The organism is Arthrobacter sp. 7Tela_A1 (assembly GCF_049311065.1).
Classification (GTDB): domain Bacteria; phylum Actinomycetota; class Actinomycetes; order Actinomycetales; family Micrococcaceae; genus Arthrobacter_B.
In genome coordinates, this window is the sequence record NZ_JAXIOO010000026.1 from 1 (window position 1) to 45,275 (window position 45,275).

General features: G+C 65.7%; 41 protein-coding genes and 2 tRNA genes. 20 read left to right on the forward strand and 23 right to left on the reverse strand.

Features of this window, described 5'->3' with window-relative positions; translation table 11 throughout:
- Positions 1–108: 108 nt before the first annotated feature.
- A complete protein-coding gene (locus TVB01_RS11555; protein WP_422456057.1) occupies positions 109–3,741 on the reverse strand; it encodes a S8 family serine peptidase in 3,633 nt (1,210 codons plus the stop codon).
- A 429-nt stretch (positions 3,742–4,170) separates the two neighbouring features.
- On the opposite strand from TVB01_RS11555, the gene TVB01_RS11560 reads away from it, so the two are divergent.
- Genes TVB01_RS11560 through TVB01_RS11570 form a run of 3 tightly spaced genes read left to right on the forward strand, consistent with a single transcriptional unit; the run spans position 4,171 to position 7,667 of the window.
- Positions 4,171–5,274, forward strand: a complete 1,104-nt coding sequence (locus tag TVB01_RS11560) for a Rieske 2Fe-2S domain-containing protein (RefSeq protein WP_422456058.1) — start codon at positions 4,171–4,173, stop codon at positions 5,272–5,274.
- Between the two features lie 13 nt (positions 5,275–5,287).
- On the forward strand, positions 5,288–6,277 hold the full coding sequence (locus tag TVB01_RS11565) for a PDR/VanB family oxidoreductase (protein WP_422456059.1): 990 nt from the start codon (positions 5,288–5,290) through the stop codon (positions 6,275–6,277).
- A gap of 43 nt (positions 6,278–6,320) precedes the next feature.
- Positions 6,321–7,667, forward strand: coding sequence for an MFS transporter (locus TVB01_RS11570; protein ID WP_422456060.1), 1,347 nt, complete (start codon positions 6,321–6,323; stop codon positions 7,665–7,667).
- A gap of 44 nt (positions 7,668–7,711) precedes the next feature.
- On the opposite strand, the gene TVB01_RS11575 is transcribed toward TVB01_RS11570, so the two are convergent.
- From TVB01_RS11575 to TVB01_RS11590, 4 genes are all read right to left on the reverse strand, one after another.
- A complete protein-coding gene (locus TVB01_RS11575; protein ID WP_422456093.1) occupies positions 7,712–8,419 on the reverse strand; it encodes a DsbA family oxidoreductase in 708 nt (235 codons plus the stop codon).
- Positions 8,420–8,518: 99 nt separating this feature from the next.
- Positions 8,519–9,352, reverse strand: a complete 834-nt coding sequence (thiD, locus tag TVB01_RS11580) for a bifunctional hydroxymethylpyrimidine kinase/phosphomethylpyrimidine kinase (protein ID WP_422456061.1) — start codon at positions 9,350–9,352, stop codon at positions 8,519–8,521.
- Between the two features lie 93 nt (positions 9,353–9,445).
- The gene (locus tag TVB01_RS11585; protein ID WP_422456062.1) at positions 9,446–9,925 is read right to left on the reverse strand and encodes a hypothetical protein; all 480 of its coding nucleotides are present in this window, start codon (positions 9,923–9,925) and stop codon (positions 9,446–9,448) included.
- Complete coding sequence (locus tag TVB01_RS11590; RefSeq protein ID WP_422456063.1) at positions 9,918–10,625, reverse strand: TetR family transcriptional regulator; 708 nt, start codon at positions 10,623–10,625, stop codon at positions 9,918–9,920. The genes TVB01_RS11585 and TVB01_RS11590 overlap by 8 nt, the downstream gene beginning before the upstream one ends.
- A 223-nt stretch (positions 10,626–10,848) precedes the next feature.
- Between TVB01_RS11590 and TVB01_RS11595 the strand changes: the two genes are divergently transcribed.
- Positions 10,849–11,577: a queuosine precursor transporter gene (locus tag TVB01_RS11595; protein ID WP_422456064.1), complete on the forward strand. Its 729-nt coding sequence runs from the start codon at positions 10,849–10,851 to the stop codon at positions 11,575–11,577.
- Here TVB01_RS11595 and tgt read toward each other — a convergent pair.
- The 3 genes from tgt to TVB01_RS11610 are packed head-to-tail and all read right to left on the reverse strand — an operon-like array spanning position 11,574 to position 14,345.
- Positions 11,574–12,839: a tRNA guanosine(34) transglycosylase Tgt gene (gene tgt / locus TVB01_RS11600; protein WP_422456065.1), complete on the reverse strand. Its 1,266-nt coding sequence runs from the start codon at positions 12,837–12,839 to the stop codon at positions 11,574–11,576. The two genes, TVB01_RS11595 and tgt, sit on opposite strands and share 4 nt — an antisense overlap.
- Positions 12,840–12,874: 35 nt before the next feature.
- On the reverse strand, positions 12,875–13,747 hold the full coding sequence (locus tag TVB01_RS11605; protein ID WP_422456066.1) for a DUF6707 family protein: 873 nt from the start codon (positions 13,745–13,747) through the stop codon (positions 12,875–12,877).
- 58 nt (positions 13,748–13,805) lie between these two features.
- Positions 13,806–14,345 (reverse strand): NUDIX hydrolase family protein, encoded by a 540-nt coding sequence (locus tag TVB01_RS11610; RefSeq protein WP_227896245.1) that lies wholly within the window; start codon positions 14,343–14,345, stop codon positions 13,806–13,808.
- Positions 14,346–14,460: 115 nt separating this feature from the next.
- Between TVB01_RS11610 and TVB01_RS11615 the strand changes: the two genes are divergently transcribed.
- Together TVB01_RS11615 and TVB01_RS11620 are read left to right on the forward strand one after the other, a co-directional pair.
- Complete coding sequence (locus tag TVB01_RS11615) at positions 14,461–15,054, forward strand: YdeI/OmpD-associated family protein (protein ID WP_422456067.1); 594 nt, start codon at positions 14,461–14,463, stop codon at positions 15,052–15,054.
- 9 nt (positions 15,055–15,063) lie between these two features.
- Complete coding sequence (locus tag TVB01_RS11620; protein WP_422456068.1) at positions 15,064–15,939, forward strand: class II glutamine amidotransferase; 876 nt, start codon at positions 15,064–15,066, stop codon at positions 15,937–15,939.
- Here TVB01_RS11620 and TVB01_RS11625 read toward each other — a convergent pair.
- Positions 15,936–17,063, reverse strand: a complete 1,128-nt coding sequence (locus tag TVB01_RS11625; RefSeq protein ID WP_422456069.1) for a glycoside hydrolase family 76 protein — start codon at positions 17,061–17,063, stop codon at positions 15,936–15,938. The genes TVB01_RS11620 and TVB01_RS11625 overlap by 4 nt on opposite strands.
- Positions 17,064–17,206: 143 nt before the next feature.
- On the opposite strand from TVB01_RS11625, the gene TVB01_RS11630 reads away from it, so the two are divergent.
- From TVB01_RS11630 to TVB01_RS11645, 4 genes are all read left to right on the forward strand, one after another.
- Positions 17,207–17,983, forward strand: a complete 777-nt coding sequence (locus TVB01_RS11630) for an SDR family NAD(P)-dependent oxidoreductase (protein ID WP_422456070.1) — start codon at positions 17,207–17,209, stop codon at positions 17,981–17,983.
- 9 nt (positions 17,984–17,992) lie between these two features.
- The gene (locus TVB01_RS11635) at positions 17,993–19,177 is read left to right on the forward strand and encodes an acyl-CoA dehydrogenase family protein (protein WP_422456094.1); all 1,185 of its coding nucleotides are present in this window, start codon (positions 17,993–17,995) and stop codon (positions 19,175–19,177) included.
- Positions 19,178–19,267: 90 nt separating this feature from the next.
- Positions 19,268–19,714, forward strand: a complete 447-nt coding sequence (locus TVB01_RS11640) for a hypothetical protein (protein WP_422456071.1) — start codon at positions 19,268–19,270, stop codon at positions 19,712–19,714.
- 48 nt (positions 19,715–19,762) lie between these two features.
- Positions 19,763–20,068 (forward strand): hypothetical protein, encoded by a 306-nt coding sequence (locus tag TVB01_RS11645; RefSeq protein ID WP_422456072.1) that lies wholly within the window; start codon positions 19,763–19,765, stop codon positions 20,066–20,068.
- Here TVB01_RS11645 and TVB01_RS11650 read toward each other — a convergent pair.
- The 4 genes from TVB01_RS11650 to TVB01_RS11665 form a co-directional block, all read right to left on the reverse strand.
- Positions 20,010–21,215 (reverse strand): hypothetical protein, encoded by a 1,206-nt coding sequence (locus TVB01_RS11650; RefSeq protein ID WP_422456073.1) that lies wholly within the window; start codon positions 21,213–21,215, stop codon positions 20,010–20,012. The genes TVB01_RS11645 and TVB01_RS11650 overlap by 59 nt on opposite strands.
- A gap of 168 nt (positions 21,216–21,383) precedes the next feature.
- The gene (locus TVB01_RS11655) at positions 21,384–22,301 is read right to left on the reverse strand and encodes an RluA family pseudouridine synthase (RefSeq protein ID WP_422456096.1); all 918 of its coding nucleotides are present in this window, start codon (positions 22,299–22,301) and stop codon (positions 21,384–21,386) included.
- Positions 22,301–23,146, reverse strand: coding sequence for a DNA-formamidopyrimidine glycosylase family protein (locus TVB01_RS11660; RefSeq protein ID WP_422456074.1), 846 nt, complete (start codon positions 23,144–23,146; stop codon positions 22,301–22,303). Before TVB01_RS11660 ends, TVB01_RS11655 begins: the two co-directional genes overlap by 1 nt.
- A gap of 32 nt (positions 23,147–23,178) precedes the next feature.
- Positions 23,179–27,999 carry an ATP-dependent helicase gene (locus TVB01_RS11665; protein WP_422456075.1) on the reverse strand — a complete coding sequence of 1,607 codons (4,821 nt, stop codon included), beginning with the start codon at positions 27,997–27,999 and terminating at the stop codon, positions 23,179–23,181.
- Positions 28,000–28,185: 186 nt separating this feature from the next.
- On the opposite strand from TVB01_RS11665, the gene TVB01_RS11670 reads away from it, so the two are divergent.
- Positions 28,186–28,683 (forward strand): hypothetical protein, encoded by a 498-nt coding sequence (locus TVB01_RS11670; RefSeq protein ID WP_422456076.1) that lies wholly within the window; start codon positions 28,186–28,188, stop codon positions 28,681–28,683.
- Between the two features lie 84 nt (positions 28,684–28,767).
- On the opposite strand, the gene putP is transcribed toward TVB01_RS11670, so the two are convergent.
- From putP to rlmH, 3 genes are all read right to left on the reverse strand, one after another.
- On the reverse strand, positions 28,768–30,270 hold the full coding sequence (gene putP / locus TVB01_RS11675) for a sodium/proline symporter PutP (RefSeq protein WP_422456077.1): 1,503 nt from the start codon (positions 30,268–30,270) through the stop codon (positions 28,768–28,770).
- Positions 30,271–30,436: 166 nt separating this feature from the next.
- On the reverse strand, positions 30,437–31,084 hold the full coding sequence (locus TVB01_RS11680) for a DUF4232 domain-containing protein (protein ID WP_422456078.1): 648 nt from the start codon (positions 31,082–31,084) through the stop codon (positions 30,437–30,439).
- A gap of 91 nt (positions 31,085–31,175) precedes the next feature.
- Positions 31,176–31,631 (reverse strand): 23S rRNA (pseudouridine(1915)-N(3))-methyltransferase RlmH, encoded by a 456-nt coding sequence (gene rlmH / locus TVB01_RS11685; RefSeq protein ID WP_422456079.1) that lies wholly within the window; start codon positions 31,629–31,631, stop codon positions 31,176–31,178.
- A 115-nt stretch (positions 31,632–31,746) separates the two neighbouring features.
- On the opposite strand from rlmH, the gene TVB01_RS11690 reads away from it, so the two are divergent.
- Positions 31,747–32,628 carry a patatin-like phospholipase family protein gene (locus tag TVB01_RS11690; RefSeq protein WP_422456080.1) on the forward strand — a complete coding sequence of 294 codons (882 nt, stop codon included), beginning with the start codon at positions 31,747–31,749 and terminating at the stop codon, positions 32,626–32,628.
- A 35-nt stretch (positions 32,629–32,663) separates the two neighbouring features.
- Here the strand turns inward: TVB01_RS11690 and TVB01_RS11695 are convergent, their stop codons facing one another.
- Entirely contained in the window at positions 32,664–32,990 is a 327-nt protein-coding gene (locus TVB01_RS11695) for a DUF1905 domain-containing protein (protein WP_422456081.1), read from the reverse strand.
- 152 nt (positions 32,991–33,142) lie between these two features.
- Between TVB01_RS11695 and TVB01_RS11700 the strand changes: the two genes are divergently transcribed.
- Positions 33,143–34,171 (forward strand): DUF808 domain-containing protein, encoded by a 1,029-nt coding sequence (locus TVB01_RS11700; RefSeq protein WP_422456082.1) that lies wholly within the window; start codon positions 33,143–33,145, stop codon positions 34,169–34,171.
- A 12-nt stretch (positions 34,172–34,183) separates the two neighbouring features.
- On the opposite strand, the gene TVB01_RS11705 is transcribed toward TVB01_RS11700, so the two are convergent.
- Positions 34,184–34,789 (reverse strand): hypothetical protein, encoded by a 606-nt coding sequence (locus TVB01_RS11705; protein ID WP_422456083.1) that lies wholly within the window; start codon positions 34,787–34,789, stop codon positions 34,184–34,186.
- A gap of 124 nt (positions 34,790–34,913) precedes the next feature.
- Between TVB01_RS11705 and TVB01_RS11710 the strand changes: the two genes are divergently transcribed.
- From TVB01_RS11710 to TVB01_RS11720, 3 genes are read left to right on the forward strand one after another with little or no spacing between them, the layout of a single operon-like run.
- Positions 34,914–35,609: a CDP-alcohol phosphatidyltransferase family protein gene (locus tag TVB01_RS11710; protein ID WP_422456084.1), complete on the forward strand. Its 696-nt coding sequence runs from the start codon at positions 34,914–34,916 to the stop codon at positions 35,607–35,609.
- Positions 35,606–36,346, forward strand: coding sequence for a lysophospholipid acyltransferase family protein (locus TVB01_RS11715; RefSeq protein WP_422456085.1), 741 nt, complete (start codon positions 35,606–35,608; stop codon positions 36,344–36,346). Before TVB01_RS11710 ends, TVB01_RS11715 begins: the two co-directional genes overlap by 4 nt.
- The gene (locus TVB01_RS11720) at positions 36,343–37,335 is read left to right on the forward strand and encodes a phosphatidate cytidylyltransferase (protein ID WP_422456086.1); all 993 of its coding nucleotides are present in this window, start codon (positions 36,343–36,345) and stop codon (positions 37,333–37,335) included. Before TVB01_RS11715 ends, TVB01_RS11720 begins: the two co-directional genes overlap by 4 nt.
- A 65-nt stretch (positions 37,336–37,400) precedes the next feature.
- Here TVB01_RS11720 and TVB01_RS11725 read toward each other — a convergent pair.
- From TVB01_RS11725 to tadA, 3 genes are all read right to left on the reverse strand, one after another.
- A tRNA-Ser gene (locus TVB01_RS11725) sits at positions 37,401–37,490 on the reverse strand.
- An 82-nt stretch (positions 37,491–37,572) separates the two neighbouring features.
- Positions 37,573–38,064, reverse strand: coding sequence for a pyridoxamine 5'-phosphate oxidase family protein (locus TVB01_RS11730; protein WP_422456087.1), 492 nt, complete (start codon positions 38,062–38,064; stop codon positions 37,573–37,575).
- Between the two features lie 59 nt (positions 38,065–38,123).
- Complete coding sequence (gene tadA, locus TVB01_RS11735; protein ID WP_422456088.1) at positions 38,124–38,603, reverse strand: tRNA adenosine(34) deaminase TadA; 480 nt, start codon at positions 38,601–38,603, stop codon at positions 38,124–38,126.
- Positions 38,604–38,682: 79 nt separating this feature from the next.
- Between tadA and upp the strand changes: the two genes are divergently transcribed.
- The 3 genes from upp (at position 38,683) to TVB01_RS11750 (ending at position 41,374) form a co-directional block, all read left to right on the forward strand.
- Positions 38,683–39,318, forward strand: coding sequence for a uracil phosphoribosyltransferase (upp, locus tag TVB01_RS11740; RefSeq protein ID WP_227896222.1), 636 nt, complete (start codon positions 38,683–38,685; stop codon positions 39,316–39,318).
- A 503-nt stretch (positions 39,319–39,821) separates the two neighbouring features.
- Positions 39,822–40,679, forward strand: coding sequence for a winged helix-turn-helix domain-containing protein (locus tag TVB01_RS11745; protein ID WP_422456089.1), 858 nt, complete (start codon positions 39,822–39,824; stop codon positions 40,677–40,679).
- Positions 40,680–40,846: 167 nt separating this feature from the next.
- Positions 40,847–41,374, forward strand: a complete 528-nt coding sequence (locus TVB01_RS11750) for a SixA phosphatase family protein (RefSeq protein ID WP_422456090.1) — start codon at positions 40,847–40,849, stop codon at positions 41,372–41,374.
- A 3-nt stretch (positions 41,375–41,377) separates the two neighbouring features.
- On the opposite strand, the gene TVB01_RS11755 is transcribed toward TVB01_RS11750, so the two are convergent.
- Together TVB01_RS11755 and TVB01_RS11760 are read right to left on the reverse strand one after the other, a co-directional pair.
- A complete protein-coding gene (locus TVB01_RS11755) occupies positions 41,378–42,802 on the reverse strand; it encodes a dihydrolipoyl dehydrogenase family protein (RefSeq protein WP_422456091.1) in 1,425 nt (474 codons plus the stop codon).
- A 154-nt stretch (positions 42,803–42,956) separates the two neighbouring features.
- Positions 42,957–43,032 (reverse strand) — tRNA-Arg (locus TVB01_RS11760).
- 307 nt (positions 43,033–43,339) lie between these two features.
- Between TVB01_RS11760 and TVB01_RS11765 the strand changes: the two genes are divergently transcribed.
- Positions 43,340–45,235, forward strand: coding sequence for a phosphoenolpyruvate carboxykinase (GTP) (locus TVB01_RS11765; protein WP_422456092.1), 1,896 nt, complete (start codon positions 43,340–43,342; stop codon positions 45,233–45,235).
- Positions 45,236–45,275 lie beyond the last annotated feature (40 nt).

Sequence of the window (45,275 nt, forward strand, 5' to 3'; positions counted from 1 at the left end):
CCACCCCCCACCGGGCGTTTACGTTGGCTCCCCCACGTAGGCGGCCGGCCCCACGGCGGGCCCCGCACCCCGCCGGGGCCCGCGTTTTGTTAGTGCTGGGTTACTGGCTTAGCGGCTGCACTTCACTGCGCCGTAGGACGCGGTGTAGTCGACCTTTTCAGCCTTGCCCTTACCGAGGAACTTGTAATGGGCGGTCAGTTCAGCGGCCGGAACGGACAGCTGGCGGGTCTTGATGACCGCCGTCGTCGTTTGTCCCGGCTCGAGCTTCATGACCTTGGCGTTGCCGTGCGGCGACTTGATGTCGATGTCCGCGCGGCGGTCGCCGTTGTTGGTGAGGGTCACCGTGATCTCAGCCTTGAACGCATTGCACTTGCTCGCGGCGCTGACCGGGTTGACGACCTTCGCCGGAACGGTGATCGGCAGGACCTCGGCGCGGTCACCCAGTCCGGCGTTGCCGCTCAGGTCGCCGGTCGCGTTGTGCAGGTGCAGGAACAGGGCTGAAGCCTCCGCGGTGTCCTGACTGCGGTTCACCGTCAGCTTTCCGCCGTCGACGTCGGCAAAGAGTGCATCCGGCGAACCGCCGGAGAACCAGAGTGCCGGGTTGGCGGCGTCGAACGGAATGAACTCCGTCGAATCCACCGGGACGGTCTGTCCGTCGTCGTTGACGTTGTACAGGCTCCACGTCACCACCTTGTACTGCATCGGAAGTGACTCGGCTGCGGGGTCCAGCCCCAGGGCAGCCACGGAGACCGGGAGGGTCACGGCGTTGCTGTCGAAGGTGTTGGAGTCGGTGTTGCCCAGCAGGCCGTTGGCGCCGGTCTGGTCCACCAGGGTGATGGTGCCGTCCGGGTTCAGGCGGTAGGTCGAAACCAGGACAAGGTCCAGGTCATCGGCGCGGCCGGTGACGACCAGGAAGTCCGCCGCACCGTCCATGTTTGTGTCGATCTCGACGTTGACCTCGTTGTGGCCGCCCAGGATGGGCCAGTTCTCCCACGTGCTCAGGCCAAAGTTCACGACGGCGTCGAGCGGGTCGCCGCCGGCTGCCTTGACGGAAGGGATCGTCGAAGATGCTCCGACTGCCGAAAGATCCATCGAGTTCATGGATTCGAGCGCCAGGTCATCGCGCTTCTCGCTTTGTGCTCCCAGGACCAGGGGTGATACCAGGGAAAGGTAGGTCGAGGTGTCGGAACCCTGGAGCAGGCTGCGGCCCGTCAGGGTGACGTCAGCGGAGAGTGCCTCGGAATCAGCGAAACTGATTTCCGTGCCTGCGCTCATGTCGGACGTCGGCTTGGGAGCCGAGTAGACCGGAACCCGGAGCGTCGGAATGCCGGCGCTTGCGAGCTGGACGCGGCCGGAGACATCGGCAAGGAACTGCCGCGGCAGGCCAAGCTGCTCAGTGTCAGCTGCAGGGTCGATGGTCTTGGCCAGGGCCGTCGGATCAGTGACCGTGAGCGTTACGTCCACAGTTGCCTTGGCGTTGGCGCCAACGCTGACGCTGGGAGCCGTGGTGATTTCCACGCCGGGCATGGTGGATGCCGGCAGGTAGCTGACATCAAAGTTGCGCGGGCGGTCCGACTTGTTCTGGACCGTGACCTTGCGGGTAACGGTCAGCGCATCGGCGCCAACCTCCAGGACACCGAAGTTGACGCTCGTGAGCGTCTGGTCCTCGGAGTCGTAGGCCATGACCTTGGAGTTCACGGCGTCAAGGACATCCACGCGGCCGGAACCGACACGGTTAGGACCGTGCACGGCGCCGTTGGCGGCCAGGACGTCATGGGTGGCCGTGTTCATGATGGTGTTCTTGACCTCGTACGGGCTGTAGTCCGTAGCGGCGTAGAGCAGGGCAGCCAGGCCGGCGACGTGCGGCGTAGCCATGGAGGTACCGCTGCTTACCGAGGCGCCGTTGCCGGAACCGACGTTCGCTGAGCCGATCGACGAACCGGGGGCAGCGACGTCGGGCTTCACCACGCCGTTGGAGCCGTGCAGGCCGCGGGAGGAGAAGGAGCTCACCGTGTCCAGCGCGTTGGAGGGGCCGGTGGCGGTGCCCATGAACGCAGGGTCGAGGCGCACAGCCAGGGAACCCTCGACGGCGGCGGGACGCAGCCGTTCGGAGGACTCACGGTTGAGCTGGATGCCAGGAAGCGTGGTGTTGCCGCCGATTCCGGCGTCGAACACGTCGCGGGGAGAGTCCAGGACGACGCCGGTTGCGCCGGCAGCCTCTGCGTTGTTGAACCGGACGCCTGAACCACAGGGGAACGCGCCGTTTTCGTCTTCCCACTGGATCCAGACCCATTTGTCAGTCAGGGAACCGGCCGGGAAAGCGGTGCAGCCGAAAGCATTGGACGCAGGGGCCACCACGACGTCGCCGGTCAGCCGTTCAGGAGAAACGGCGGGATCCGAGTAGTTGAAGTTCACGGAGTACTGTCCGGCAGCGGTGGTGGTGCCCGTGGATTCCTCAGCGCTGATGATTTCGGCGCGGTCCAGCGAAATCTGCGAACCGATGGAGCTGGCCACAGTCAGGGAGGACTTTGCGTTGCCGGGGGAACCGCCAACGTTGTAGACGTCGCCGGCGTTGCCGGAAGCGACTACGGAGAGGATGCCCTGCTCGGTCAGCTTGTCCACGATGTCATTCTCGGGATCATCGACAGGGGCGTAGTCGGAGCCCAGGGACATGTTCACGACCTGCGCGCGGTCGGAGAAGTCGCCGTCGCCGTTCGGGTCAAGGACGTAGTCAAGGGCCTGGCCCACTACCTCGGAGGAACCCGTGCAGCCGAAGACACGGATGCTGACCAGCTGCGCTTCCGGAGCGGAACCCGGGCCGATCCGCATGTCGTTGACGTCCGCCGCTGTCAGCGAGGAGTAATCGCCCTTGAACGTGGCGCCGTCAGAGCCTGTTCCGTAGCCGGCGGCTGTGCCTGCCACGTGGGTGCCGTGGCCCTGGCAGTCCATCGGGTTGAGGTCCGGCTTGGGGATCGGCTGGTAGTCCGCCGCTGACGGGTCGGCGTTGTAGTCATCGCCCACCAGGTCGTAGCCGCCGATGAACTTGTCCGTGTCGATCAGGCCGCTGTCGGCAGCAGGGATAACCGGGGAAGCCTGGGCTGCCTCGTAGGCCTCGATGGTTCCGGGGCCGCCGAAGTCGCTGTGCGTGTAATCGATGCCGGTGTCCAGGACGGCGATGGTGACGCCGTTGCCGGTCTGCTGGCGCTCGACCCAGGTGTTAAGGGCGCGGGTATCAATATCCGCACCCTTGTTGTCGATTGTCTTGGGGACGATCCGGGTGATCTTCGCGACGTCGTCGCGCTCTGCCAGGGCCTTGATGGCTTCTGCATCGCCGACGATGCCCACGCCCGGAAGGCTGTTGGTGGTGGTGTAAAGGGTGCTTGCGTCCGCTTCCGCGGCCACCGATTCAGCCTGGGATTCAATGGCTGACCGGATCTGCTGGACCCGGGGAGCGTCAGCTACCGGCTCCCGCTTGCCTTCCTTGACTGCGTCCGGCTGGGTCTGCTCGAAGGCGCCTTCGCCGGTGAACTGGACGTAGACGGAGACTTCCCCGTCAACGCCGCGGAGGCTCGGGGATACCTTTTGCTCCGCAAACTTTTCAACCGTGAATCCCTGGGCAGCGCCATCGGCGCCTGTCGTTTCAGTTGCCTGGGCCGGTAGGCCAAGGCCTGCTGTGAGTGCGAGTCCGGCGACGGCGGCTGTTGCCGCTGCTCCCGGCCTGCGATGAATGGACCGTCTCATTGTGCTCCTTGAACGTTCCGCCGCGTGCTACCGGAAGAACGCCGTCGAAGACCTAGAGACTAGAGACTTGTAACGCCACCTGCCGGCTGCTGACACACGTGACAGCTTTCCCTTTGTGCCCCCAACCCCCGTTGCGGGGTGTCAGCATGCACCTTCGGCCCCCAAATTGCCTGCAGCCGTAGGCACACCCTAATCGAGCAAACGGGCACCGCAAAGATATTCGTTTATGAGGCTGTATTAACCCGTTTTCCCTTGACAGCGGCCATATTTCAAGTGCTAATGCTGCCCCGAAAGCCGCAATCTGTCCTGCGACATACAGCGTCTGTTGCTTGCGGCAACTCAGTGGCGGAACTAGCATGTGACTTGTCTCACCAACTATCTATGGACATAGATAGTTGGTTTCCATGTTTCGTTTGCAGAGGACCTCTCGTGACTGTTTCCGCCTCAAAGTCGACCACCACCGCCAAACTCATGTCCCACCCGCTCAACGCCTGGTACGTTGCGGCCTGGGATCACGAGGTCAGCTCCAAGGGAATCCTGGCCCGCACCGTCGCAGGCCGACCGCTGGCTATCTACCGCACCGCAGACGGACGCGCGGTTGCCCTCGCAGATGCCTGCTGGCACCGGCTGGCACCGCTCTCCCAGGGCAAGCTGATCGGCAAGGATGAGATCCAGTGCCCGTACCACGGCCTGCGCTACAACTCCGCGGGCCGCTGCACTTCCATGCCTGCCCAGGAAACACTGAACCCCTCCGCCACCGTTCCTTCGTTCCCCGTGGTGGAGCAGTACCGCTACGTCTGGGTCTGGCTGGGCGACCCCACCATGGCCGATCCCACCCTGGTCCCGGATATGCACCAGCTGGCCAGCCCGGAGTGGGCAGGCGACGGCGAGACGATCCACGCTCCCTGCAACTACCAGCTGGTGCTGGACAACTTGATGGACCTGACCCATGAGGAATTCGTGCACAGTTCCTCCATTGGCCAGGAAGAGCTCAGCGAATCAGAGTTCGAGGTCACGCACGACGAAAACTCCGTCACGGTGACCCGGTGGATGCACAACATTGATGCACCTCCCTTCTGGCTGAAGAACATGCGGGACAAGTTCCCCGGTTTTGAGGGCAAGGTGGACCGCTGGCAGATCATCCACTACTACTTCCCGTCGACCATCTGCATTGACGTGGGAGTTGCCGAAGCCGGTACCGGCGCTCCGGAAGGGGACAGGTCACGGGGCGTCAACGGCTACGTCATGAACACCATCACACCGGAGACCGAACGGTCCTCTCACTACTTCTGGGCCTTCATGCGCAACTACAGGCTGGACAGCCAGCTCATCACCACGCAGCTGCGCAACGGCGTCCACGGCGTCTTCGGCGAAGACGAGGCGATGCTGCAGGCACAGCAGGCCGCCATCGACGCCAACCCGGACTATGAGTTCTACAGCCTGAACATCGACGCCGGCGGCATGTGGGTCCGGCGCCTGCTGGAGCGAGCGCTGGAAGCCGAAGGCCGTCTGGCCGCGGCTCCCGGCGCCTGAGGGGACAGCGCCTGTGGCTGACTCCAATTCCCAGGTGTGGCAGCGCGGAACGGTGCACTCCGCCGAGGAGATTGCCGCCGGAATCCGGCGGATCGTCCTGCGCCCCGACATGCCCCATGCCGTCCGGCCCGGCGAGCACATAGACGTCCGGGTCCTGATCGGCGGTTCTGCCTCGATCCGCTCCTACTCAGTGGTTGATTCCAGTCCCGACGGCTCGGAGCTGGCGATCAGTGTTTTCCTCAGTCCAACGTCCAGGGGCGGGTCCGCGTTCATGCATCAGCTCATGCCCGGAGACGTACTGGAGATGACGCAGCCGCTGCAGAATTTCCCGCTGCGCGTGGGTGCTCCCAGCTACGTCCTGCTGGCCGGTGGCATCGGGATCACGGCCATCCTCGGCATGGCTGCGCTGCTCCGGCGACTGGGAGCGGACTACCGGCTGGTCTATGCGGCCCGGTCCCGCAAAGCCATGGCGTATGCCCGCGAGCTCGCCGCACTTCACGGTGAGCAGCTGGAGATCCATTTGGACGATGAAGGCACTGCCCTCGATGCGCGTGCCCTGGTCAACAATGTGCCCGAATCGGCCGAGCTCTACATGTGCGGTCCCATTCGGCTCATGGACGCCGTGCGGCGGTCCTGGATCGAACGCGGACTGGACCTGACCAACCTGCGCTACGAAACATTTGGGAACAGCGGATGGTTCGAGGCCGAACCGTTTACCGTGCGCGTTCCCCGCCTTGGCGTCCAAGCGACCGTCCATTCAGACGAATCGATGCTCGAAGCGCTCGAGCGTACCGGCCTGGACATGATGTTCGACTGCCGCAAGGGGGAATGCGGACTGTGCCAGGTCCGGATCCTGGACCTTGAGGGCCGGATCGACCACCGGGACGTCTTCTATTCCGACCGGCAAAAAGAACCCAATACCAAGATGTGCTGCTGTGTCTCCCGCGCGGTCGCGGACGAAGAGCGCACGACGCCGGCCACCGTCACCATCGACATTTCCTGAAAGGTCCATTGTGGACATCCGCAACAAAATTGATATCTCCGCTATGTCGCCCTATCAATGGGTCATCGTCGCCCTGGCCGCCTTCCTCAATGCCCTCGACGGCTATGACGTCCTGGCCATGGCGTTTACGGCAACATCCGTGACCGAAGAATTCGGCTTGTCCGGATCCCAGCTCGGCTGGCTCCTCAGCTCCGGCCTGATCGGCATGGCAGCCGGTGCCCTTGCCTTTGGGCCGTTCGCAGATCGCCTGGGACGCCGCCGGATGCTGCTGGCCGCCCTGGCGGTGAATGCACTGGGTCTTTTCCTGTCTTCGATTGCCGGCTCCGCACTGGAGCTGGGATTGTGGCGCATTATCACCGGACTCGGGGTGGGCGGCATCCTGGCCACCGTCACGGTGCTCACGAGCGAGTACTCCAACAACCGCTACCGTGGCCTGGCCGTGAGCATTTACACGGCAGGTTATGGCTTAGGTGCAACCTTGGGCGGGATGGGCGCAACGGCGCTCATCCCGGCTTTCGGCTGGCGCTCGGTCTTCCTGACGGGCGGGCTCCTCACGCTCGCCGCGCTCGTCCTGGTGGTTGCCCTCGTGCCTGAATCCGTGGATTACCTCCGCACCAGGCGTCCGGCCAATGCGCAGCGGGAACTGGAGCGCATTGTCCGCCGCCTGCGGATCCAGGGCCCGGTGGAACTCGGCAGCCCGCCGGCGTCCGAGGGACCGGGCAAGAACAGCGTGGCGCAGCTTCTGGGCAGCCGCTACCGTGCCACCACGCTGCTGCTTTGGTGCTCCTTCTTCCTCATCATGTTCGGCTTCTACTTCGCCAACTCGTGGACTCCCCGGCTCCTCGTGGAATCGGGCATGAGCGAGCAGCAGGGAATCATTGGCGGACTCATGCTGACGATGGGAGGGACGTTCGGCTCCCTGCTGTACGGAGCTCTCACCACCAAGTGGAATTCCCGGCTGACCCTGATCGCCTTCACCGTGCTGTCGGCCGGAACCCTGGTGCTGTTCATCACCACCACCTCGATCCCGGCCCTGGCCTTCTCGGCAGGCGTGCTGGTCGGCATGCTCATCAACGGCTGTATTGCCGGCCTCTACACGGTGACACCGCAGGCCTATGACTCATCGGTACGCACCACAGGCGTTGGCTGGGGCATTGGTGTCGGCCGCGTCGGCGCCATTCTCGCCCCCATCCTGGTGGGTGCGCTGCTCGATGCCGGCTGGACGCCCACGGCCTTGTATGTGGGCGTTTCCGCAGTCGTCGTGTTCGCCGCGCTGGCCCTCTTCAAGCTCCGCCTAGAAGCGGGCGCCCCCTCCGAAACGGTGCCGGGCTCCGAAGCCCGGCCGGAGCCGCAGCCTGCATCCGAACCGGCCGGCCAGGCGGGACGCTAGCCGTAGTGAAGCAGCGCGTTAGTTACGCATGAAGAGGAGGAGAGCTAGCAGCCGCTGCCGTCCACGGCGCAGGCACCGCCTTCGGATACGACGGGCTGTAGCGGCTGGTGGCTTTCCGTCCACGCCTGGGTGAGCGCCTGGGTGAATACCTCTTCCGGCTGTGCGCCGGAGATTCCGTACTTCCGGTCCAGCACGAAGAAGGGCACACCGCTGACGCCGAGAGCACGGGCTTCGGCAATGTCCGAGTTGACCGAATCGGTGTATTCGGTGCCGGACAGGATGTCCCGCACGGCTTCGGGATCCAGGCCGGCATCGGCGCCGATCCCGGCCAGTACATCGTGGCTGGAAATATCCAAGCCCTGCTCGAAGTGCGCCGCGAGGAGTGCTTCCTTCACCGCTGCTGCGGACTGGGCTCCGCGCAGGTCCCGGGCCAGATGGATGAGCCGGTGCGCGGTGAACGTATTGGCGACTTTCAGGTCGTCAAAGCGGTAGTCCAGGCCCACGCCGGCGGCCTGCTCAGTGACGTGCTGCAGCATCCCGGACACCTGTGCGGGATCCATTCCCTTGACCTTGCTCAGGTACTCGACTTCGGAGCCTTCGAAGCGCTCCGGCAGGCTGGGGTCCAGCTGGTAGCTGCGCCAGCGGACCTCCACCTCCGGTGCATGCTCGAAGCGGGACAGGGCAGCTTCAAAGCGCCGCTTGCCAATGAAACACCAGGGGCATCCGATATCGGACCAGATCTCTACCAACACATTTTCGGCAACAACTGCGTAGAGGATTTCTATTCCCGGGACAAAACCAAAGGGCCAGCGGTGCCGGGACGGCGCGGCTGACCCTTTGGTTGCCGGCAATTAGAGCGCAGGGCCGCTGCCCGCCCCGCCCTGCCAGAGGGCATCAAACGGGGTGTTGGAAGAGACACGGTTGCGGATGCCTTCGGTGACGAACGCCTTGGCTGTGCGGGCCGCATCCAGGGGCGAGGCACCCTTGGCCAGTTCGGCAGTAATGGCGGCGGCAAGGGTGCAGCCGGCACCGCTGACAGCAACCTCGCCAACCTTCGGTGCGCGCAGCACCTCCATGGTCTGGCCGTCAAAGAAGACGTCGACGGCGTCGTCGCCTTCCAGCCGCACTCCGCCCTTGGCGAGGACAATGGCACCGGAGGCCTCGTGGATGCGGCGGGCGGCTTCCTTGAGGTCCTCGACGGACTCGATGGAATCCATCCCGGAAAGGGACATGGACTCGAAATGGTTCGGGGTGACAAACGTGGCCAGCGGCAGGATCTGTGCCTTCAACGCCTGGTCGGTGTCCAGGGCGGCGCCGGGTTCCTGGCCCTTGCAGATGAGGACGGGGTCCAGGACGATGTTCTTCCACTCCTGGCTCTGCAGCGCCTTGGCGACGGTGTCGATGGTGGCCGGGGTGCCCAGCATACCGATCTTGACGGTGCCGAGGTCATAGGCCGTCTGGATCGCTTCGAGCTGGTCGGCGATGACCTGGGCATCAACCGGGACGAAGCGGTGGTTCCAGTTGTCCTTCGGGTCGAAAGAGACGATACAGGTCAGCGCTGCAATCCCGTACGTACCCAGTTCCTGGAAGGTCTTGAGGTCCGCCTGTGCACCCGCTCCGCCTGTGGCTTCAGAGCCGGCGATGGTGAGCGTGACGGAAGGTGCCGTATGTGTGTTGAAAGACATGGGACCATCTTCTACCTAAAAAGGCGCGGCCCGCCACCTTGAGGCGCTGCGGCCCTCCACTGTGTCAGGCGGGGTTTACCGCCGCGAAGCGGCCTAGACGCGCACATCCATGAGCTGCCAGACGGCCAGCCTTCCCAGGGCCGAGGAGACGCCGATCGCCAGCGCCATCAGCAAAGGCACCCCGACAGCCCCGGCGATGAGGCCGATCACCAGCCAGGCCAGCAGTGTTGGAACGACGAAGAACGCCAGGACATGCAGCCACTGGTTTGGGACCCCGCGAAGGAACAGGCCCAGCACGAGGCCCACCGGAGCAGCAGTGACGAGCCCGATTCCGGCTGCATAGAAGGCAGCGATGATGATGATCCAGAGGTAGCCCCAGAAGTCCCGCGACGTTCCCCAGCCGATCCCTACAGTGGCCATCACCGCGACAAGCAGGCAGGCAATGGCATAGCCGGTCATGAACGCGGTGGGTCCGAAGGTGACGCGTGGTGCCAGGACCAGGCGTCCGGCACCGGGGGAGGGGCCGTTGGCACGGGCCGGATCGACGGCGTCGTCGCCCGCAGTTTCAGTCATGGACTCGCGCTCCTCGCAGCAGCTTGACCACATCTTCCACGATATTCCGGACAACCGGTAGGCGGGAGAGGATCACCAGCTTTGCCACGAGGGGAGCGGTGTTGGCTACCAGGCGCCGCGAGCGGACCTGGCCGGGCGAAGAATCATAAACCCAGAAGAGTGTGACGCCCATATGGACCAGCCAGAGGAGGTCCGGCAAATCGTCGCGAATGGCCAGCGGAGGTTGCGGCCGGGCTGCCTGGACGGCCTGGCGGTAAACGGCGATGGACTTGCCGCGGCCAATCTGCGTGGAGTCCCGGGGAAGGTCAGCCGCAGCACTCGAGGGCGAGTGGACCGGATACCGGCTGGTCCGGGGCACCGGAAGTGCGGCGGTCTTGAGGAACTGGTGTCCAAGCGAGTGGTACGGGCTGAGGACATCGAGGTTGGCCTGCAGGATGACGCGGAGGTGCTCGCCGAGGTTGTGCCCCGCGCGCAGCAGGGGAAGGGCCCGGGAACGGTGCTCATCCTGCAGCGAGCGGTACAGCTCCCCGACCAGTGAGTCCTTGGACGGGAAGTAGTAGTACGCGTTTCCCACGGAGACGCCGGCCGCTTCGGCAATGCCGCGCATGGTGGTGCGTTCGTAGCCCTGCGTACGGAATAGTGCGGTCGCTGTTTCAACCAGCCGTTGCCGGGTGGTTTCGCTCTTTGCCCCGGCGGCCATTGAACTCCTGTTCCTTCACTCCGCCGATCATTACACCACATATTTGAACGTGTTCAGAAATAAGGCGGAGCGGCCGACACAAGGCAGTGCCGGGGCGGGGAAGAGTACGCGGCCGGACCGTGGCAGAATTGACGCTGGTCTTACGACCGCCCGGGACAGCGGGCAAGTGCTAATACAGCGGGGCGAAAGCCTTGGCGAACCACTAACCGAACGGGATTACCCAATGTCTTCACCTACCCCGGACGCGGCCGTCACGGCTCCGGCGCCGAGCTACGCATCGCGCGGAAGCTCCCACTATGACCTGATCATCACCCTGATGTGCGTGGTGATCATCATTTCCAACATCGGGGCGTCGAAGGGCGTTGTCCTTGGCCCCGTCTTCGGTGACTTCAGCATCATCACCGACGGCGGGTTCTTCCTCTTCCCGCTGGCCTACATCCTGGGAGACGTCATCAGTGAGGTCTACGGCTTCAAGGCCGCCCGGCGGGCCATCTACATGGGCTTTGCCATGGCCGCCTTTGCCGTGCTGGCGTTCGCCGTCATCATCGCCCTGCCGGGGTTCGACGACGGCTACGGGATCGAGAAGCAGGCCGCGCTGGAAGCGGCGCTCGGGCCGGTATGGCAGATCGTGGTGGCTTCGCTGCTGGGCTTTTTGGCCGGGCAGCTGCTTAACTCTTTGGTCCTGACCCGGATGAAGGCGCGTTTCCGCGAACGTGCCCTGGCGGGCCGGCTCATGGCCTCCACCGGAGCCGGGGAATTCGCGGACACCCTGATCTTCTGCGCCGTTGCCGCACCGGTTATCGGCATAGCCGACGCCGGGCAGTTCGTGAACTACGTGATCTTCGGCTTCGTCTACAAGACCGCGGTGGAGTTCCTGTTTGTGCCCGTCACCTCAGCCGTGATCAAGGCGATCAAGAAGCGCGAACCGACGTACGGCCAGGTCAGCGCCTAGCTGTAATACCGGCCCAGCACCTGCTCCTTGAACTCGAAGAAGGTTCCGTCTTCAAGGGCCAGGCGTGCGTCGTCGACCAGCTTCACCGTAAAGCGCTCGTTGTGGATGGAGATCAGCGTATGGCTGACCATCTCATTGGCCTTGAAGAGGTGCTGGATGTAGGCACGGGAGTAATTGGTGCAGGCGTAGCAGTCGCAGCCGTCCACCAGCGGCCCAAAGTCCCGCTTGAACCTGGCATTGGAGAGGTTCTTCCGGCCGTACGGCGTGTAGAACGCCGAATTGCGGGCCACCCGCGTCGGGGAAACGCAGTCGAAGGTGTCGGCGCCGTTCTCGATCGCGGTGAAAATGTCATCCGGTTCGGAGATGCCCAGCAGGTGGCGCGGCTTGTCCTCGGGCAGCTCTTCACTGCACCAGCGCACGATTGTGCCCAGGTTTTCCTTCTCGAGGGCCCCGCCGATGCCGAAACCGTCGAACTCCATGGCGCCCAGGTCGCGGGACGCCTTGCGCCGCAGATCCTCATACTGGGCACCTTGCAGCACGCCGAACAGTGCCTGGTACGGGCGGTGTGAGCGCTCGGCCGTGAGTCGCTGGTGTTCAATAATGCATCGCTCAGCCCAGAGCCGGGTGCGTTCCAGGGACCGTTCCTGGTAGCCGCGGGAGTTCAGCAGGGTGGTCAGCTCATCGAACGCGAACATGATGTCGGCGCCGAGCTGGTGCTGGACCTGCATCGAGATTTCGGGAGTGAAGCGGTGCTTGTCACCGTTGAGGTGGGACTTGAACCAGACGCCGTCGTCATCGATGTGCGCCAGCCGCTCCTTGCCGGGCGCGACGTCGTCGTCCGCTCCGGTGGCGTGCGTGGTGCCGTCGGCGTTCATGTTGATGACCTTCTTGAACCCCGCGCCCAGGCTCATGACCTGGAATCCGCCCGAATCCGTGAAGGTAGGGCCGGGCCAGTTCATGAACTTTCCGAGGCCGCCTGCTTCATCCAGGATGTCCGCTCCGGGCTGCAGGTACAGGTGATAGGCGTTGGCCAGGACGGCCTGCGCACCAAGCTGGGCTACGGACTCGGGCAGCACGGCCTTGACGGTAGCCTTGGTGCCGACGGCGATGAACGCCGGAGTCTGGATCTCGCCGTGCGGAGTGCTGATGACGCCGGTGCGGCCCTGGAACTCACCGCCGTTCCCAGCGACGCGGGAGGCGGAATCGGGGGTGGTTTCGCGCAGGCGCTTACCGAGGGAAAAGGAAAAACCAGTGGTGGACACCCTCTTATTTTGCCTTACTGCAAAGGCGCCTTCGGTTAGAGGTCCAGGTTCAGGCCCCGGATGGCACTGAGTTCGGTCCGGATCCGGCGCTGGAGTTCCGCGTCGGTGTAGGCCTGGGAGCCGCCGTGGGCGCGCAGGTACAGCAGGGTGTTCAGGCGCAGGATCCGCCAATCGCGTTCGCTGTGCTCGTCGCCGGACTCGGCGGCCCGCTGCACTTCCCGGTCGTAGAGGTTGGGTTCGTTCAGCTGCCGCTGCAGCAGTTCCGCGGAGAGCTTGGCCTTGAGTGGATCCGACTCTGCGTGGTCTCCGGCGCGTACAGCCTGCGCAAAGGCCGCCGATGCATCGGAGTCACCGGCCTCATGGGTGATCTGGGCGGCCAGTGCCAGCGCCCCCTGGATCCAATTCCAGCGCCCGTAGTTGCCGTCAAAGCCCAGGCCGGTGATCAGGCCGCAGACCGCCAGGGCGTTCTCCGCGTCGCCGAGATCCACGTACAGGGTGTGGGCCAGGTCCCGGACGTCCTGCAGGTTGCTGCCAGCCTTGACGTTCAGTCCGCGGGCCAGCCGGGTGACCAGTTCCTTCACTGCCCGGTCCTCCGGATGGGCAGCCTCGGCAGCCGCCAGGACGGCGGCGTAGGTCTCCTCATCCGACGGGATGCTGCGGATTGCTTCGGAAGCGTGCTTCTCCGGGGCCGGCGCGGCGACGCGGACTGCCGAACCGTACGCAATGCGCAGCGATTCCCCGTCCTCCAGCTCGGCAACAACCAGTGCCGGGGTGCCGAGGTCATCCTCTTCGACCCGGACGGACGCCAGCGGTGCCAGGGTCAGCTCATCCAGGACCAGCCTCTGTCCGGGCACGAGGAGCTCGGCATTGACCCGGAAGGCATAGATCTCCGGCGCACTCTCTGACATGGCTGTTCCTTCGCGTTCGGACACTCGGACCAAAAGTATATAAAGACTCGGTAACGCCCTAGCGTCCCCAGCCCGCTGAGGCCAGTGCCTGACGCAGCAGGTCGCCGCGCCCACCGGCGAACTCCGAGTACACGGCCGGGCTGAGGGCCTCTTCCGGAGTGAGCCAGGACAGCTCCAGGGCGTCCTGGCGGGGATCACATTCACCGGTCACCGGGATGAGGTACGCCAGTGCGACGGCGTGCTGGCGTTCGTCGGTCAGCCCGGTCTGCGAGGGGGAGGGGAAGTACTCGGCGACGGTGAACGGAACCAGGCTCGGCGGCAGCTGGGGCAGTGCCAGCGGACCGAGGTCCTTCTCCAAGTGCCGCAGCAGCGCCGCGCGGATGGTTTCGCGGTACATCACGCGCCCCGACACGAAGGAGCGCACCATTCGGCCCTCCGGCGTGGCCTGGAGCAGCAGCCCCACTTCGGTGACGTAGCCCAGCGGATCGCACCGGACCGGGACGGCTTCGACATAGACCATCGGGAGCCGCTGCCGTGCTTCGTGCAGGTCCTCCTCCGAAAGCCAGCCGGGATACGGGTCAGGAGTGCGAACGTTCATAGGAGTGTTCTACCCCAAAGCGGGAGCACTAGTCATTTGACTCGCTCGGCTTCGGCCAAGGGCTGAATGAAGGCTGGCCTTCCGGCTGCTACCCGCGGAGCCTACGCTTAAGCGCATGAAGACGGAGCTGCCGGAACTGCTGCTTCCGGATGCAGCGGCATGGCGGGAATGGCTGGAAGAACACCATCTCCTTTCGGCAGGGGTCTGGCTGGTCATCGGCAAACGGGGCGGAAACGTGACGGCCCTGACCTATCAGAGCGCGCTCGACGAGGCGCTGTGCTTCGGCTGGATCGACGGCCAGGCGGCCCGCCGGGACGCCGAAAGCTACCGGCAGCGCTACACGCGGCGGGGCCCGAAGAGCATGTGGTCCCTGCGCAACGTGGGGCACATCGGGCGGCTCGAGGCAGCGGGACGGATGCACCCGGCCGGGCGCGACGCCGTGGCATCGGCGAAGGCGGACGGCCGCTGGGATGCAGCCTACGCCGGCCCGGCCAGCATGGAACTTCCCGCGGATCTCCTGGAAGCCATCGCCCAAGACGCGCAGGCACAGGCCATGTTTGACGTCCTCTCCTCCCAGAACCGGTTTGCGCTGGGCTACCGGCTGGGCATGCTCAAGACCCGCGAAGCGCGGGAACGCAACATTGCCCGTTTTGTGCAGATGCTGGGCCGCCGTGAAACGTTCTATCCGCAGAAGCAGTTTCCCGACTAGGAGTCCGCCATGTGCCGGCTGTTTGGAATGCATGCAGGCCTTTCCCCGGTGACGGCGACTTTCTGGCTGCTTACTGCCCCGGACAGCCTGGCTGAGCAGAGCCGCCGGATGGCCGACGGCTTTGGGATCGGGGTGTTCCAGGGGAAAAAGCCCGTGGTGGACAAGGCACCCATCGCGGCCTACGAGGATGCGGCCTACGCGTCGGCAGCCCGCACGCTCAAAGCCGAGACGTTCGTGGCCCATGTCCGGTACGCCAGCACGGGCGGGGCCGATCTGGTCAACACGCATCCGTTCCTCCAGGACAACCGGCTGCTGGCGCACAACGGAGTGGTCCAGGACCTGGACGTACTGGATGACCGGCTCCGTCAGCTTGAGGTGATGGACCTTGTGCAGGGCCAGACTGACAGCGAACGCGTCTTCGCCCTGATCACCGGGATCGCCAGGGAGAACGGCGGAGACCTGGGCCAGGCGATTGCCGGGGCCCTGACGTGGATTGCGGAAAACCTGCACCTGTACGCCGTGAACCTGGTCATCACCACGCCTGAGGAGCTGTATGCGGTGCGGTATCCGGATACCCACCCTTTGTACGTGCTGCAGGAAAGCGCCGACGACCAGCACGCGGCCAAGCATTCGTCACGGATCAGCGTGAAGAGCGACGAGTTGGAACAGCAAAACAGGCCCTCGGTCATGATCGCGACGGAGCGGATGGATGAGAACCCGAACTGGCGGTTGCTGGACTCCGGAGAGGTGCTGAGAGTCGGCCGGAACCTCGCGGTCGAGCGCTCGTTTCCACTCCCGGACCACCCGCGCCACCTGCTGAGACTCGCAGACCTGGACCCTGTTGCCGCCGCTTCCCAGCATCCCAAGAGAGCCGGCAAGGCTTAGATTTCTTCCCGAACTTCCCCGACCCCTTCCACGCGCACCACACGGACGGCAGCCTCCAGGACCATCCAGGCCTGCAGCTGGGTAGAGAGTTCGACGCCGCCGCCCGGGGGATAGCTTTCATCAGCGGATGTGCGCGGATCAGGTGAAAAAACAGGCAGCGCGTTGCGGGTGGCGCGGCTCTGCCACAGCCGCTCCGCCAAGGTGGTGACAAGGCTGCCCGCGAGCTGCCGTGCCGATTTATCCAGCGTCGGCGCCGCCGCTGCCTCTGCGAGATACCGGCAGAGGATTCCCGTGAAGAGCCCTCCGTCCCCGCCGTTGTGGGTCCGCAGTACCGGACCGCCGCCGTCGTCCTGCGCCAGGTGCGCCGCAGTTGCACGGACCAGATCAGCCGCCCGCTCCAGGTTCGCTGCCCCGCCCAGTTCCAGCAGTGCACCGAGAACGGGACCCTGGTTGTAGGTGTACAGGGCAGTTTCAATGCTCACCTGCCCGCCGGAACGGCGGACGCCGTCGAAATAGAGCCCGGTGTCCGGGTCCAGCAGGGTCTTGCCCAGCCAGTCGATAAGGTTCTGGGCGCGTTCCCGGTCTCCGCTGCGCGCAAAGTACAGCGCTGCAGGAGCCGTTGCGGGAGTGTTCTTGAAGTTGCGGCTGCGGTTCCAGTAAAGACCGCCGCCGAACTCCGGTGTGTGTGCCGACCGCAGTGCCGGACCGAGGGTGTCCCGGAGCCGCTGGTGGCGCGGCTTCGGCCCACGCGGGGGACCGGGCAGCGAATCCAAGCGGAGGGCAGCCAGTACCAGCCAGGCCATGTCGTCATAGAAGTGGTTGGTCCAGCGCCCGTAGTTGCGCAGGCGGATGGTGCGGACCAGGGTGTCCGCCAGGTCAATGGGGTCCATATCGGCCAGCGGGGCACGGTTGCGCAGGCCGGTATCCACCAGGAGATCGGCATAGTGCGCCTGCCACCAGTAATGCCACGGTGATGATCCGCGCGGCAGCGGCTGGGGCGCGCGAACGGCGGCAAGATGCGTGCCGGGAATACCGAACAGCCTGCCGCCAAACGCAGTGGTCACCATGCGGGCCGCGGTGTCGGCTCTCAGCTCCGCGGACCGGAGCAGCTGTGGGGAAGGCATGCGAACCACCCTAGACCCGGTGCGGACGCACGGACACCGTGCCGGGACATCCGATCCCCGCGGCTTGGGATGCGATGTGCTCCCGGTCACAGTAGGCTCAGTTGACCGCGTACAGACCCGCCCCCGCCATCCCAGGAGGAAAAATGCAGTTATCCGGCACTTCGGCCCTAGTCACAGGAGCAGCCTCGGGGCTGGGGCGGGCCACTGCACGCCGGTTGATTGACGCCGGTGCCGAAGTGGTCCTGGTGGACCTGCCGCAGTCCGGCGGCCTGGCATACGCAGGCGAGCTGGGGGGCAACGCACATTTCGTGCCCGGAGACGTCACGGACCCGGAGCAGATGCAGGGCGCCGTGGAGGCTGCCATGGCCGCTGCGCCGCTGCGCGTGGCAGTGAACTGCGCCGGCGTCGGCACTCCGGGCAAGGTCCTGGGGCGGAACGGGGTACTCCCCCTGGAAGATTTCACCCGGGTCATTCAGGTCAACCTCGTCGGCACGTTCAATGTCACCCGGCTGGCGGCTGCCGCCATGGCAGAAACAGAACCGGTAACGGACGACGGCGGGACGGCCGAGCGCGGCGTCATCATCAACACGGCGTCGGTGGCGGCCTTCGACGGGCAGATCGGCCAGCCGGCCTACTCCGCCTCCAAGGGCGGAGTTGCCGCCATGACCCTGCCGCTGGCCCGGGAGCTGGCCCGGCACCTGGTCCGTGTGGTCACGATCGCTCCCGGGATCTTTGAAACACCCATGGTGGCGGGGCTGCCGCAGGACGCGCAGGATTCGCTCGCCGCGCAGATCCCGCACCCTTCGCGCCTGGGACGGCCGGACGAGTACGCCTCGCTGGTGGAGCACATCATCAGCAATTCCATGCTGAACGGGGAAACCATCCGCCTCGACGGGGCTATCCGGATGGGGCCGAAGTAGGGCGTGCCGATGCTCCCTGACGCTGACTTCTTCCAGTTCGAACACCTGCTCAGCGAAGCGGAAGCCGCCAAATTGGCCGAACTTCGCTCCTTCCTGGCGGCCGAGGTCACTCCCCACGCCACACGGTGGTGGAACGAGGCGCACTTTCCGGTTGAGCTGCTGCCCGGGCTCGCCTCGCTGGGGCTCTCCACCCCGGTCCAGCGCGGCTACAGTCCGCTCTTCGCGGGCCTGGTGATTGCCGAGATGACCCGCGCCGATACGTCCATCGCCACCTTCTTCATGGTGCACCACGACCTGTTTGTGGAAGGCCTGCACGCCTTCGGCTCCGAGGAGCAGCGCTCGCGGCTGCTCGGCGATGCCCAGGCCCTGAAGATCACCGGGGCTTTCGCGCTGACGGAACCGGACCACGGCTCCGACGTCGCCGGCGGCATGGCCACCACGGCGGAGCGCGACGGCGCCACCTGGGTCCTGAACGGGACCAAGCGCTGGATCGGAAACGGCACGTTCTGCGACTGGATGCTGCTCTGGGCCAGGGAGCCGGCCACCGGAAAGGTGCGGGGGTTCCTCCTGGATGCCTCCCTGCCGGGAATCAAGCGCACCCGGATCGAAAATAAGACGGCCCTGCGCACTGTGCAGAATGCGGACATCGAGCTCACCGAAGTCCGGGTCTCCGAAGAGGACCGGCTCGCCGGGATCGACAGTTTCGATGACACCAAGCACCTGCTGCGCGGCTCACGGATCATGGTGGGATGGCAGGCGGTGGGACAGCAGATGGCGGCGTTCGACGTCGCCCGTGCCTACGCCGTCGAACGCCTGCAGTTTGGACGGCCGCTCGCGGGATTCCAGCTGGTGCAGGAGCAGCTGGTGCGGATGCTGGGCAACACGGTGGCCTCAACCGGGATGCTGGCCCGGGTCAGCGACCTGGAGCAGGGCGGCTACGGCGGGCGCTCCGGGAACGGATCTGCCCGCGGGGACATGGCACGCGCGGCACTGGCCAAGTCCTATGCGAGCCGGCTGATGCGCGAAACCGTCTCCCTGGGCCGGGGGCTGCTGGGCGGAAACGGAATCGTTACTGACTACCGCATGGCCAAGATTTTTGCCGACGCCGAGGCCATCTACACCTATGAGGGCTCCTACGAGATCAACACCCTGATCGCCGGGCGTGAGATCACCGGAGTCTCGGCGCTGCGCTGAGGGCTGCCGTTGCGGCCAAGTGGTGCGCCCGGGCAGTAATCAGTAGGCTTAGTTTTAGGTGCACGTTCCGATCGAAAGGTGAAGCCGCAGATGACTGAACAGAACCCGGACCACAGCGACAACCCTGCCCTGGCCGATGACCTGGCTGAGGTGGTAACGCCTGATGAGCTGAGCATCGTATCCGGCGAGGAACTCCTGGACGAAGATGAACTCGTGGACGCGGAGGACCTGACCTATCCAGGTGCCGCAGAAGATAACCCTGAGGCCTGGCAGGATGACCCCCTGGTCAATGAGGAACCGCTGGCGGGACAGCCCGGAGAGCTGTCGGACCAGACGCTGCGCGACGAGACGATCGAAGAGCGCTACGAAGAGGGGGACTCCCAGGTGCCGCCTGGAGAACCGACCATCGGCGAGGCAGCCCGGGATGTTGACTTCGGAGACCCGACCGCAGAACCCCTGGATGACGGCAGCGACGATCCGGCCCATGCCGGCGGCGATCCGCTCTCCACCTTCAACCCCGATGACGAGGCCCTCTAGGGCGGATACCCGGTAAAGCTCTCTGCCGCACCCGGCTAACGTTGGAGGATGCCTTCCTTCCGTGTCCAGCTGAACATCCTCGGGCTCCGTCCCGGAAATGCTCCGGAGGCGGTGATGGACGCCGCCGTGGAAGCGCTGGAGGCGAGCCATCATGTGGAAGCCAATCAGCTGGACATCGTCTCGGGCGTTCCCCGGATTACCCTCCGGATCATGGTCCCCGCCAACGAATACGGGGTCGAGAATTCACAGGCCCGCCGCGCGGCGATGAATATGCGCCACGCTGTGGAACAGGTGGCTAGGTGTGAGCAGCTTCGGGTTCTTCGGCGTCAGCGCGGGCGCTGGCTTCCGCTCTGAGCCATTCGCGCTGCGCCCTCCTGCTCGCGTGATCGACCTGATGGCGGCGTGAACCCGCAGACACGAGAATCAGGAACGCGGCTGAAAAGGCTCCGACGGCGGGCCACACGGCCGGCGGCTCCTCCAGCAGCCGCGCCAGGCCCATGCCGGCCAGTCCGAGGACCACGCTCCAGGCGACGGCAAGTTGGCCGCGGTCCGTCATGCAGATGGTGGTCACCCCGATAACGACCGAGACCAGCGCGATCAGCGTCCAGGCCTCGGCACCCCAGCCTCCGGTGTCGGCCTGCTGCTGCGTCAGCCAGCTTCCCAGGCAGGCCAGCAGCGCCAGGATGGAGACTCCCAGGAAGACGGCCAGGGGGCTGTCGGTGAACAGTTGTTCACGGCGGCTCCCGGCGGGCCGCGAGTCAGTCAGATGGATGGCGGTGAGCCCGACGGCGACCTGTGCGCCCGCCAGCCAGAAACCAGCGGCAGGATTTCCGGCGTGGACTGCCCACAGCCACAGGACGGCCAGCACGACGGCGGCTGCCGTCAGCGGTCCTGCCCAGGTATGGCGGGGGTTTTCGCGCTGGGACGGGAGCCACTGAAAGCAGGCATAGGCGACGCTTCCGGCAAAGACGGGAACCCAGAGAATCCACACCCAGGCGAACATCCCCAGAAGAGACCCGGAGGGATCGAGAACATCACCGGAGCCGTGCGCCGGCACGGGCAGACCAGTCGCCCAGCCGGTCAGGAACCAGGCGGCCGGAGCGGCGACGCTGACTGCTGCCGTGACCGTGATCCGCCGGGCCGTGGCCGCAGTTTCAGGGCTGCCGGAGAGCGTGCTCCACAGTGCGTCGGCGAACTCCCGGGGCGTGAACCGGTTGCGGGACGAAACCCGCAGATGATGAACGTATCCCTCGCCCGGGGCAACCGGCGGGTGGGCAAGCAGGCGGGTGAAATCGTCGTCAACTGATTCCGGGATTCCTGCCGGCTGCGGAACCGCACTGCGGCCGGTTGTGCCCGCAGCAGCGGTGTGGATGGTGGGCGGCGCGGCCGGCGGAGGTGTGGGTGCCAGCGGAGGAACAAACGGCTTTGCGGCGCCCTGCTCCAGGGCACTGGCAACGGGAGGCTGTGGGGTGCCGGCGGGGCGTGCTGGACGGGGGAGCATGCCGTGTTCCTTTGAGTCGGTGGAGTGTTCCGGGACGCTGCCCCGATGCGAATCCCCACCCTAGCCAGCGGCTGTAGGTTCGCGGAAGGGTTTTGCGGGTCTTTTTGCAGGTCAGGCCTTCCCCCAAGCTTCCCGGAGCGCTATCGTGCCGCAGCTATGGTGCTGCGGCTATTGTGCTGCGGCCGCCGGCGGAAAGGCGTCGAGCGAGAGCCTGCTGCGGTACTGGACCGTCTGCCGTGTCAGCGGATCCATGAACTCCACGGAGCGGGCCAGGAGCTGCAGCGGCCGGGTGTAGTCATCCGGCGCCTGGTCGAGGAGGACGGGATAGAACGGGTCATTGAGGATGCCGATCCCGAGTGAGGCCATGTGCACGCGCAGCTGGTGGGTCTTGCCCGTGTGCGGGAGCAGCCGGTAGCGGCCCAGGCCGTTGGACTCTTCCAGCAGCTCGATCCGAGTTTCGGCGTTGGGTTCGCCCGCCACTTCCTGGGCCAGGAGGTAGGTGCGCGACTTGATCATCCGGCTTCGCACCGTGAGCGGAAGTTCCAGGTCCTCCCGAACCGGCGCGACCGCCTCGTATTCCTTCTCGATGCGCCGTTTCTCGAACATGACCTGGTATTTGCCGCGGGTTTCCGGGTTGGTGGAAAAAAGCAGCACTCCGGCCGTCATCCGGTCCAGGCGGTGCATGGGAATCAGGTCTGGAATATCCAGGGCTACCCTCAGCCGGACCAGTGCGGATTCGGCGACGTACATTCCGCCGGGAGTCGTGGGCAGGAAGTGCGGCTTGTCCACGACCAGCAGGTTCTCGTCCTGGTGCAGGATGCTGATTTCTACGGGAAGGCGGTCTTCTTGAGGCAGTTCGCGGTAGTACCAAATGAAGGTGTGTTCATGAAGGGGTGTCCGGCGGGTCAGCGCAGCTCCGCCCAGGCCCACCACCTCGCCGCGGTCAAAGCGGTCGATGATGCCGTCCGGATCAACGTGCCCGAAGCGGTCAAGGACGTAGTCCATGGCAGTCTCCCACGGCCCTTCGTCGGGCAGGCGCAGCCGGGTGGCATTAACGCCGTTTCGTACAGGAAGGGGGGATTGCATCACCCTTCAAGGGTACCGGCGCCGGAGGCCGCGTCCCCGGGAGCCAACCGCGGCTGGCAGTGCGGACAGTAGTACAGGTCCCGCAGCTCGAGTTCGTTGTCGCCGAGGAGTTCGTGGACCACCTTGGTTCCGCATCGCAGGCAGCCGCGCTTTTCACGGTTGTAGACCCAGAGCGGATCCCGGCCGGCACCTCCTGTGGTGATGCGGCGGGAGCGGGACTTGTTGGCTTCGAGCAGCCGCTTGGAAAGGTCCACCAGACGGGGGAGGTCAGGGACCTCCTGCACCGGAGTCAGCGGATGCACCCCCACCAGGAAACACAGCTCGCAGCGGTAGACGTTGCCGACCCCGGCGAGGTTCCGCTGGTCGAGCAGCGCCAACCCCACGGGTCGTTCCGGAACGGCTTCCAGCCGCCGGAGGGCTTCGGCGGGATCCCAGTCCGGTCCCAGCAGGTCCGGACCCAGATATCCCACCGCCTCATCCTCCCCGCTGCGCGGGAACACACGCAGGATGCCCAGTTCGAACCCCACCGCCTGCCGGGAACCGGTCTCCAGCACCGCGCGCGCCTTGAACGCCGGACGGCGCCAGCGCTCGCCGCGGTTGTAGACGTGCCAGAGTCCTTCCATTTTTAAGTGCGAATGGACGGTCCAGCCCTCAGCCTCGCCGGGACCCGGAGCGATCCGGATGAGCAGGTGTTTTCCGCGGGAGGCGACCTCTTCGACAACGCGGCCGCTGAGGTCGGTGGCCGCAAACCGGGGGACCCGGAAATCGGTCCGGGTCAGCTCGCCTCCTGCCAAGGCGGCATGGAGGTCACGGGCGGCCCGCCAGACCGTATCCCCCTCAGGCATGCTGTGCTCCGGCGCCGCACGGGGGAAATGGCTTATACACGGTAGCGCAGTCCCTTCGGCGTCGAATAGAAACCGGCAGCCATCAGCGCCGTGGCCACCGGGGTGTCCAGCACATCGGCGCCGTTGGCCTTCTCCACCGCCATTTTCTCCGCGGCGCCCCGCCGGATGATGCCCACCAGGGCTGCCGCCGCGAGCACCAGGGTCTCGGCGTCGTCGGTGTAGGTGAGCAGGGTCTTGCCGCCGCGCTCCACGTAGAGGACCAGCGCGCCGTCGACCATCACCACCAGGGCGCCGGCCTTCCGGCCGGGACGATGCCCGCCGTCGGAGGTTGGCCACGGCAGGGCAGCGCCGTACGGGTTTGCAGGGTCTGTTGCTGCTAGCGCCACAGCCTGGGGTTCGGGCACCGCCAGCTGGTTCTCACGCGAGAAGGAGCGGAGCCGGTCAACGGTTGCGGGAACAGCGAACTGCGCCGCACCCAGCTGCTCAATGAAGTAACCGCGGCGGCAGCGCCCCATTTCCTCGAGCCGCGCCAGCACCTTGTACAGCAGCCCGAACCCGCCGGGAACACCCTCGCTGGCAACAGAACCCCGGGTGAGGATGCCGTACCGGTCCATCAGCAGCTCGGCCGTGGCATGGGCATGGACGGTGGTGTCCGTTTCCACCGCCGGCAGCAGGCTCCAGCGCCCGGCGACCAGCGGCACCGGGCCGCGTGCCGGAAGACTCTGCTCGCCGGCAAGCCGCAGCGAAGAGCTGCTCAGGGTTCCCCGCGGTGTGCGGCCCAGCCGTCCCAACCGGGCTGTGCGCGCCCGCGGAGTCGAAGCCCGCTGCTTGTGTGCCGTTTTTCCGCCAGCCAGCAGCGAACGCACCGGCGTGAACGTGTCGTTGGTGATCCGGCCCGCCCACACCAGCTCCCAGAGGGCGGTGATGATCTCGGAGTCAGGAAGCAGGGAGCTGCCGTCCTGCAGCGGTGTGCTGTTCACGGCCTCGGCAATCTGCCGGAAGAAGTACGCACCGGAACCGGAGAGCAGGTCCAGGAGCCGGCGCTGCAGGTCAGAGGGGGCAAAGTCGGGATCAGGGTTCAGGGTCAGCGCTGCGTTCTCGGCCAGGTGCAGCGAGATCCAGCCGTCATTTCCGGGCAGCGATCCCGTACCGGACCAAATTACCTCCCCGGTCGCGGTGAGTTCATCGAGCATCGACGGCGCATAGTCACGCACGCGTGATCCCAGAATCAGCGGCTCCCACGCCGATGCCGGAATCGGCACCCCGGAGAGCTGGTCGATCACCGTTGCGACGCCGTCGAGCCCCCTGAGCGAGGAACCCACGTTCTGCCAGACCGGCAGGAAACGCCCGTAGGTGGGCGGGTCCACGGGCTCGACGTCGGAACGCAGGGCTGCCAGGGAACGCCGCCGCAGCCGGCGGAGCACCTCGGCGTCGCACCATTCAGAGCCGGCCGGAGCGCCGGGCATCGTGATCACTGCGGGCGGGAACTGGTCCACACCCGAAGCCGCGTCAAGCACCTGCGCTTCCGTGGGGCGGAACTCACCCTCCGCCACCCGGCCCTCTCCGGCCAGCCGCTGCAGGGTGGCCGTGACGACGGCGACGCCAAGTCCCAGCCGGGAAGCCGCCTCCGCCGCGGTAAAAGGGCCATGGGTGCGGGCGTAGCGCCCGACCAGGTCGCCCAGGGGATCCGGTACCGGCTCAACGAAGGCCAGGGGAACCCCCATGGGCAGCGGCACACCCAGGGCATCCCGCAGCCGGGCAGCGTCCTCGATGGCGGCATAGCGCTGGGTCCCGGCGATCCCGGCCTGCAGGGCACGGTTGGCGCGGACGAGTTCACGCAGCAGCGACTCGGCGTCGGCCTCCGTCGCGGGCTCCGAACCTCCGCCGTCCGCGGGTTCCAGCCGTTCAGCGACTTCCGCAGCAGTGAGTGGTCCCAACAGGCGCAGCAGGTCAGCGACGCCTTCCAGCCCTCGTGCCCGGCGGTCCGGGGCGAGGCGCTGCAGCTCGGCTTCGGTCTGCGCGATGATCCGTGCGTCCAGCAGTTCGCGCAGTTCGGCCCGGCCCAGGAGCTCATTGAGCAGGGTCGGGTCCAGCGAGAGTGCGGCGGCCCGCCGCTCGGCCAGCGGTGAGTCGCCTTCATAGAGGAAGGCCCCGACGTAGCCGAAGAGCAGCGACCGTGCGAACGGGGAAGGCTGCGGCGTGGTGGTTTCCACCAGCCGAATCTCGCGGCGCTCGACGGCGGCCGCGATTTCCTTCAGCGCGGGCAGGTCGTAGACATCCTGCAGGCACTCGCGCACGGTCTCCAGCACGATCGGGAAGGTCGGGAACTTGCGGGCGACGTCGAGCAGCTGGGCGGAGCGCTGCCGCTGCTGCCAGAGCGGGGTGCGCTTGGCGGGGTTCTGCCGGGGCAGCAGCAGTGCGCGGGCGGCGCACTCGCGGAACCGGGACGCGAACAGTGCCGATCCGCCGACTTCAGCCGTGACGATTGCCTCGAGCTCGTCCGGTTCGAACAGGAACAGCTCGGCGCCCGGGGGTTCGTCCTCCATCAGCGGCACCCGCAGCACAATGCCGTCGTCGGAGGCCATGGCAGAGCCGTCCAGCCCGTAGCGCTGCTGCAGCCGCGCACCAACCGCCAGCGCCCACGGAGCGTGGACGGGCATGCCGAACGGGCTGTGCAGGACAACCCGCCAGTCGCCCAGTTCGTCGTGGAAACGTTCGATCACCAGCGTCCGGTCGCTGGGCACCACATCAGTGGCCTGCTGCTGTTCGCGGAGGTAGGCAACCAGGTTTCCGGCGGCCCATTCGTCCAGCCCGACGGCGGCCAGCCGTTCCAGCGCGGCAGGCTCTGAAGTGCCCGCCATTTCGCGGACGAACTTGCCCAGTGCACGGCCCAGCTCCACCGGCCGGCCCTGGGAATCTCCGCGCCAGAAGGGGAGCTTGCCCGGCTGGCCGAAGGCAGGGGAGACCAGGACCCTGTCATGGGTGATGTCCTCGATCCGCCAGCTGGTGGCTCCGAGTGCGAAGACGTCGCCGACCCGGGATTCGTAGACCATCTCCTCGTCGAGTTCACCGACCCGGCGGCTGTTCTTGCCCTCCGAATCACCCACGAGGTACACACCGAAGAGTCCGCGGTCGGGGATCGTCCCGCCGGAGGTGACAGCCAGCCGCTGGGCGCCCGGGCGGCCCGTGATCGTGTTTTCGGTCCGGTCCCAGATGATGCGCGGCCGCAGTTCGGCGAATTCGTCCGAGGGGTAGCGGCCGGAGAGCAGGTCCAGGGTCGCGTCGAACGCGGAACGCGGCAGGCCGGCGAAGGGCGCGGAACTGCGCACGACGTCGAACCATTCCTCCACATCGATGCTCCCCAGGGCGGTGGCAGCCACCGTCTGCTGCGCCAGGATGTCCAGCGGGTTAGCCGGGATGAAGAGGGGCTCAATCTGCCCGGCAAGCATCCGCTCCACGGTGACTGCCGAATTGAGGAGGTCGCCGCGGTGCTTCGGGAACATCACGCCCTGGGAGATTTCCCCTACCTGGTGGCCGGCGCGCCCCACGCGCTGCAGCCCGCTGGCCACTGACGGCGGGGACTCAACCTGGACCACCAGGTCCACGGCACCCATGTCGATACCCAGTTCCAGGGAACTCGTGGCCACCACGCACCGCAGGCGGCCGGATTTCAGGTCGTCCTCGATCATGGCCCGCTGGTCCTTGGAAACGGACCCGTGGTGGGCGCGGGCCAAGACCGGTGTGTCGTCGTCGCCAGCTCTATCCTCCTGCCGCGAACGGACGGAGACACCTGCCTGGGCCATCAGCTGCGCCGGCGGACGGGCCGGTGCTGCAGGAACAGGCATGCCGTCGGTTCCTGTGGCGGCCTGTGCCGCTTCCAGGCGGTAGGCGTGGATCTCGTTCAGCCGGGCGGTGAGCCTTTCGGCCAGGCGCCGCGAATTGGCGAAGACAATGGTGGAGCGGTTGGCCTCAATGAGGTCGGCGATCTTCTCCTCCACATGCGGCCAGATGCTGGCCTGGGGGGCGAACCCACCTTCAACGGTGTCTTGGGCCGGAGTGCCGCCGAGGTCCGTCATGTCCTCCACCGGGACGGTCACGGTGAGGTTCCAGTTCTTCCGCGATTCCGGCGCGACGATCTTCACCGGCGCGTTGCCGCCTAGGAAGCGGGCCACCGTTTCCTGGGGTTCGACCGTCGCGGAGAGGCCAATGCGCTGCACCGGTTTATCCAGCATTGCGTCCAGCCGGGCCAGGGATACGGCCAGGTGGGCGCCGCGTTTAGTGCCGGCCACGGCGTGGACCTCATCCACGATGACGGTGTCGACTTCGGAGAGAGTCTCCCGGGCCTGCGACGTGAGCATCAGGAAAAGGGATTCGGGGGTGGTGATCAGGATGTCCGGCGGGCGCGTCAGGAGGGCGCGGCGTTCATTCTGCGGGGTGTCACCGGAACGGACCCCTACCGTGATGGACGGTGCCGGCAGTCCCAGCCGTTTGGCAGTTTGGGTGATGCCGATCAGGGGAGCCCGGAGGTTGCGCTCCACGTCCACGCCGAGGGCCTTCAGCGGTGAGATGTAGAGGACTTTCGTCTTGCGTTTGGGGGCGCGTGACCGGCCGGTTCCGGCCGGTTCCGGCACGTCCGGCTGGGCAGCGGCGTCGGCGATGAACCGGTCCAGGGACCAGAGGAACGCAGCCAGGGTCTTGCCGGAGCCGGTGGGCGCGATCACCAGCGCGTTGGAACCGCCGGAAATCGCATCCCAGGCGCCAACCTGGGCAGCGGTCGGCTCGGTGAATGCCCCCGTGAACCAGTCCCGGGTGGCGGGAGTGAACTTCTGGAGCACCCTGCCTGCCGACGTCATGCACCCATTGTTCACCACCGCACTGACAGGCGGGGCGCACCTCCGGTCCGTTCGGCTCCCGGCTAAATGCTGCTTCCGGGGCCGGCGGAACTACGGGCATACACGCCCGGACCCTGATTTCCGCGTTTCCCGCGACTGCCTGCAGGATGATGGTTGCACCAGCAGTTTCACGTACATCGGGGGATTATGGACGGCAGCACCCTTCGTTCCTTGGAGGTCACCGGTCCCGCCATCGCACGGATGGCCCGGGCACGGCGCCGGAGGATGACGGCCCAGGTGCTGATGCTCGCAAGCTGGGCACTGCTGCTCCCGGCCATTCTGCTGGTACTCCTGAGCGGGCTGCTTCCCCCGCTGATCGGAGAGGCAGCGGGATACCTGCTCGTGGTCTGCTTCCTGCTCGGATTCGCGCTCTGGATTCCGGAATCCTTCTTCCGCAGGCGCGAGGAGGCGGCACGGCAGAAAGCGTTTCCCGAGGTGGAATCAGCACTGGTAAGGCTCCGCGCCGGCTGGCAGCTGGAGTGGTACGTTCCCTACGGTCTGGGATGGGACCGGCTGGTCACCCGCGGGCGCTGGAAACAGCGGTTCGAGTGGCGGGTGGTTTACCGGGGAGGGACCATGCTGCTCACGGAAATCCCGGAAGCAGAGCACGACGTGGACGACGACGAGGACGATGACGAAGGCTGAGGATCCAAGCTCCCGTCCAGCGGCCCCGGGGGGGGGGGGGGGGGCCCGCCCCCCCCCCCCCCCCCCCCCCCCCCCCAGTGTGCGTTAGCGTGCGGGAACGGTTTCCGGGTCTTCGGCACCGCGCCGGGCGAGATCCCGCGCCTCGTCGAAGTCGCTGTCCATGCCGGCCGGAGCGCGGGTGAACAGGCTGACGACGACGGCGAGGAGCAGGTTCACGGCGAAGCCCGGGATGATCTCGTACAGGGTGGAGGAGAGTTCCGAGCTGCCCCAGGCGAACGCGGTGACGGCACCGGCGGCCATGCCGGTCAGGGCACCGGCCGCGGTGAGGCGGCGCCAGAACAGGCACAGCAGGATGGTGGGACCGAAGGCGGCTCCGAAGCCGGCCCAGGCGAAGCCCACCAGATCCAGGATCGAGTTGCTGCGGTCCAGTGCCAAGAGAATGGAGACCACGGAGACCACCAGCACTGCACCGCGGCCTAGCATCACCAGCATGCGCTGGGACGCGTCCTTCTTCACGACGATCTTGTACAGGTCCTCCACCAGGGCGGAGGAAGTGACGATCAGCTGGCTGGAAATGGTGCTCATGATCGCGGCCAGGACGGCGGCCAGCACAAAACCGGCAACCAGCGGGTGGAACAGTGCCTGCGCCATGCTCAGGAACACGGCCTCGGGATCGCTGAGGGTCAGGTCATTCTGCTGGAACCAGGCCGCGCCAACCAGGGCCGTGAACACGGCACCGATAACGCTGAGCACCATCCAGCCCACGCCGATGCGGCGGCCCGCAACGGCGTCAGCCGGTGAGCGCAGCGCCATGAAACGGACGATGATGTGCGGCTGTCCAAAGTAACCCAGGCCCCAGGCGAGGGCCGAGATCACGGCCAGCGCCGTCGTACCGGCAATGGGGTTAAGCATGTCCGGATCGATTTCGCGCAGGGACTCAGCCATGCCGGACGGTCCGCCCACCAGGAAGATGCCAACCAGCGGGACGGCGATGAGCGCGATCAGCATCATCAGGCCCTGCACCACATCGGTGTAGCTGGCGCCCAGGAACCCGCCGAAGAGGGTGTAGGCAATGGTCACGCCGCCCACGATCAGCATGCCCGTGGTGTAGCTGGAGCCGAAGGAACTCTCGAAGAAGACACCGCCGGCCACCATGCCGGAAGAGACGTAGAAGGTGAAGAAGACCAGGATGATGATGCCCGAAACGACGCGCAGCAGGCGCGTGCGGTCCTGCAGCCGGTTCTCCAGGAAGCTCGGCACCGTAATCGAGTTGTTGGCCACCAGTGTGTAGGAGCGCAGCCTCGGGGCGACGAACTTCCAGTTCAGCCACGCACCGATGGTGAGCCCGACGGCGATCCAGGCTTCGGTGAGTCCGGAGAGGTAGATGGCGCCCGGCAGTCCCATCAGCAGCCAGCCGGACATGTCTGAAGCGCCCGCGCTGAGTGCTGCGACACCTGGCTTCAGCCCCCGCCCGGCCAGCATGTAGTCGTCCAGGTTGGAGGTGCGGCGGTAGGCCCACCACCCGATGGCCAGCATGGCGGCCATGTAAGTGAGCAGAGCAATCAGCTTGTACGTTTCGTCAGTCATGTAGCCGTTCCGGTCAGTTCCGTATCGCGTCGGTAAGGGTCAGGGCGGCCCGCGCACACCGAACAACTACGGTGGCGCAGGCCACAAGTGCCCATAAGTATGCCAAGCGCGGAACATGTCCGCCAATTTGCCATCTGCTGGAATTGGCTGACGACGGCGCCCTGTGTTAGCGCGGACCGGTGAGCGGACCGACCTCCAAAAGCTCGACTTCTTCGTTGCTGCAGCCGTATCCGGCACGGGCAATATTGAGGTGGGCAGTGTCTTCCGGGGGGAAAATGCGGAGACCGGAAACCGACACCGATGAACACTCCTCGCCGTAATTCTCCGGGCGGGTTTCGCGGAGTGCTGCAACAGCGGACTGCCCCGGAGCCAGGATCACGGTTACGGCATCGGTCCCGCTGGAACGGGTAGCCGGTGCACCGACCTGTGTCCCGGATATCCCGAGATAGGAGACGCCCGGGAACCCGAAGGTGGCGCACGGTTCGGAAGAGGTGTTCGTCAATACCAGGTCGCGGTAGACGCTGCCGGCAGCACCTCCGCCGGGGGTGTCTTCGATTGCTGCGGAGAGTTTGTCCGCCGTGCAGGGGGCGGCGCCCTCTAGGGAAGAAGGGACAGACGTTTCGGGTGCCGCCGTGGCACTGCCGGGGCCAGTTGGGGAGGCGCTCGGTGAGGCGGTAGCCGTCGTGCCGGCTGACGGAGTGGGGGACGCTGACTCATCAGCGTTGTTGCTGCCCCCGCAGCCTGCCAGAACCAGCGCTGCGACAAGCAGACCGGAGGAAAGGAGGAGCGGGGTTCGGGCGGCCGTGGTTGTCATGAGTTCACCCTGAACCTGTCACCTGACGCGGTCAAACCGCACCGCGGGTCCGCCCCGAACCTCACCGAATTGTTACGGAAGGGACGGATGGTTATTCATGGTGGTACGGGCGCCCGGCGGCGATCTCCTGTGCCCGGTAGACCTGCTCTGCGAGGATCAGGCGGACCAGCTGATGCGGAAACACCAGCGGTGAGAGGGACCAGATAAAGTCCGCGCGGTCGTGGACGCTCTGGTCCACGCCGTAGGCACCGCCAATGATCAGGGTGACGTTGCGCGAACTGTCCAGCGGCTTCTGCAGCGTCTTCGCGAGCTGCGGCGAGGTGATGGCTTTGCCGCGCTCATCGAGCAGGATCACGTAGTCGCTGCCGACCTTGGCCAGCAGCCGCTCCGATTCCTCTTTGCGGGCGGCGTCGTTTTCCCGCGCGGAATGCGGGATGGAAATCCAGGACAGGTCAAAGGGCTTCTTCAGCCGCTTCTCGTAGCGGCGGATCCCGTCAACCACCCAGTCCTCGTGCTTGCGGCCGACCATCAGAACACGTAATGCCATGCCTCTATTGAATACCGGCAGCGGACGGCGCAGAAACACGCGGCGCGGCTGCCCCGCGGCGGTCCGCGGGTTTAGACTCCCGGGCAGTGGGCCGTAAACGAACGGAGTGCGCAGCATGAGCCAAACGCGGGCGGTTGTCCTTGGCGGCGGGGGAGTAGCGGGGATCGCATGGGAGATGGGCGTGCTGGCGGCGGTGCTGGAAGAAGGCATCGACGTGAACGCCGCGGATCTGGTGGTGGGTACTTCTGCCGGCTCGATGGTCGGGGCCGCTCTGCGCGCCGGCCTGCTGCCCCAGGTCTTGGCAGCACAGCTCAACGACGCCGGGGCGGCGCTGGCCGGGCCAGGAACCGACGCGCCGTACCAGGATCCGAGCGGGTTCAGCAGCGAGGCCTTTATTGAGCTGACGGCAACGGCGGGACGCGGCGACGGCGATGAGAAGGCAGCCCGGGCGAGGGTAGGCCAGCTGGCGCGCACCACCCCCGCGGTGATGACCGAGGGGGAATGGGTTTCCAGCATCCGTTCCCTGCTGCCGCAGCAGCAATGGCCGGACAAGCCCTTTGGGATTGCGGTGGTGGATGCGGAGGACGGCTCGTTCACGGTGCTCGATGCCATGTCCGACGTCGAACTGGCCCGCGCGATTGCCGCCAGCTGCGCCGTGCCCACGGTGTGGCCGCCGGTCACCATCCTGGGCCGGCAGTATATGGACGGCGGGATGCGCTCGGCCACCAATGCCGACGTCGCCGAGGGGTACGGCAAGGTGCTGGTGCTGGCCTCAGGCCCGGAGGCCCCCATGAGCCCGTTCGGCCCCAGCCTCCCGCAGGCACTGGCGAAACTCCAGCAGCACAGCAACACCTTCGTGGTGGAGGCGGATGAAGCGGCACTGCGTGACTTTGGTGCGAATCCGCTGCTGCGCTCCACCCGGATCCCGGCGTCGGCTGCCGGACGGCGGCAGGGTGCCGAGGCGGCGGCGGCACTGCGGGATTTCTGGGAGGCGTAGGGCGCGTGTTGTTCCGGCTCTCCGACCCGCGGCGTTCAGGAGGCCGGGCCGGGGCTATTCGCGGAACGGCCCCGGCGGGGAGCCACGCTCAAGCCGACCGCCACCGTATCGCCGTCGGACAGCTGTTCCCTGAGCCGGACGTCCTTCCTGAGGGGAAGGGCGTACCCTCCGCTGCGGGGCAGCAGCGAGGTCTCCCAACCGGAATCCCCAATCCGGACACAGACAGGGATTGCGCCCCACCCGTACGTGGCTTCGGAGGCGCGGCCGCGTACGTAGTCGACGGCGTCCTCGGATAGAAGGACCCAGTAGAACGGCGACGGGCCGCGCCACTCGAACACCTCCCCGCTGAATGATGTGTCCACGCCGTGAAAGCTAGCTTCACGGGCCCGTGGCGGCAAGGGAGTTGCCACGGCAAGGGACAGGTCGGGCCGTATAATTCCGGTATGGCAACTCCGCGTCTGAAGGGCGCCCTCCACTTCCAGCTTTCCGTTCGTGAACCGGTTGGTGCCGGGCTGTGAGCGGCGGACTCGTCGCCCTGCTGGACGACGTCGCTGCCCTGGCCCGCATAGCGGCCGCCTCTGTGGACGACATCGCGGCAGGTGCCGCGAAAGCGGGAGCCAAGGCCGCCGGCGTCGTCATCGATGATGCCGCGGTCACGCCTCAGTACGTGTCCGGGGCGGACCCGTCCCGCGAGCTGCCGATGATCAAGAAGATCTTCTGGGGCTCGCTGCGCAACAAGCTGCTCATCATCCTGCCGGCACTGCTGCTGGTCAGCGCCTTCATTCCCGGCATCATCCCGTTCATCCTCATGCTCGGCGGTACCTACCTCTGCTACGAGGGCGCGGAAAAGGTCTGGCACAAGTTCTTCGGCCACCACGAGGCCAAGGAGAAACCTGCCGTGGACCGGGGCCCCGGAGCCGAATCCAAGGTCATCAAGGGCGCCATCACCACCGACTTCATCCTGTCCTGCGAAATCATGGTTATCTCCATGAACGAGGTGGCAGCTGAGTCCATTTGGGTCCGCGGCGTGATCCTGGTGGTCGTTGCGATTGCCATTACGGTCCTCGTCTACGGGGCTGTTGGGCTGATCGTCAAGATGGACGACATTGGCCTGCACCTGGCATCTAAGGACTCGGCCGCTTCCAAGCGTGTTGGCGGGCTGCTGGTCAAGGGCATGCCTGGTGTACTGGCTGCCATCACCCTGGTCGGGACGATCGCCATGCTCTGGGTGGGCGGGCACATCATGCTGGTGGGCGCGTACGACCTCGGCTGGCATGCACCCTATGACCTGGTCCATGCTTTGGAACACCCGGTCGCCGGGATTGCGGTGGTGGGCGGGATCCTTGGCTGGCTGGTGAACACCCTGTGCTCAGCGATCCTCGGCCTGGCCTGGGGCCTGATCGTCATGACGATCCTGACCCCGCTGCTGAAGGTTCTCCCGTTCGGTAAGAAGAAGGATGCGCGCGAGCCCGGAGATACCCGGGCCGCACTCGCGGGGCACCGGCCGGAGAAACCGGACACGGACGCCGGCCAGGGAGTTTGACGCGGAAGACCGTTAGGCCGGGGTTGACCCGCGGCGGGACTTCAGCGGAATGAATACCGCGTAGAACGCACCCCAGCACATCCAGAACACGGTCGAGATGCTCCGTTCAGAGAGGCCGGGAAACCTGCGGCGGCCCACCGCGGCAATCCCGGATACTGCCGCTGTCACCACGATGAAACGGATCATTCGGCCGGGCACGCTCCAGGCAAGAAACGTCACGAGCGGGGTCCGCTGCAGCCCGGCTGCCCGCGCGTAGAGCTTATAGGGGACACCACGGGTGGGGCCCCGCAGCAAAGAAGAGGCCCCGGATACGGCGATTTCCTCCTCCACCTCGCTGATCATGGCATCCGTGACTGCCGGGATTTTCACTAACGCCTTACGCGAGGTGTCTGCGGCCACTTTGCGGGCCCACCAATATGTCACTGTCCCTCCGGCCATTGCGCCGCCGAGGGCTGAGACCGTGGTGCCGAGAGCGCGTTTCGGCCGGCGCAGACCCACCCAGGAGGTCCACACATCGGGCACCACAAAGAAGAACGTCGCTTCTGCGAAACCCCAGGCGCCGGCGATTCCGTGATCCTGCAGAGCATTCGTGAATGCTGATTTTCGCCGAGCTCTCATTCCCACACTGTAATGAATGGTGAAAGTGAACCACGGGATTGATCGCGGGTTGCTCCCGGTTCCGTCGGTCGGCTCGTAATAGCGTATGAGCTACGGCACAAGGCAAAATGAACGGATACTCCACATGAGCCACGGAACGGATAGGCGGGAAATACCGCAGCGCAGCAGCCGGTGGGCGGCAAAATCAGCAGATATTCTCGCGGCGGCGAAACTCACCCCCAATCAAATCTCTGTCGGTTCAGTGGTAGTCGCCGCAGCGGGCGCCGCGGCGCTTATCTGCTCGGCCTATACCGGCGACGCCGTAATTCGTGCTGTCCTTCTTGCCGCGGCTGCTGCCTGTATACCGCTGCGTTTGTTGTTGAACATGCTCGACGGAATGCTGGCGGTAGAAAAAGGCATGAGCTCACCGGTCGGGGATATCTACAATGAACTGCCCGATCGGATCTCGGATGTACTGTTCCTGGGGGCGGCAGGGATCGCCACCGCCGGGCTGGTGACCGCCGGCCGAGTGGATCTCGGAGTGACGCTGGGATTCCTTGCGGCGATACTCGCCGTACTCACTGCCTACATCCGCTGCCTCGGGGCAGCCCTCGACACGGGAAACTTCTTCGACGGGCCGTTGGCCAAACCGCACCGCATGTGGCTGCTGATGATCGGCGTCCTGGCAGCCCTCGCCGAACCCTGGCTTCCATGGCCGGAAGGATGGGCGCTGTTCGGCACACTGGCCCTCATCGCGTTGGGTTCCCTGTTCACGTGTATGCGCCGGTTGCGCCGGGTCAGCGCTGTGCTGCGTTCCCGTAGCAAGGACTTGCCATCATGAACGTGGGCAGGACTTCCCGGCGCAGCCTCGCCAGACTCATCAGCGCTTTCGCCGGTGCGCGCGTGGTGACGGCAGCCGGAGAACCTGGACCGGATCTTCCCGGGCAGGCCATCTACTACGCGAACCATTCGAGCCACCTGGACTTCCTCACCATCTGGGCCGCGCTGCCGGCAGAGCTTCAGCAGCGCGCCCGCCCGGTGGCTGCCAAGGACTACTGGGGCTCCGGGGTGCGCAAGGCCTTTGCCGAGCGGATCTTCAACGCCTATTTGGTTGACCGCCACGGCTCCAGCAGCCGCCGGCAGCGCACGTCGGACTCGGGGGTCAGCCCCAAAGGCCAGGTAGAGGGCATGGCGGAGGTGCTGGCAGCCGGTGACTCGCTGATTATCTTTCCTGAAGGCACCCGCGGCGAAGGTGACACCATCGCCCAATTTCACGGCGGACTGTACAAACTGGCACGACTCCACCCCGAGATACCCGTGGTCCCCGTGACGCTTGCCAACCTCGGCAGGATCCTCCCCAAAGGTGAGATGATCCCGGTGCCTCACCTCTCGACTGTCATCTTCTGCGAGCCGCTCCACCTGGAGCCCAATGAGGACAGGCAGACGTTCCTGGCCCGTGCCCGCCAGGTCCTCGTGGAAAGCCTGGCGAAGCATCAGGGCCCGCAACCCGCAGATTCCCCCGGAGAAGGCGACGGCCCCTCGGCCGCTCCTCGCCAGGCTCGGCAGGACAATCCGTGAGCGATTGGGAACTGGGTCTGCTGGACTCGTCGTCGCTCAAACTCCTCGGCGGCGTCGTCCTGGTTTTAGTAGTGGCTTCCGGGATCGCGTGGCTGCTGGGGCGCCGAGTGGGCAACACGAGCACCATCGTGAACCTCAAGCAGCGCATCAACGCCTGGTGGTTGATGGCCGCGCTGCTGGGCGCTGTTTTGGCAGCCGGCGAGACAGTGACGATCGTGCTGTTTCTGGTGCTGTCCCTGCTGGCGCTGCGCGAGTTCATCACCATCTCACCGACCGGACGAGGAGATCACAAAGCGCTCGTGTGGCTGGTGTTCATCATCCCCGCGGTGCACTACTGGTTCCTGTGGGAACACTGGTACGGCATGTTCAGTGTGTTCATCCCGGTGTACGCCTTTCTCTTCCTGCCGGCGCGCAATGCACTCGCCGGGCAGACCACCGGGTTCCTGCAGCGGACCGCGGTCATTCAGTGGGCGCTGATGGTCTGCGTTTACGCCATCAGCTATGCCCCGGCGCTCCTGCAGCTTCCGGTGGCCATGGAGGCAGGGCGGGACGCGGCCGAAGGCTCGGCGCCTGGGACCGGCGGGGCTACCGGCGCGCACCTGCTGCTGTTCCTGCTGATCGTGGTGCAGGGCTCTGACGTGCTGCAGTACGTGTGGGGTAAGACGCTCGGGAAGCATCCGATCGCGCCGAGCGTGAGTCCCAACAAGACCTGGGAAGGATTCATCGGGGGAGTGCTGTCGGCCACCGCCCTCGGTGCTGCCCTATGGTGGATCACACCGTTCACTCCGCTGATGGCCGGGCTCCTGGCTTTCATCTCCTGTGTGATGGGCTTCGCCGGCGGCCTGGTGATGTCTGCCATCAAGCGGGACCGCGGCATCAAGGACTTCGGCTCCACGATCCCCGGCCACGGAGGCATCATGGACCGCCTGGACTCGCTCTGCTTTGCGGCACCGGTCTTCTTTCACGCCGTGCGCTTCTTCTACACCTGACGTGGGCACGGAAAAGCGAAGGCCCCGCTTCCCTTTGTTTACAAGGGAACCGGGGCCTTTCTCAGTGGCGGTGACGGTGGGATTTGAACCCACGTTGGCTTTTACACCAAACAACATTTCGAGTGTTGCACCTTCGGCCGCTCGGACACGTCACCAACGCGTCAACCTTACCGGGTCCGGGGCCTCAAGCCCAAAACGTCCCGCTTGCTTGAGTCCGCCTCAGGTGCCGCTGCGCACCTACAGGTCGACGACGTCGTTCTTGCCGATGTCCGGGGTGTCCCCGGTGACGGAGCTCTTGGCGATCTTGAAGATGCTGGCAACCTTCGGCTCGTCGGATATCCAGTATTCGGCGGTATCACTGTTGACCTTGATCAGGGCGATGGTGGGGTCTTCACGGCCCTGTTCGAACCACGCCGCGGCGGAAGCCTTCCAGAGTTCCTGGATCTTCTCCTGGTCCCGGGAGATCTCGGCTCGGCCGCTGATGGAAAGGTAGCCCTTTTTGTCGGCAATGGAGACGTTGACGTTGGGGTTGTTGCGGATCTCGTCAGCCTTGGGGGAGGGGTCCTGGGTGAAGAACCACAGATTGCCGTCCGAATCCGTTTCCTGCAGTTCCAGCGGACGGCTGACCAGTTTCCCGTCCAGATCGACGGTGGTGAGGTTCCCGATGCTTGCGTGCTCAAGGATTTTCACTACGCGGTCGATTCCTGCCTGCTGCTCCTGGGAAGTCATGCCTGCTCCTTGCTGCCGAGGTAACTGAACGACAGCAAGCCTACTGATTACTAGCCGCTCTAGGTACTCCCCGCGATACGCCGTGAGCCGAAAAAGCTCCGAAGCAGGTCCGCGCATTCCTCTTCCCGCACGCCGGGGAAGACCTCCACCCAGTGATTCAGGCGGGGTTCGCGAAGAATATCGAACACCGATCCGGACGCCCCGGCCTTCTCATCCCAGGCCCCGAACACCACGCGGGGGACCCGGGCGAGCACAATGGCCCCGGCGCACATTGCGCATGGTTCGAGCGTGACCACAAGGGTGCAGCCGGCCAGCCGCCACTCGCCGAGCGCCTGGGCAGCCTCGCGGAGGGCCACAACCTCTGCGTGCGCGGTTGGGTCCCCGGTCGCCTCCCGCTCGTTGCGCCCGGTTCCCAGGACCTCCCCGCCGGGGCCGATGACGACGGCGCCGATCGGGACATCCGACGTCGCCAGGGCGGCACGCGCCTGGTCCAGGGCCATCCCCATCCAGGCGTCGTGGGAGGGGGTGATGAAATCCATACGCCTATGGTCCCTCATCCCTGAGTCCGGGGCGCAAATTCGCCCGGTTCACCGGGGGCCGCGGTGATAGTTTGGACTTATGCGCGTACTAGTAGTGGATCATCCCCTCGTAGCCCACAAGTTGACCGTCCTCCGAGATAAGGACACCCCGTCCCCGGTTTTCCGTCTGCTCACCGAAGAACTCGTGACCCTGCTGGCGTACGAAGCCACCCGCAATGTCCGGGTAGAGCCCGTGAACATCGAAACCCCGGTCACCTCGACCGTGGGAACCGGCTTGGTGAAGCCCACGCCCCTGGTTGTTCCGATCCTGCGTGCCGGCCTCGGCATGCTCGAAGGCATGACCCGGCTGGTCCCCACCGCCGAAGTCGGGTTCCTGGGCATGGCACGCAATGAAGAGACCCTCGAAGCCATTACCTATGCGGAGCGCCTTCCGGACGACCTGACCGGCCGGCAGGTCTTCGTCCTGGATCCGATGCTTGCCACCGGCGGCACCCTGCGCGAAGCCATTAAGTTCCTCTTCCAGCGCGGAGCAGCGGAGATCGTCTGCATCTGCCTGCTGGGTGCACCCGAAGGCCTGAGCGTCCTGGAGGAAGAACTCGCAGACGCCAACGTCACCATCGTCCTGGCGTCCATCGATGAACGGCTTGACGAAAAGGCGTACATCGTGCCGGGTCTCGGAGATGCGGGAGACCGTCTCTACGGGATTGTGCACTAGGCGCCCGACGGGTTGGCGCAAATGTCCATTATGTGGACAGCGGCTATCTCGCTTGACACTGAGCGGCTCATAAGCAGGCTTATGAGTCGCTCAGTTCTTTAAGTGGCAATTTCACCGTTGTGCCTTATGGAACATGGGTTCTTGCGCCGATGTAGACCAGGGGCAACGGGCGCGAATGATGCATTATCTGGTGAGTTCTGTCACAAAACGGTCACATGTGTCCACTATGTGAGACTGGGTAACCATTGTTACTTGTGCGAATAGCTTTATTACATGCAATAATCCGTAACGTGAACATCCACACGACAGCATGTGTCGCAGATCTTCTTCCTGGCACCCGTGCCAGCCAGAAGAGCTGCTGTCGTTGATTGCAGGCCTAGGACACCACCCCCCGTCCGCGGCACCACACCAGCCCACCGAAAGGGCGCAACCCCTGCGCCGTCTCGACCGGGAACACCCCCTGCATAGAGCCGTCTGACGGCAATTCACCATGAGGTCCCAAAATGTCAGTAGCATCCGGGTACGTCCACATCTCCCTCCGCAACGCACAGACCCGCTCGGCGGGAATGCCTCCACGCCAGGCAGCGCCCGGGTTCCGGCCCTTTGGCGCCCCGGGTGCCTTGCAGCAGTTCCCAGGCCAGGTCATTCCCACCGGTTCCCGTCCACTGGGCGCAATGAGCCCGGACGGTCTGCCCATGACCGCCCCCACCCCTGTTGTGGCGCCGTCAGGCATCCCCGGCCCGCAGCCGGTGGCCAGTGACACGGTCGCCCGCGGCTTTGTCATCTACGTCGGCCTCGACGAAGACACTGCTGCCGCCAACGGCACAACCCTCACCAAGCTTGCCCAGGAAATGCGTGCACACGTCCAGACCCTGGTTCCGGGCGCCCAGAGCCACGCCGCGGTTGCGCTCGCTCCAGCCGGTGCCTCCGGAACAGACATCGACGTCGTGCGCCAGGCGCTGGGAGATCCCACCGTCAGCCGCCGCCAGCGGCAGGAAGCCTCCGCACCGGCTCCCGTCCAGCCGACCGCGCCCCGCCCCTCCGGCGTGCTGATCGACCTGTCCCGGCGCGAGGTACACCTGGACGGCGAAACGCTGAACCTGACCTTCAAGGAGTTTGAACTCCTGAATTACCTGGTGGAGAACGCCTCCCGCACGGTAGGGCGCGAAGAGCTGCTCTCCGGCCTCTGGCGCAATGCCGAGGAAGTGCCCAACGAGCGGACGATCGACGTCCACATCCGCCGCCTGCGTTCCAAGCTGGGACGCCTTGCCAACACGGTCCGCACGGTCCGCGGACAGGGTTACCGCTTCTACGAGCACCCCGAGGTTGTTGTCTGGGCTGCTCCGGAATACAGCATCTAGCGACACCCTTTCCCATCGAGAGGGCAGTTACGGCCGGTTTCAGCCCTGAAAGCAGCCGTAACTGCCCTCTCGATGGTGGGGAGCTGGCCGGACTGGAACTGACCGGGATAGAACTGACCGGGCCGGAAGCGGAACGCCCCGCAACCGGGCGCGGATAGACTTGGCCCATGAGCGGCCACCACATCAAGAAACTCATGCTGCTGAGGCATGCCAAGGCAGACTGGCCGCGCGAAGTCACGTCCGACCATGAGCGCCCGCTCTCCGGCCGCGGGCACCGCGATGCGCCGCAGGCAGGGATCTGGATGCGGGAGCACGACGCCGTCCCGGACTTCATTCTCTGTTCCTCCGCCCTGCGCACCCGCCAAACGTGCACCTGGGTCTGCGACGAACTCGGCGACAAAGCCCCCACCGCCAAACTCGAGGACCGACTCTACGATGCCTCGGCGTCGTCCATCCTGAGCGTTATCAACCATGTCCCGGAAACCGTCACCAGCCTCCTGGTGATTGCGCACATGCCCGGCGTCCAGGAACTGGCCATGCGGCTTGCCTCGGTCTCCTCGAATGAAGACGCAGTCATGGATATGGCCACCCGGTATCCGACGTCGGGACTCACTGTCATGGAAGTGGAGGTTCCGTGGGCGGAGCTGGACGGCCGCGACGCGAAGATCACCCACTTCGCCGTTCCCCGCGGCTGAGGATCAGAGTCCGTACTTCTCCAGCAGCCGGAGCCAGATTTCACTGATGGTCGGGTACGCCGGGACAGCGTGCCAGAGCCGTTCCAGGGGTACTTCCCCGGTGACGGCGATAGTCGCAGCATGCAGCAGCTCCGCAACACCGGGACCGGCAAAAGTGAACCCGACCGGGATACCCCTGTCCTCATCGACCACCATCTGGGCCCAGCCCTCGTAGCCGTCGGCAAACAATGCGGACCCAGCCACGCTGATCGGCAGGGACGTTTCAGAGGCGCGGATGCCGCGCTCCTTCGCCTGGTCCGGCCGCAGGCCCACCATGGCAACTTCGGGATCGGTAAAGACCACCTGGGGAACGGCAGCGTGGTCCGCCGTCGCAGCGTAGCGGCTCCATCGCGGAGGCTCGCCAAAGCCGATCTCGCCGCTGGCCCTCGCAGCGATCGCCGCTCCAGTGGCACGGGCCTCGTACTTTCCCTGATGCGTCAGCAGCACCTTCCCGGCAGCATCGCCCACAACGTACAGCCAGTTCCCGGCTTCGGCGACAAGGCCGCTGTCATCGCAGGACAGGGCGTGCGGGTCCAGACCGAGGTCTTCCAGGCCGAGTCCGTCAAGCGCGGGATGCCGGCCGGTCGCCACCAGCAGCCGGTCGCCGTAGAGGAGGTCTCCGCCCGGCAGCGCCAGCACGACGGCGCCCGACCCATCCTCGAAGACCCGGTCCGCGGCGGTGCCGGTGAGGATTTCCACCCCGTCGGACCGCAGCGACGCGGCCACCAGCTCAGCGGCGGGCCGCGGGAACATGTCCAGCAGGCCGTGCCGCACCAGCATCGTCACCTCGGACCCCAGCCGGGCATAGGCCTGCGCCAGTTCAGTCCCTGCGACGCCTCCGCCAACGACCAGGAGCCTGGGAGGTGCTTCCTGTGAGGACGTGGCGTCAGCTGTTCCCCAGAAGTCGATCTGGTCCAGACCATCCAAAGGCGGCGTCACCGGCGCCGAGCCTGTGGCCAGGACGACGGCGTGGCGGGCCTGGATGCCTGCCCGGACTCCGGCGTCGTCACGTACTTCGACGCGGCGTTCACCGGTGAGCCGTGCCCGGCCGCGGACCAGGCCTATCCCGGTTTCTTTCACCCACTCGACCTGGCCGGCGTCGTCCCACCCGGACGTGAAGGAGTCCCGGCGGCCAAGGACGGCGGGGACATCGAGCGAACCGGTCACGGCCTGGCGGCTTCCAGCAACGGCCCTGGCCTCCTCCAGCGCGGTGCCGGGCCGCAGGAGTGCTTTCGAAGGCATGCAGGCCCAGTAGGAACATTCACCGCCGACCAGGGCGGATTCAACCAGGATCGCCTCAAGTCCGCCCTGCACGACGCGAGCCGCAGCGTTTTCCCCCACTGCGCCCGCGCCAAGAACTATGACGTCTGTTTCCAGGGTTTCAGCCATGGGCCCGAGCCTTCCATCTGTCCGGATCCGGGGCAAGGGCCCGAAGGTGCCGGCAGGGGCGGCGGGGGGCCGGGCCGAAAGCGCAGGCTGCGCAGCAGATGGCATGAAAAAACCCGGCCTGACCGCATTGCTGCTGGTCAGACCGGGTTTCCAGTGGTGCGCGCGAAGGGATTCGAACCCCCAACCTTCTGATCCGTAGTCAGATGCTCTATCCGTTGAGCTACGCACGCATTCTTTGGAATATCCTAGAAGTTGACGGGTTCCCCCGGCTTCCTTCAAGTTCTTCCGTGGCTGTTTGGCCGTAGATAACTATAGCGGGGTTGCGGGGAGAACGCCAATCGGGTTCCATTACGGCAAAACACTAGACCGGTCTATATGACCTTCGTCACTTAAGTGGGTGATGCAAGCTGGATTTCCGTTGAAATCTCGGCAATTTCGGGGCGGTCGACCAACTGGGCAGCAGCGTCCCGCCGCTGGAAAGCAGCAGATTTCGAAATAGCATCAAAAAACACCACTGACCCAACGAAGGGAAGAGTCATGGGCGATGACGCGCGTCAGCTAGTTCTCAATGAGAGCGGCAATGCTGCTCCTAGCCAGTTGCAGGACAGCAAGAACCGGGGAGCCTCCAGCGAGGCACCCACCACCCACCGTGCCCTGCTTGACTGGGTGCAGGAGGTGGCCGAGCTGACGCAGCCCGCCCGGGTCTATTGGGTGACTGGCACGGAAGAGGAAAACAAGGCACTGACGGATGAGCTGGTGGAAGCCGGCACCCTGACCCGCCTGAACCCGGAGACCTTCCCGAACTCCTTCGCTGCGTTCTCCGATCCTAAGGACGTTGCCCGGGTCGAGGAGCAGACCTTCATCTGCTCCGAGAAGAAGGAAGACGCCGGCTTTACCAACAACTGGATGGACCCGGCGGAGATGCATGCCAAGCTGGACGGCCTTTTCGCCGGTTCCATGCGTGGACGCACCATGTACGTCATTCCCTTCGTGATGGGCCACCTGGAAGCAGAGGACCCCAAGTTCGGCGTGGAGATCACCGACTCCGCGTACGTCGTCGCCTCGATGCGCATCATGGCCCGCATCGGCACGGACGTCCTGCGCAAGATGGAAGAGCTGGATGCCTTCTTCGTTCCGGCTCTGCACTCCGTCGGCGCGCCGCTGGCCGAGGGTGAAGCCGACGTTGCCTGGCCCTGCAACGAAGAGAAGTGGATCGTCCACTTCCCCGAAGACCGCTCCATCTACTCCTACGGCTCCGGCTACGGCGGCAACGCCCTGCTCGGCAAGAAGTGCTACGCCCTGCGCATCGCTTCCGTCATGGCGCGGGACGAGGGCTGGCTCGCCGAGCACATGCTCATCCTCAAGCTCACCAGCCCGGAGAAGAAGGACTACTACGTTTCCGCGGCGTTCCCCTCTGCCTGCGGCAAGACGAACCTGGCGCTGCTGGACCCCACGGTTGAGGGCTGGAAGGTCGAAACCCTGGGTGACGACATCACCTGGCTGCGCTTCGGCCACGACGGCGAACTTCGCGCCACGAACCCTGAGGCGGGCCTGTTCGGCGTCGCACCGGGCACCGGCTGGAGCACCAACCCCAACGCCATGCGCGCGATCGCCAAGGGCAACTCCATCTTCACCAACGTCGCGCTGACCGACGACGGCGGCGTCTGGTGGGAGGGCATGACCGACGAAGCGCCGGCGCACCTGACGGACTGGCGCGGAAACGACTGGACCCCGGAATCTGGCACCCCGGCTGCCCACCCGAACTCGCGCTTCTGCACGCCGATCGACCAGATCGACATGCTGGCCGAGGAATACCACTCCCCGGACGGTGTGCCGGTTTCGGCCATCCTCTTCGGCGGCCGCCGCAAGACCACCGTTCCCCTGGTCACCCAGGCACGCGACTGGACCAGCGGCATCTTCATGGGCTCCACGCTCTCCTCCGAGACGACGGCGGCCGCGGCCGGCGCCGTGGGTGTGGTCCGCCGCGACCCGATGGCCATGCTGCCGTTCATGGGCTACGACGCCGGTGACTACCTCAAGCACTGGATCACCCTCAGCGGCAAGGCCAACCAGGACAAGCTGCCCGGCATCTTCCTGGTCAACTGGTTCCGGCGCACCGCCGACGGCGGTTTCGCCTGGCCCGGTTTCGGGGACAACTCCCGTGTGCTGAAGTGGGTCATCGAGCGCCTGGAAGGCAAGGCTGACGCCGTCGAGACCCCGATCGGGTTTGTCCCGACCGGCGATTCGATCGACCTCAAGGGCCTGGACATGACTCCGGCCGACGTCGAAGCAGCTGTGCGCGTGGATCCGGCTGAATGGGAGACCGAGCTGGCCGGGATCGACGAGTGGTACGCCCGCTTTGGTGCGTCACTGCCCGAAGAGCTCTCGGCCAAGCTGGCAGAACTCAAGGAGCGCTTCGCCGCGGCGAAGTAGCCTCAAGGCAAAAGGCCGGGCCCCGCACTCAGTGAGTGCG

What these genes read in the sequence shown, in the direction of transcription:
- TVB01_RS11660 (WP_422456074.1), bottom strand. Translation starts at nt 23,146, where the DNA reads ATGCCTGAGGGGGATACGGTCTGGCGGGCCGCCCGTGACCTCCATGCC.
- TVB01_RS11620 (WP_422456068.1), top strand. Translation starts at nt 15,064, where the DNA reads ATGTGCCGGCTGTTTGGAATGCATGCAGGCCTTTCCCCGGTGACGGCG.
- rlmH (WP_422456079.1), bottom strand. Translation starts at nt 31,631, where the DNA reads ATGGCATTACGTGTTCTGATGGTCGGCCGCAAGCACGAGGACTGGGTG.
- TVB01_RS11585 (WP_422456062.1), bottom strand. Translation starts at nt 9,925, where the DNA reads ATGACTGAAACTGCGGGCGACGACGCCGTCGATCCGGCCCGTGCCAAC.
- TVB01_RS11630 (WP_422456070.1), top strand. Translation starts at nt 17,207, where the DNA reads ATGCAGTTATCCGGCACTTCGGCCCTAGTCACAGGAGCAGCCTCGGGG.
- TVB01_RS11635 (WP_422456094.1), top strand. Translation starts at nt 17,993, where the DNA reads ATGCTCCCTGACGCTGACTTCTTCCAGTTCGAACACCTGCTCAGCGAA.
- TVB01_RS11670 (WP_422456076.1), top strand. Translation starts at nt 28,186, where the DNA reads ATGGACGGCAGCACCCTTCGTTCCTTGGAGGTCACCGGTCCCGCCATC.
- TVB01_RS11755 (WP_422456091.1), bottom strand. Translation starts at nt 42,802, where the DNA reads ATGGCTGAAACCCTGGAAACAGACGTCATAGTTCTTGGCGCGGGCGCA.
- TVB01_RS11625 (WP_422456069.1), bottom strand. Translation starts at nt 17,063, where the DNA reads ATGCCTTCCCCACAGCTGCTCCGGTCCGCGGAGCTGAGAGCCGACACC.
- TVB01_RS11750 (WP_422456090.1), top strand. Translation starts at nt 40,847, where the DNA reads ATGAGCGGCCACCACATCAAGAAACTCATGCTGCTGAGGCATGCCAAG.
- TVB01_RS11640 (WP_422456071.1), top strand. Translation starts at nt 19,268, where the DNA reads ATGACTGAACAGAACCCGGACCACAGCGACAACCCTGCCCTGGCCGAT.
- TVB01_RS11595 (WP_422456064.1), top strand. Translation starts at nt 10,849, where the DNA reads ATGTCTTCACCTACCCCGGACGCGGCCGTCACGGCTCCGGCGCCGAGC.
- TVB01_RS11710 (WP_422456084.1), top strand. Translation starts at nt 34,914, where the DNA reads ATGAGCCACGGAACGGATAGGCGGGAAATACCGCAGCGCAGCAGCCGG.
- TVB01_RS11650 (WP_422456073.1), bottom strand. Translation starts at nt 21,215, where the DNA reads ATGCTCCCCCGTCCAGCACGCCCCGCCGGCACCCCACAGCCTCCCGTT.
- TVB01_RS11590 (WP_422456063.1), bottom strand. Translation starts at nt 10,625, where the DNA reads ATGGCCGCCGGGGCAAAGAGCGAAACCACCCGGCAACGGCTGGTTGAA.
- TVB01_RS11690 (WP_422456080.1), top strand. Translation starts at nt 31,747, where the DNA reads ATGAGCCAAACGCGGGCGGTTGTCCTTGGCGGCGGGGGAGTAGCGGGG.
- TVB01_RS11555 (WP_422456057.1), bottom strand. Translation starts at nt 3,741, where the DNA reads ATGAGACGGTCCATTCATCGCAGGCCGGGAGCAGCGGCAACAGCCGCC.
- TVB01_RS11765 (WP_422456092.1), top strand. Translation starts at nt 43,340, where the DNA reads ATGGGCGATGACGCGCGTCAGCTAGTTCTCAATGAGAGCGGCAATGCT.
- TVB01_RS11615 (WP_422456067.1), top strand. Translation starts at nt 14,461, where the DNA reads ATGAAGACGGAGCTGCCGGAACTGCTGCTTCCGGATGCAGCGGCATGG.
- TVB01_RS11705 (WP_422456083.1), bottom strand. Translation starts at nt 34,789, where the DNA reads ATGAGAGCTCGGCGAAAATCAGCATTCACGAATGCTCTGCAGGATCAC.
- TVB01_RS11745 (WP_422456089.1), top strand. Translation starts at nt 39,822, where the DNA reads ATGTCAGTAGCATCCGGGTACGTCCACATCTCCCTCCGCAACGCACAG.
- TVB01_RS11610 (WP_227896245.1), bottom strand. Translation starts at nt 14,345, where the DNA reads ATGAACGTTCGCACTCCTGACCCGTATCCCGGCTGGCTTTCGGAGGAG.
- TVB01_RS11605 (WP_422456066.1), bottom strand. Translation starts at nt 13,747, where the DNA reads ATGTCAGAGAGTGCGCCGGAGATCTATGCCTTCCGGGTCAATGCCGAG.
- TVB01_RS11655 (WP_422456096.1), bottom strand. Translation starts at nt 22,301, where the DNA reads ATGCAATCCCCCCTTCCTGTACGAAACGGCGTTAATGCCACCCGGCTG.
- putP (WP_422456077.1), bottom strand. Translation starts at nt 30,270, where the DNA reads ATGACTGACGAAACGTACAAGCTGATTGCTCTGCTCACTTACATGGCC.
- TVB01_RS11680 (WP_422456078.1), bottom strand. Translation starts at nt 31,084, where the DNA reads ATGACAACCACGGCCGCCCGAACCCCGCTCCTCCTTTCCTCCGGTCTG.
- TVB01_RS11665 (WP_422456075.1), bottom strand. Translation starts at nt 27,999, where the DNA reads ATGACGTCGGCAGGCAGGGTGCTCCAGAAGTTCACTCCCGCCACCCGG.
- thiD (WP_422456061.1), bottom strand. Translation starts at nt 9,352, where the DNA reads ATGTCTTTCAACACACATACGGCACCTTCCGTCACGCTCACCATCGCC.
- TVB01_RS11715 (WP_422456085.1), top strand. Translation starts at nt 35,606, where the DNA reads ATGAACGTGGGCAGGACTTCCCGGCGCAGCCTCGCCAGACTCATCAGC.
- upp (WP_227896222.1), top strand. Translation starts at nt 38,683, where the DNA reads ATGCGCGTACTAGTAGTGGATCATCCCCTCGTAGCCCACAAGTTGACC.
- TVB01_RS11570 (WP_422456060.1), top strand. Translation starts at nt 6,321, where the DNA reads ATGTCGCCCTATCAATGGGTCATCGTCGCCCTGGCCGCCTTCCTCAAT.
- TVB01_RS11730 (WP_422456087.1), bottom strand. Translation starts at nt 38,064, where the DNA reads ATGACTTCCCAGGAGCAGCAGGCAGGAATCGACCGCGTAGTGAAAATC.
- tadA (WP_422456088.1), bottom strand. Translation starts at nt 38,603, where the DNA reads ATGGATTTCATCACCCCCTCCCACGACGCCTGGATGGGGATGGCCCTG.
- TVB01_RS11645 (WP_422456072.1), top strand. Translation starts at nt 19,763, where the DNA reads ATGCCTTCCTTCCGTGTCCAGCTGAACATCCTCGGGCTCCGTCCCGGA.